Source organism: Bradyrhizobium sp. B039 (assembly GCF_038965675.1).
GTDB lineage: Bacteria > Pseudomonadota > Alphaproteobacteria > Rhizobiales > Xanthobacteraceae > Bradyrhizobium > Bradyrhizobium diazoefficiens.
Genome location: NZ_CP152416.1, coordinates 4,198,708 through 4,253,188, shown reverse-complemented (window position 1 = coordinate 4,253,188; position 54,481 = coordinate 4,198,708). Strand labels below are relative to the sequence as shown.

The 54,481-nt window shown below is 65.2% G+C and carries 57 protein-coding genes (1 of these 57 cut by a window edge); 28 read left to right on the top strand and 29 right to left on the bottom strand.

Annotated features, from left to right (window positions below):
• Positions 1–69 precede the first annotated feature (69 nt).
• The 4 genes from AAFG50_RS19750 to AAFG50_RS19735 form a co-directional block, all read right to left on the bottom strand.
• Positions 70–891 (bottom strand): tetratricopeptide repeat protein, encoded by an 822-nt coding sequence (locus AAFG50_RS19750; RefSeq protein ID WP_028171145.1) that lies wholly within the window; start codon positions 889–891, stop codon positions 70–72.
• Positions 892–923: 32 nt separating this feature from the next.
• A complete protein-coding gene (locus tag AAFG50_RS19745) occupies positions 924–1,610 on the bottom strand; it encodes a substrate-binding domain-containing protein (RefSeq protein ID WP_028171144.1) in 687 nt (228 codons plus the stop codon).
• 18 nt (positions 1,611–1,628) lie between these two features.
• Positions 1,629–2,330 carry a GrlR family regulatory protein gene (locus AAFG50_RS19740; RefSeq protein ID WP_028171143.1) on the bottom strand — a complete coding sequence of 234 codons (702 nt, stop codon included), beginning with the start codon at positions 2,328–2,330 and terminating at the stop codon, positions 1,629–1,631.
• Between the two features lie 196 nt (positions 2,331–2,526).
• Positions 2,527–3,561, bottom strand: coding sequence for a glutamine synthetase beta-grasp domain-containing protein (locus AAFG50_RS19735; RefSeq protein WP_011086942.1), 1,035 nt, complete (start codon positions 3,559–3,561; stop codon positions 2,527–2,529).
• A gap of 273 nt (positions 3,562–3,834) precedes the next feature.
• Between AAFG50_RS19735 and AAFG50_RS19730 the strand changes: the two genes are divergently transcribed.
• Positions 3,835–4,122: a hypothetical protein gene (locus AAFG50_RS19730; RefSeq protein ID WP_162185834.1), complete on the top strand. Its 288-nt coding sequence runs from the start codon at positions 3,835–3,837 to the stop codon at positions 4,120–4,122.
• A complete protein-coding gene (locus AAFG50_RS19725) occupies positions 4,100–4,303 on the top strand; it encodes a DUF2735 domain-containing protein (RefSeq protein WP_011086940.1) in 204 nt (67 codons plus the stop codon). Before AAFG50_RS19730 ends, AAFG50_RS19725 begins: the two co-directional genes overlap by 23 nt.
• Positions 4,304–4,413: 110 nt before the next feature.
• Here AAFG50_RS19725 and AAFG50_RS19720 read toward each other — a convergent pair whose 3' ends face one another.
• On the bottom strand, positions 4,414–4,740 hold the full coding sequence (locus AAFG50_RS19720; RefSeq protein WP_028171142.1) for an MliC family protein: 327 nt from the start codon (positions 4,738–4,740) through the stop codon (positions 4,414–4,416).
• A 48-nt stretch (positions 4,741–4,788) separates the two neighbouring features.
• On the opposite strand from AAFG50_RS19720, the gene AAFG50_RS19715 reads away from it, so the two are divergent.
• The 4 genes from AAFG50_RS19715 to AAFG50_RS19700 all read left to right on the top strand — a co-directional run bounded on the left by AAFG50_RS19715 (position 4,789) and on the right by AAFG50_RS19700 (position 7,431).
• The gene (locus tag AAFG50_RS19715) at positions 4,789–5,532 is read left to right on the top strand and encodes a tyrosine-protein phosphatase (RefSeq protein ID WP_011086938.1); all 744 of its coding nucleotides are present in this window, start codon (positions 4,789–4,791) and stop codon (positions 5,530–5,532) included.
• A gap of 23 nt (positions 5,533–5,555) precedes the next feature.
• On the top strand, positions 5,556–6,236 hold the full coding sequence (locus AAFG50_RS19710; RefSeq protein ID WP_011086937.1) for an SDR family oxidoreductase: 681 nt from the start codon (positions 5,556–5,558) through the stop codon (positions 6,234–6,236).
• Positions 6,237–6,335: 99 nt separating this feature from the next.
• Positions 6,336–7,022 (top strand): DUF2161 family putative PD-(D/E)XK-type phosphodiesterase, encoded by a 687-nt coding sequence (locus tag AAFG50_RS19705; RefSeq protein ID WP_028171141.1) that lies wholly within the window; start codon positions 6,336–6,338, stop codon positions 7,020–7,022.
• A 103-nt stretch (positions 7,023–7,125) separates the two neighbouring features.
• Complete coding sequence (locus AAFG50_RS19700) at positions 7,126–7,431, top strand: hypothetical protein (protein WP_028171140.1); 306 nt, start codon at positions 7,126–7,128, stop codon at positions 7,429–7,431.
• Positions 7,432–7,491: 60 nt separating this feature from the next.
• Here AAFG50_RS19700 and AAFG50_RS19695 read toward each other — a convergent pair whose 3' ends face one another.
• Both AAFG50_RS19695 and AAFG50_RS19690 read right to left on the bottom strand, forming a co-directional pair.
• Positions 7,492–8,097 (bottom strand): GNAT family N-acetyltransferase, encoded by a 606-nt coding sequence (locus AAFG50_RS19695; RefSeq protein ID WP_011086935.1) that lies wholly within the window; start codon positions 8,095–8,097, stop codon positions 7,492–7,494.
• A gap of 150 nt (positions 8,098–8,247) precedes the next feature.
• Positions 8,248–8,649 (bottom strand): PaaI family thioesterase, encoded by a 402-nt coding sequence (locus tag AAFG50_RS19690; RefSeq protein WP_028171139.1) that lies wholly within the window; start codon positions 8,647–8,649, stop codon positions 8,248–8,250.
• Positions 8,650–8,768: 119 nt separating this feature from the next.
• Between AAFG50_RS19690 and AAFG50_RS19685 the strand changes: the two genes are divergently transcribed.
• Positions 8,769–9,557, top strand: a complete 789-nt coding sequence (locus tag AAFG50_RS19685) for a cobalamin-binding protein (RefSeq protein ID WP_028171138.1) — start codon at positions 8,769–8,771, stop codon at positions 9,555–9,557.
• A gap of 114 nt (positions 9,558–9,671) precedes the next feature.
• On the opposite strand, the gene kynU is transcribed toward AAFG50_RS19685, so the two are convergent.
• The 5 genes from kynU to AAFG50_RS19660 form a co-directional block, all read right to left on the bottom strand.
• On the bottom strand, positions 9,672–10,886 hold the full coding sequence (gene kynU, locus AAFG50_RS19680) for a kynureninase (protein WP_049832372.1): 1,215 nt from the start codon (positions 10,884–10,886) through the stop codon (positions 9,672–9,674).
• A gap of 2 nt (positions 10,887–10,888) precedes the next feature.
• On the bottom strand, positions 10,889–11,728 hold the full coding sequence (gene kynA, locus AAFG50_RS19675; RefSeq protein ID WP_011086931.1) for a tryptophan 2,3-dioxygenase: 840 nt from the start codon (positions 11,726–11,728) through the stop codon (positions 10,889–10,891).
• 34 nt (positions 11,729–11,762) lie between these two features.
• The gene (locus tag AAFG50_RS19670; protein WP_028171136.1) at positions 11,763–12,572 is read right to left on the bottom strand and encodes an alpha/beta hydrolase; all 810 of its coding nucleotides are present in this window, start codon (positions 12,570–12,572) and stop codon (positions 11,763–11,765) included.
• A 229-nt stretch (positions 12,573–12,801) separates the two neighbouring features.
• Positions 12,802–14,079 (bottom strand): ArgE/DapE family deacylase, encoded by a 1,278-nt coding sequence (locus AAFG50_RS19665; protein ID WP_028171135.1) that lies wholly within the window; start codon positions 14,077–14,079, stop codon positions 12,802–12,804.
• Positions 14,080–14,132: 53 nt separating this feature from the next.
• Positions 14,133–14,858 (bottom strand): pyridoxamine 5'-phosphate oxidase family protein, encoded by a 726-nt coding sequence (locus AAFG50_RS19660; RefSeq protein WP_028171134.1) that lies wholly within the window; start codon positions 14,856–14,858, stop codon positions 14,133–14,135.
• Between the two features lie 75 nt (positions 14,859–14,933).
• On the opposite strand from AAFG50_RS19660, the gene AAFG50_RS19655 reads away from it, so the two are divergent.
• Both AAFG50_RS19655 and AAFG50_RS19650 read left to right on the top strand, forming a co-directional pair.
• Entirely contained in the window at positions 14,934–16,403 is a 1,470-nt protein-coding gene (locus tag AAFG50_RS19655; RefSeq protein ID WP_028171133.1) for a PLP-dependent aminotransferase family protein, read from the top strand.
• A 67-nt stretch (positions 16,404–16,470) separates the two neighbouring features.
• A complete protein-coding gene (locus tag AAFG50_RS19650) occupies positions 16,471–16,716 on the top strand; it encodes a DUF6719 family protein (RefSeq protein WP_028171132.1) in 246 nt (81 codons plus the stop codon).
• A 12-nt stretch (positions 16,717–16,728) separates the two neighbouring features.
• Here the strand turns inward: AAFG50_RS19650 and AAFG50_RS19645 are convergent, their stop codons facing one another.
• Both AAFG50_RS19645 and AAFG50_RS19640 read right to left on the bottom strand, forming a co-directional pair.
• Positions 16,729–17,091 (bottom strand): hypothetical protein, encoded by a 363-nt coding sequence (locus tag AAFG50_RS19645; RefSeq protein WP_028171131.1) that lies wholly within the window; start codon positions 17,089–17,091, stop codon positions 16,729–16,731.
• Between the two features lie 34 nt (positions 17,092–17,125).
• A complete protein-coding gene (locus tag AAFG50_RS19640; RefSeq protein ID WP_166466013.1) occupies positions 17,126–17,290 on the bottom strand; it encodes a hypothetical protein in 165 nt (54 codons plus the stop codon).
• A gap of 414 nt (positions 17,291–17,704) precedes the next feature.
• Between AAFG50_RS19640 and AAFG50_RS19635 the strand changes: the two genes are divergently transcribed.
• The gene (locus AAFG50_RS19635; RefSeq protein WP_028171130.1) at positions 17,705–17,914 is read left to right on the top strand and encodes a hypothetical protein; all 210 of its coding nucleotides are present in this window, start codon (positions 17,705–17,707) and stop codon (positions 17,912–17,914) included.
• 34 nt (positions 17,915–17,948) lie between these two features.
• Here the strand turns inward: AAFG50_RS19635 and AAFG50_RS19630 are convergent, their stop codons facing one another.
• Positions 17,949–18,497 (bottom strand): CreA family protein, encoded by a 549-nt coding sequence (locus AAFG50_RS19630; RefSeq protein WP_011086924.1) that lies wholly within the window; start codon positions 18,495–18,497, stop codon positions 17,949–17,951.
• Positions 18,498–18,705: 208 nt separating this feature from the next.
• On the opposite strand from AAFG50_RS19630, the gene AAFG50_RS19625 reads away from it, so the two are divergent.
• From AAFG50_RS19625 to AAFG50_RS19610, 4 genes are all read left to right on the top strand, one after another.
• A complete protein-coding gene (locus AAFG50_RS19625; protein ID WP_028171129.1) occupies positions 18,706–20,319 on the top strand; it encodes a L,D-transpeptidase in 1,614 nt (537 codons plus the stop codon).
• Between the two features lie 135 nt (positions 20,320–20,454).
• Entirely contained in the window at positions 20,455–21,024 is a 570-nt protein-coding gene (locus AAFG50_RS19620) for a glutathione peroxidase (RefSeq protein ID WP_028171128.1), read from the top strand.
• A gap of 163 nt (positions 21,025–21,187) precedes the next feature.
• On the top strand, positions 21,188–22,201 hold the full coding sequence (locus tag AAFG50_RS19615) for a polysaccharide deacetylase family protein (RefSeq protein ID WP_161535150.1): 1,014 nt from the start codon (positions 21,188–21,190) through the stop codon (positions 22,199–22,201).
• A 7-nt stretch (positions 22,202–22,208) separates the two neighbouring features.
• Positions 22,209–22,760, top strand: coding sequence for a dihydrofolate reductase (locus tag AAFG50_RS19610; RefSeq protein ID WP_028171126.1), 552 nt, complete (start codon positions 22,209–22,211; stop codon positions 22,758–22,760).
• 33 nt (positions 22,761–22,793) lie between these two features.
• On the opposite strand, the gene AAFG50_RS19605 is transcribed toward AAFG50_RS19610, so the two are convergent.
• On the bottom strand, positions 22,794–23,246 hold the full coding sequence (locus tag AAFG50_RS19605) for a DoxX family membrane protein (RefSeq protein ID WP_011086919.1): 453 nt from the start codon (positions 23,244–23,246) through the stop codon (positions 22,794–22,796).
• Positions 23,247–23,600: 354 nt separating this feature from the next.
• Positions 23,601–25,910 (bottom strand): NADP-dependent malic enzyme, encoded by a 2,310-nt coding sequence (locus AAFG50_RS19600; protein WP_028171125.1) that lies wholly within the window; start codon positions 25,908–25,910, stop codon positions 23,601–23,603.
• Positions 25,911–26,156: 246 nt separating this feature from the next.
• On the opposite strand from AAFG50_RS19600, the gene AAFG50_RS19595 reads away from it, so the two are divergent.
• Entirely contained in the window at positions 26,157–28,127 is a 1,971-nt protein-coding gene (locus AAFG50_RS19595) for a hypothetical protein (protein ID WP_028171124.1), read from the top strand.
• A gap of 156 nt (positions 28,128–28,283) precedes the next feature.
• On the opposite strand, the gene aspS is transcribed toward AAFG50_RS19595, so the two are convergent.
• On the bottom strand, positions 28,284–30,056 hold the full coding sequence (aspS, locus tag AAFG50_RS19590) for an aspartate--tRNA ligase (protein ID WP_028171123.1): 1,773 nt from the start codon (positions 30,054–30,056) through the stop codon (positions 28,284–28,286).
• 196 nt (positions 30,057–30,252) lie between these two features.
• Here aspS and AAFG50_RS19585 point away from each other — a divergent pair, with 196 nt between their 5' ends.
• The 5 genes from AAFG50_RS19585 to AAFG50_RS19565 all read left to right on the top strand — a co-directional run bounded on the left by AAFG50_RS19585 (position 30,253) and on the right by AAFG50_RS19565 (position 35,953).
• Positions 30,253–31,728, top strand: coding sequence for a YdiU family protein (locus tag AAFG50_RS19585; RefSeq protein ID WP_028171122.1), 1,476 nt, complete (start codon positions 30,253–30,255; stop codon positions 31,726–31,728).
• Between the two features lie 209 nt (positions 31,729–31,937).
• Positions 31,938–32,789 (top strand): phosphodiesterase, encoded by an 852-nt coding sequence (locus AAFG50_RS19580; protein WP_028171121.1) that lies wholly within the window; start codon positions 31,938–31,940, stop codon positions 32,787–32,789.
• A gap of 1 nt (position 32,790) precedes the next feature.
• Positions 32,791–33,741: a sugar ABC transporter permease gene (locus AAFG50_RS19575; protein ID WP_028171120.1), complete on the top strand. Its 951-nt coding sequence runs from the start codon at positions 32,791–32,793 to the stop codon at positions 33,739–33,741.
• Complete coding sequence (locus AAFG50_RS19570; protein WP_028171119.1) at positions 33,738–34,607, top strand: carbohydrate ABC transporter permease; 870 nt, start codon at positions 33,738–33,740, stop codon at positions 34,605–34,607. The genes AAFG50_RS19575 and AAFG50_RS19570 overlap by 4 nt, the downstream gene beginning before the upstream one ends.
• Positions 34,608–34,618: 11 nt before the next feature.
• Positions 34,619–35,953, top strand: coding sequence for an ABC transporter substrate-binding protein (locus AAFG50_RS19565; RefSeq protein ID WP_028171118.1), 1,335 nt, complete (start codon positions 34,619–34,621; stop codon positions 35,951–35,953).
• Between the two features lie 77 nt (positions 35,954–36,030).
• On the opposite strand, the gene AAFG50_RS19560 is transcribed toward AAFG50_RS19565, so the two are convergent.
• Positions 36,031–37,020, bottom strand: a complete 990-nt coding sequence (locus AAFG50_RS19560) for a zinc-dependent alcohol dehydrogenase family protein (RefSeq protein WP_028171117.1) — start codon at positions 37,018–37,020, stop codon at positions 36,031–36,033.
• Positions 37,021–37,123: 103 nt separating this feature from the next.
• On the opposite strand from AAFG50_RS19560, the gene AAFG50_RS19555 reads away from it, so the two are divergent.
• Both AAFG50_RS19555 and rnd read left to right on the top strand, forming a co-directional pair.
• Positions 37,124–38,023, top strand: a complete 900-nt coding sequence (locus AAFG50_RS19555) for a LysR family transcriptional regulator (RefSeq protein WP_028171116.1) — start codon at positions 37,124–37,126, stop codon at positions 38,021–38,023.
• Positions 38,024–38,377: 354 nt separating this feature from the next.
• A complete protein-coding gene (gene rnd, locus AAFG50_RS19550; RefSeq protein WP_011086908.1) occupies positions 38,378–39,526 on the top strand; it encodes a ribonuclease D in 1,149 nt (382 codons plus the stop codon).
• Positions 39,527–39,723: 197 nt separating this feature from the next.
• Here rnd and AAFG50_RS19545 read toward each other — a convergent pair whose 3' ends face one another.
• The 5 genes from AAFG50_RS19545 to AAFG50_RS19525 all read right to left on the bottom strand — a co-directional run bounded on the left by AAFG50_RS19545 (position 39,724) and on the right by AAFG50_RS19525 (position 43,265).
• Positions 39,724–41,106, bottom strand: coding sequence for an aspartate aminotransferase family protein (locus AAFG50_RS19545; protein WP_028171115.1), 1,383 nt, complete (start codon positions 41,104–41,106; stop codon positions 39,724–39,726).
• A gap of 143 nt (positions 41,107–41,249) precedes the next feature.
• A complete protein-coding gene (locus AAFG50_RS19540; RefSeq protein ID WP_166466014.1) occupies positions 41,250–41,423 on the bottom strand; it encodes a hypothetical protein in 174 nt (57 codons plus the stop codon).
• A gap of 34 nt (positions 41,424–41,457) precedes the next feature.
• Positions 41,458–42,021 (bottom strand): isochorismatase family protein, encoded by a 564-nt coding sequence (locus AAFG50_RS19535; RefSeq protein WP_028171114.1) that lies wholly within the window; start codon positions 42,019–42,021, stop codon positions 41,458–41,460.
• A gap of 25 nt (positions 42,022–42,046) precedes the next feature.
• A complete protein-coding gene (locus tag AAFG50_RS19530) occupies positions 42,047–42,667 on the bottom strand; it encodes a GNAT family N-acetyltransferase (protein ID WP_011086905.1) in 621 nt (206 codons plus the stop codon).
• The gene (locus tag AAFG50_RS19525; protein ID WP_028171113.1) at positions 42,654–43,265 is read right to left on the bottom strand and encodes a hypothetical protein; all 612 of its coding nucleotides are present in this window, start codon (positions 43,263–43,265) and stop codon (positions 42,654–42,656) included. Before AAFG50_RS19525 ends, AAFG50_RS19530 begins: the two co-directional genes overlap by 14 nt.
• A 74-nt stretch (positions 43,266–43,339) precedes the next feature.
• Here AAFG50_RS19525 and AAFG50_RS19520 point away from each other — a divergent pair, with 74 nt between their 5' ends.
• Positions 43,340–44,380, top strand: a complete 1,041-nt coding sequence (locus tag AAFG50_RS19520) for a LysR family transcriptional regulator (protein ID WP_011086903.1) — start codon at positions 43,340–43,342, stop codon at positions 44,378–44,380.
• 18 nt (positions 44,381–44,398) lie between these two features.
• On the opposite strand, the gene AAFG50_RS19515 is transcribed toward AAFG50_RS19520, so the two are convergent.
• Positions 44,399–45,562, bottom strand: coding sequence for an autotransporter outer membrane beta-barrel domain-containing protein (locus AAFG50_RS19515; RefSeq protein ID WP_028171112.1), 1,164 nt, complete (start codon positions 45,560–45,562; stop codon positions 44,399–44,401).
• Between the two features lie 378 nt (positions 45,563–45,940).
• On the opposite strand from AAFG50_RS19515, the gene AAFG50_RS19510 reads away from it, so the two are divergent.
• A complete protein-coding gene (locus AAFG50_RS19510; protein ID WP_008129967.1) occupies positions 45,941–46,147 on the top strand; it encodes a cold-shock protein in 207 nt (68 codons plus the stop codon).
• Positions 46,148–46,233: 86 nt separating this feature from the next.
• Here the strand turns inward: AAFG50_RS19510 and purN are convergent, their stop codons facing one another.
• Both purN and purM read right to left on the bottom strand, forming a co-directional pair.
• Positions 46,234–46,887 (bottom strand): phosphoribosylglycinamide formyltransferase, encoded by a 654-nt coding sequence (purN, locus tag AAFG50_RS19505; RefSeq protein WP_028171111.1) that lies wholly within the window; start codon positions 46,885–46,887, stop codon positions 46,234–46,236.
• Entirely contained in the window at positions 46,887–47,960 is a 1,074-nt protein-coding gene (purM, locus tag AAFG50_RS19500) for a phosphoribosylformylglycinamidine cyclo-ligase (protein ID WP_028171110.1), read from the bottom strand. Before purM ends, purN begins: the two co-directional genes overlap by 1 nt.
• A 154-nt stretch (positions 47,961–48,114) precedes the next feature.
• On the opposite strand from purM, the gene AAFG50_RS19495 reads away from it, so the two are divergent.
• The 4 genes from AAFG50_RS19495 (at position 48,115) to ppx (ending at position 53,266) form a co-directional block, all read left to right on the top strand.
• Positions 48,115–48,657 carry a CDP-alcohol phosphatidyltransferase family protein gene (locus AAFG50_RS19495; RefSeq protein ID WP_011086898.1) on the top strand — a complete coding sequence of 181 codons (543 nt, stop codon included), beginning with the start codon at positions 48,115–48,117 and terminating at the stop codon, positions 48,655–48,657.
• A 91-nt stretch (positions 48,658–48,748) separates the two neighbouring features.
• Entirely contained in the window at positions 48,749–49,426 is a 678-nt protein-coding gene (locus AAFG50_RS19490) for a DnaA/Hda family protein (RefSeq protein WP_028171109.1), read from the top strand.
• 135 nt (positions 49,427–49,561) lie between these two features.
• Positions 49,562–51,751 (top strand): RNA degradosome polyphosphate kinase, encoded by a 2,190-nt coding sequence (locus AAFG50_RS19485; RefSeq protein WP_028171108.1) that lies wholly within the window; start codon positions 49,562–49,564, stop codon positions 51,749–51,751.
• A 12-nt stretch (positions 51,752–51,763) separates the two neighbouring features.
• The gene (gene ppx / locus AAFG50_RS19480) at positions 51,764–53,266 is read left to right on the top strand and encodes an exopolyphosphatase (RefSeq protein ID WP_028171107.1); all 1,503 of its coding nucleotides are present in this window, start codon (positions 51,764–51,766) and stop codon (positions 53,264–53,266) included.
• A 48-nt stretch (positions 53,267–53,314) separates the two neighbouring features.
• On the opposite strand, the gene AAFG50_RS19475 is transcribed toward ppx, so the two are convergent.
• Together AAFG50_RS19475 and ndk are read right to left on the bottom strand one after the other, a co-directional pair.
• The gene (locus AAFG50_RS19475; protein ID WP_028171106.1) at positions 53,315–54,175 is read right to left on the bottom strand and encodes a TerC family protein; all 861 of its coding nucleotides are present in this window, start codon (positions 54,173–54,175) and stop codon (positions 53,315–53,317) included.
• A gap of 44 nt (positions 54,176–54,219) precedes the next feature.
• On the bottom strand, positions 54,220–54,481 hold the 3' portion of the coding sequence (gene ndk, locus AAFG50_RS19470; RefSeq protein ID WP_011086893.1) for a nucleoside-diphosphate kinase. It continues 161 nt past the right edge of the window; the window shows 262 of its 423 coding nt (coding positions 162–423); the start codon falls outside the window, past its right edge; its stop codon occupies positions 54,220–54,222.

Below are 54,481 nucleotides of genomic sequence, written 5' to 3'. Positions count from 1 at the left end.
AGCGGGCAGCGGTTTTCCGAAAGGATCATGCTCAAACAATAATTCTAAAGCGCGATCTCATCGCGCGCTTTAGAAGCACAGCGTGGTGACGAGCTTGCCCTGCTTGTCCTTGATCGCGTAGGGGCAGCGCAGCCGCTCCAGCGCGGCCTTGGCGTCCTCGTCGCCGAGCGCGGCAGCACGCTCGTAATAAGCTTTTGCGGCGTCCTTGTCCTTCGGCCCGCCGCGGCCTTCCTGCGCGAAGGCGCCCATCCGCTCCAGCGCGCCGGGATGGTTTTGCGCGGCCGCCTTCTCGAACAGCGCGCGCGCCGCGACATCGTCCTTCGCCCCGGCCGTGCCCTCGGAGAGCATCAGGCCGAGCTGATACTGCGCCTCCGCATTGGTCTCGGCGGCCTTGCCCAGCAGCGCGCGAGCCTGCGCGGGATCGGCCGGCGCGGCGCCACCGGCGCCGCCGAGCGCGGCAAGATTGCTGACGCCGCGGGGATTGCCGGCCTGCGCCGCCTTCTCGAACAGCTTTCGCGCCTGCGCCTCATCTTTCGCGACTCCTGATCCTGTGCCGTAGAGCACACCGAGCTCGACCATGGCCGCGCTCGATCCCTTGTCGGCCGCCTTGCGCCAGGCGGCGATCGCCTCCGCCATCTGACGGCCGGCGGCATAGGCGCGGCCGAGCTCGAACATCGCCCGCCGCGAGGATGGCGCGGCCTGCCTGCAGAATTTGATGGCCGTCGCGACGTCGGAGGCAGCGACCTCCGCCACGCCCTTCACGTCGGCCGGCTTGTCGGGATCGCTGGGATCGGCCGCGACCCGGTCGCACAGGACGAGGTCGGCCGATTGCGCATGCGCCGCGAGGGGCGCGGCCAGCGCAAGGAGAATGGCAAGAAGATAGGTCCGCATGGGCACCACGTTGCGTCCCCGCCCCGGCAAATTCAAGGCTCGAGTCCGGATTGACGGAGAACGGGCACGACCTCCGGCGATGCCAGGTAGCGCAGCAGCAGGTACGCGGCTTCGGCCTGTTTCGCGTTCGCCATGCGGCCGGCGGAGAACACGGCCGGCGTCTGCAAATCGTGCGGGACCGGGCCGACGATTTCGATGCCGTCGACCTGCTTCAGCTCGCTGATCTGCTGCACGGCGAGGTCCGCCTCGCCGTTGACGAGCCGCTCGGCGGTAAAGCCCTGTTCGACGATGGTGGCTTTGGCGTTGATCTCGGCTGCGATCCCCATCCGGACGATCAGCTGGGCGAAGTAGACGCCGCTGGCGCCCAGCCGCGAATAGGCGACGGACCGCGCCGCAAGCAGCGTCTTGCGCAGCGCAGCTTCGGTGGGAATGTCGGGATGCGCCTGCCCTGCCCGCACGGCAATGCCGACGAAGGAGCGCGCGAGATCGGCCGCGCTCTCCGCGACGACGCGGCCCTCGCCGATCATCTCGTCGAGCCCCTCGCGCGTGAGGATGACGAGATCGGCGGCCTCGCCGTCGCGCAGCCGCTTGAGCAGCGCCAGGGTCGGCGCGAAGTCGGCATCGACGTGGATGCCGCTAGCGGTCTCGAACGCGGACGACAGGCTGCGCATCGCGCCCATCAGGCCGAGCGTCGAAAGCATGCGGATGGTCTTTTCCATGTGTCTTCCCGGATGAGATCAGGCGCGGTGCATCAGCTTGAGCGCTGCGGTCAGGCGCAGGCTGCGCTTGCCGGCAAGCGCGGTTGCCTCCAGCACCGCCTGCTCCGCGTCGTAGCTGCCGGAGAAGCCGATGCCGACCTCGTGGCCGCCGAAGATCGGATCGTCCTTGGCCGGCGTGTGCTCCTGATTGAGGATCTGGCCCTTCCAGCGGCCGTTCGCGGCGGTGTAGCTGCCGAGATAGTAGAACGCGGCATCGCCGCCGAGAATGCGCCCCTGGTTGAGCAGCATCACTCCGGTGAGGCCGCCGTCGACGCCGTCGAGCATGCGCAGGTGGATCGAATAGAGGCCATCGGCGATGCCGCCCTCGCCGACGCCGCCGGCGATCGGCACCTCGTCCTCCGTGATCGGCGTCATCACCGACTGGAACGGCACGCCCGGCAGCTCCTTCAGCTCGCCCTTGAAGCGATAGAGATCGCCGTCGGCCCGGCCTTTCGCCAGCAAGGTCGCGTCATCGGTGCCGGCCATGGCGCGGTAGTTCGGATCGGGGTTGTGGCGGACGGTCTTGATGACGATGTCGACGCCGTCATCGGTCTTCTCGTAGGTGCCGATATGGGCGAAGGCCGAATTGCCGCCGAGCATCTTGCCATTGCCGGCATGCATCACGCTCCGGCCAACGGCGTCGCCGAGCTGAAACCGCACCTTGTAGAAACCCTCAAACACCAGCCGTCCCCGGCCCTGCGCACATCCGGGCACAGTCTATCCCGCTTTCGATGACGATGGACAAAATTCACCTCATCACAGCCGGCGGACCACAGGAACGGCCGTCATCAAAATGCAAAAAATCCGCCGGAGCCTTTCAGCTCCGGCGGATTGAATGCCAACCCGGGCCAGCCCCCTCGCCCGGGCCGGGAGGATCTTAGGCGACCGCCTTCTTCTCGGTCGGCACGGACGAGATCGTCTTCAGGATCTGCGAAGCGATCTGGTATGGGTCGCCCTGCGAGTTCGGGCGACGGTCTTCCAGATAGCCCTTGTAGCCGTTGTTGACGAAGGAGTGCGGCACGCGGATCGAAGCGCCGCGGTCGGCAACGCCGTAGCTGAACTTGTTCCACGGCGCGGTCTCGTGCTTGCCGGTCAGACGCTTGTCGTTGTCCGGGCCGTAGACGGCGATGTGGTCCATCAGGTTCTTGTCGAAGGCGGCCATCAGGGCCTCGAAGTACTCCTTGCCGCCGACCGTGCGCATGTACTCGGTCGAGAAGTTGGCGTGCATGCCCGAGCCGTTCCAGTCGGTGTCGCCAAGCGGCTTGCAGTGGAACTCGATGTCGATGCCGTACTTCTCGGTCAGGCGCAGCATCAGGTAGCGGGCCATCCACATTTCGTCAGCGGCCTTCTTGGAGCCCTTGCCGAAGATCTGGAATTCCCACTGGCCCTTCGCGACTTCCGCGTTGATGCCTTCATGGTTGATGCCGGCCGCGAGGCAGAGGTCGAGATGCTCTTCGACGATCTTGCGGGCGACGTCGCCGACGTTCGAGAAGCCGACGCCGGTGTAGTACGGGCCCTGCGGCGCCGGATAACCGGAGGTCGGGAAGCCGAGCGGACGGCCGTCCTTGTAGAAGAAGTATTCCTGCTCGAAGCCAAACCAGGCGCCGGCGTCGTCGAGAATGGTGGCGCGCTTGTTGGAGGCGTGCGGGGTCTTGCCATCGGGCATCATGACTTCGCACATCACGAGCACGCCGTTGGTGCGCGCGGCGTCCGGGAAGACGGCGACCGGCTTCAGCACGCAATCGGAGCTGTGGCCTTCGGCCTGCTGGGTGGAGGAGCCATCGAAGCCCCAGAGCGGAAGCTGCTCGAGCGTCGGGAACGACGCGAATTCCTTGATCTGAGTTTTGCCGCGCAAGTTCGGAGTCGGCGTATATCCGTCGAGCCAGATGTACTCGAGCTTATACTTGGTCATTGAGCCTCTCTGTAGATGATGCGAAAGGTTGGGGGCCCGGGGGCCCCCCACGTTTGTACCCGGCCACCATCGGCCGACCGCTTACAAGCATTTTGCGTGCCAAAAGGCCGCATTCCGGGAGGTTTTCCACCGCGGCCGCCCCCTCCCTGCGAGCGGCCGGTCGTCCCCGGCGGCGTGCGTCATAGCGGCGCACCTTTGCGTGAAGCTGCACTGCAAAAATCCCGCGGAAAACGCCTGATTCTGGAGCAGGCCGGCCGGTGCCGGAGGTTGCCGATGAAACGCGCATCAACGTCCGGCAATTTTCGCAAAGTCTTCGCCCCATCGCCGGCAACCTTCGCAATGGCCCAAGCGTTAGTCACCAAGCTGGTGCCTTGGAGGATGCAGAATGCACGCTGCCTAGAAAATAAGCTGAAACTGATTTCCTTTTCAGCACTTTGCATTTCGGGGCGCGCGGCCGATATGGGGATTCCAGTAACCACAATCGAACGAGTCGGGCGCACCATGGAGGCCAAGCGCTTCGACCCGAGGAGATACCGCAATGATGAACAATGGTCTGAGTGAGGGATCTGCAAAGATCTATCAATTCCCCGCCGGGGGCCGCGCGGCTCTCGGAGGTCGCCGCTACGGTGAGGCCCGCCTTCCTGCCGACCGTCTCTCGCTTCCTGTGAACGAGACGATCTGCAGCGGAAGCTGGTACCATCAGGAGGCCGTCGACGAAGCCAAGCCGAAATGGGATCGCTAATGCCTGCGTTTGGTTCAATCCCGCGACGCTCCCTGGAGCGACCGGCAGCAGTTTGAAGAGGGTCGAAACAATGAGGTTTCGACCCTTTTTGATTCTTGATGGCAGCGCGGCTAGAGCCCGGGCTTTTCGACCATTGCGCAGGCCGTGACCGGTCGCTTCAGATGCTTGACGGTGGTCGCTCCCGTCTTGCCTATCCTCAGCGTGACCCCCGCCCCCGAATAGCGTGCGCCCGAGACCGTCAGCCGCTTGGCGAGCGTGACGGGTTCGCCGTCGATCTGGAGGAAGGCGCGCTTGTCCGCGTCATAAAACCCGACGATGAACTGCGTACCATCGGCGCAGCGGTAGGTCTGGAACGTCTGTGCACCGGCCAGCCGCATGCCGAAGATTCCGCTCGCCAGCATGGTGCTCGCCAAGACAATGGCCTTGTGCCGGTTCATGATCGCCCCCTGTAATAATCCGCCGGCAACATAACAAAAGCATATCCGATGTCAGAGCCCCCTGCCCGCCACCTCGCCTTGCAAGGCGCCAGCAATTTCCGCGATCTTGGTGGCTATCCGACCATCGATGGCCGCACCACGCGCTGGCGGCACATCTTCCGCTCCAACCATCTCGGTCAGCTCACCGCCGATGACATCGAAATCGTCCGCGCGCTCGGCGTCAGGAGCGCGTTCGACTTTCGCGGGCTGGAGGAGCGCGCGGCCGGTGTCTGCGTCGTGAACGAGATCACCGTGCACTCGCTGCCGATCGAGCCGACGGTTGTTGCCGCGCTGCGCGCCGAGCTCGCCCGGGGCACATTGACGGCGCCGGTTGCGCTGGAGCTGATGCGCGAGTCCTATCGCAACTATGTCCGCTACAACACGCACAGCTTTCGCGCGCTGTTCGGCCATCTGCTGGAAGACCGCGCCCCGCTCGTGATCCACTGCACCGCCGGCAAGGACCGCACCGGCTTTGCCAGCGCGCTGATCCTGCATGCGCTCGGCGTTTCCGACGACGTCATTGCCGAGGACTACCTCCTGACCAACCGGCACTACCGGCGCGATGCGTCAAACGCCTCCGATCTTCCCGCCGACGTGCTCGACGCGATCGGCTCCGTCGAGGCCTCGTACCTTGCGGCGGCTTTCGAAGCCGTCGGCAGCGACTATGGCGACCTCGAAACCTACTTGCGCGACGGGCTCAAGGTCGGCACAGCAGAGCGGACCGCACTGAAGGCGCGCTATCTGCAATCGTAGGCGGCCGCGCCGGGAGAACGACAATGCAAGGCAAGGTTCTGATCGTCACCGGCGCGCTCGGCGCTCTCGGTAAAGTGGTTGCGGAGATCGCGCAGTCTCGCGGCGCACGGATCGCCGGCATCGATTACGCGCCCTCGCAAGTACCAGCGACGCCCGAGCGCATCGAGATCGGCGGCGTCGATCTGTCCGACGCGGCGCAGGCGAAGACCGCGGTTGATGCGGCCGCGAAGCACTTTGGCCGGCTCGATGCGCTGATCAACATCGCCGGCGGCTTTGCCTTCGAGACCGTCGGCGACGGCGACACCAAGACGTGGCAGCGCATGTATGCACTCAACGTGCTGACCGCGCTCAACGCCTCGCGCGCGGCGCTGCCGCATCTCGCCGCATCCAGCGCCGGACGCATCATCAACATCGGCGCCATGGGCGCGCTCCAGGCCGGCAATGGCATGGGTCCCTATGCGGCGTCGAAAGCCGGCGTGCATCGCCTCACCGAGGCGCTGGCCAGCGAGTGGAAGGGCAAGGTGACGGTGAACGCGGTGCTGCCGTCGATCATCGACACCACGGCCAACCGCGCCGACATGCCGAAGGCGGACTTCACCAAATGGGTGACGCCGCAGGAGCTCGCCGAGGTCATCCTGTTCCTCGCCAGCGACGCCGCGAGCGGCGTCACCGGCGCGCTGATCCCGGTGGGCGGGCGGGTGTAGTCGAAGTCCGATCCGTCGTCTGATGAGTGCCGGCTCTGATTCAATCGGAGCCCCGAACGCTCTAGACTGTCCACAATTGATTCTCCGATCGGAACACCTGTGGAAACCGCGCTCTACCTGCCCGTCAAACGCTTCCTCGAAGAGCTCGGCTTCACGGTCAAGGGCGAGATCGGCGGCTGCGATCTGGTCGGCCTCAGCGCCGGCGATCCGCCGGTGGTGGTGATCGGCGAGCTCAAGCTCGCCTTCAATCTCGAGCTGATCCTCCAGGCGGTCGACCGCGCGCCGGCCGGCGACGAGGTCTGGATTGCGGCAAAGATGTCGGTGCGCGGCAAGGGCCGCGAGAGCGACTCGCGCTATCGCAATCTCTGCCGCCGCCTCGGCTTCGGCATGCTGGGGGTCACCGACCGCGGCCAGGTCGAGGTGCTGGTGAAGCCGCCGACCGCGGCGCCGCGACGCGAGCCGAAGAAGCGCTCGCGCCTCGTTGCCGAGCATCAGCGCCGCCAGGGCGATCCGGCGCTCGGCGGCAGCACCCGCGCGCCGATCATGACCGCCTATCGGCAGCAGGCACTGGCCTGCGCCGCGGCGCTCGCCGACGGCCCACGGCGCGTGGGCGAGCTGCGCGAGCGCTGTCCGGATGCCGGCAAGATCTTGCTTAACAATGTGTATGGCTGGTTCGAACGCACCGAGCGGGGAATCTACGGGCTGACCGCCGCCGGACACGCCGCGCTGAAGCGCTGGCCGCAGCAACGGATCGAGATCGACGCCGGTGCTCCGTCACCGTCCTGACACGGGATCGATGCAAGCCGTGAATAGCTGAGCTGCCACACCAAATTCATATTGCAATGCAACATAGGCGGCACTAGGTATCCCGGATCGAAACGAGGCCCCCATGAGCGCAGACTGGAATACCAAGTACGGCACGCGGCGCGTGCGTCACGATCCGCCCACCCTGGACGAGGCGATCTTCGCCGCCGTCGGCATCACCGACGACCAGGAGCAGCAGGCCGAGATCGCCGCAGCTCTGATGGGGATGCCGCTCGATGTCGTCCAGGCCGAGGTGAAGAAGCAGGCCCGCACCAACAGCCGCATCACCGCCACGCGCGTGATCGCCGGCGAACAGGGCGCACAGCGCTCGGTGGTGGTCGAGCGCCGCGTCGTCCGCCGCTTCGGCACCGGTACACGCACCGGCACCTGAGCGCCTCATCCACACTCCTCAATACAAGAGCGGACCGGTTTTGCCGGTCCGCTTTTTGATTCAGGCGGCGCGATTGCCGTACATGCTGGAGATGATCTTCCAGCAGGTCGAGTTGAAGCTGAGAAGCGCGCGCCCGGCCGTGAACGGCGCGGCCGCGAGGTCGGCCAGCTCGGCTTCCGGCGTCTTGGCGAGATCGATCGTGCCGGTCGATTCGCCATGGTGGAAAGCGAGATGGGCGCCGAACTTCCTGGCGAGCGCCCGCATCGCGTGATTCTCCGCGCCGGTGGTGATGCGCAGGCGCTTGTAGCCTCTCCAGCGCGCTTCCGCGATCAGGCGGCGGAACAGCACGGTGCCGACGCCCTGGCGGCGTGCGGAGGCCTCCACGCTGAAGGCGACTTCGGGCAGCGAATCGTGCTCCGGCGGATGCAGCTCGGCCGCACCGCGGACCACGCCGTCGACGATATAGGCGACGATCACGGTGCCGTCTTCGGCACAGCGGGCGGCGTAACGCTCGATGAAGCTGTCGTCGAGAAAACCGTTGAAACGATCATGCCGGCTTTCGGCATCGAGCCTCAGCAGGTGGTCGCGCAGCAGCGGCAATTCTTCCTGCTGGATCAGGGTCCGCACATAGCCTGGGGCGGTGCGGAGCGTCTCTTCAAGTACCACGTCAAAACTCCTCTTGGTGTCCCTCGAGGAGGCGTTCGAATCCCTAGGCTCCCTATGTTGTGCATCGCACCATAATTTTCAAGACTGGAACCTGCCCAAGTTAATGGCATCGGGAGCGACTATTTCGTTAACAAAATCAAAGGCCCGTAGTTATACGAGGACCAGCTGCGTCTGGGTCACCACCGCGACCAGCTTGCCGTCATCGGTTTCCAAACGGGTGGTCCAAACCTGGGTCCGCCGGCCCCGGTGGACGGGGGTGGCGGTGGCGATGAGCGTGGTTCCCTCCTTCGCGCCCCCGATGAAATTGGTCTTGCTCTCCAGCGTGGTCGTCCCCTTGGCGTCCTCGGGCAGGTTGATGACGGTCGCCGCCGCGCCGACGGAATCGGCCAGCGCCATCACCGCACCGCCGTGGATGGTGTGGTGGAGGGTGCAGAGATCGGGGCGGACGGTCATCCGCGCCACCACGCGGTCCTTCTCGGCCTCGACGAATTCGACGCCCTTGAGCTCGGCGAACGGCATCTTCATCGCTTTAAGTTTCTCGAGCGGCGTCATCGGATTTCCTCCCAATTCGTTGTTGTCCCAGCGTGAATTGCTTCGCGCGGCAAAGCAATGACGTCCGAGGTCATGGTCATGCTGACTTCGGCGCTCGCATTTGTGCATATGCTGCTCCCATGCGTCACTTCCCTCCCCGCCGCATCGTCTGCCTGACCGAAGAGACGGTCGAAACGCTCTATCTGCTCGGCGAGCAGGACCGCATCGTCGGCGTCTCCGGCTACGCCGTGCGCCCGCCCCAGGTACGGCGCGAGAAGCCACGAGTGTCGGCCTTCGTGTCGGCGGACATCCCGAAGGTTCTGGCGCTGGAACCGGATCTCGTGCTCGCCTTCTCCGATCTCCAGGCCGGCATCGTCGCCGATCTGGTGCGCGCCGGGCTCGACGTCCACGTCTTCAACCAGCGCGACGTTGCGGGAATACTGGCGATGATCCGGACGCTGGGCGCGCTGGTCGGCGCCGCCAAGCGCGCCGAGGAACTCGCCCAGGGATTCGAACGGCGTCTCGCCGCGATCGCCGCAACGCCCCGCCCCTCGCCCCAGCCAAAGGTCTATTTCGAGGAGTGGGACGACCCGTTGATATCCGGCATCGGCTGGGTGTCCGAGCTGATCGAGATCGCCGGCGGCGCGGACGTGTTTCCGGAGCTACGGCATCGGCAGGCGGCCAAGGATCGGATCGTCTCGGCGGACGACGTGCGTGAGGCAGCCCCCGACGTGATCCTCGCATCATGGTGCGGCAAGAAGGTTGTGCCTGCCCGCATCCGCGCGCGCGAGGGGTGGGATGAAATTCCGGCCGTGCGGGACAACCGCATCGTCGAGATTAAGTCACCGATCATTCTCCAGCCGGGGCCGGCCGCGCTCGCCGACGGGCTCGATGCGATCGTGCAGGCGCTGTGGGGCGAGCGCTCCTGATCTCTCCTTCGTCATTGCGAGCGAAGCGAAGCAATCCAGAGCGTCTCTGCGGAAGGATCCTGGATTGCTTCGTCGCAAGGGCTCCTCGCGATGACGGATGGGCGGGCACCGTCCTCACGTCACCGCGTTCACGACCTGATATTCCGGCCGGCGCCATACCTCGCCTGCGATCACCTCCTCGATGATCTCAGCCGCCCTCATCACTTCGCTCTCGCCGATATACAGCGGCGTGATGCCGAAGCGCATGATGTCGGGAGCGCGGAAATCGCCGATGACGCCGCGGGCGATCAGGGCCTGCATGGCGGCGTAGCCGCCATCGAAGGCGAAGGAAACTTGCGAGCCGCGGCGCTCATGCGCGCGCGGGGTCACCAGCTCTAGGGACGGACAGCGGCGCTCGACTTCCGCGATCAGGAGATCGCCGAGTGCCAGCGAGCGCGCGCGGACCTCGGCGATATCGACGCGGTCCCATATGTCGAGCGAAGCCTCCAGCGCCGCCATCGCCAGCACCGGCGGGGTGCCGACGCGCATGCGCTCGATGCCGCCGGCGGCGACATAGGCGAGTTCAAACGCGAACGGCTTCGCGTGGCCCATCCAGCCCGACAGCGCGGCGCGCGCACTGTCGGCGTGGCGCGGCGCGACGTAAAGGAAGGCTGGCGCGCCGGGGCCGGCGTTGATGTATTTGTAGGTACACCCCGCGGCGAAATCGGCACCTGACCCTGCAAGATCGACCGGCAGTGCGCCGGCCGAATGGGCGAGATCCCAGACCGTGACGATGCCGAGCGCATGGGCTTTCGCCGTCAGCTTCGCCATGTCGTGGCGGCGGCCGGTGCGGTAATCGACCTCGGTGATGTAGAGGACCGCGATCTCCTCCGACAACGCAGCCTCGATCTCCTCCGGCGCGACCAGTTGTAATTGATGCCCGCGCCCGAGCGTCGCGATCAGGCCTTCGGCCATGTAAAGGTCGGTCGGGAAATTGCCGGTGTCGGACAGGACGACCTTGCGCGATGCGCTCATGTCGAGCGCGGCCGCAAGCGCCTGGTAGACCTTCAGCGACAGCGTGTCGCCGACCATCACGGAGCCGGCTTCCGCGCCGATCAGCCGGGCGATGCGATCGCCGACATGGCGCGGCTGGGCATACCAGCCCGCGGTGTTCCAGGCTCGGATCAGCTCGTTGCCCCACTCGGTGGTGATGACGCGGCTGACGCGCTCGGCAACGCCCAGCGGCAGCGCGCCGAGTGAATTGCCGTCGAGATAGATCACGCCGTCAGGCAGATGGAACAGCGCCCTGGTGTCGTCATAGACGCGAAGCTTCGACTTGGTCATGGACATCTCTAGAGGATGGTGCGGACGCGCCAGAGTTCGGGGAACAGCTCGACTTCCAGCATGCGCTTGAGATAGCTGACGCCGCCGGTGCCGCCGGTGCCCCGCTTGAAGCCGATGACCCGCTCGACCGTCGTCACGTGGTTGAAGCGCCAGCGCCGGAAATAGTCCTCGAAGTCGACCAGCTTCTCGGCGAGCTCGTACAGCATCCAGTGCGTCTCCGGCGCTTCATAGACGACACGCCAGGCCTGCAGCACGCCCTCGTTGAAGCTGTGGGTCTCGCGGACGTCGCGCGACAGTACCGCGGCCGGCATCGTGAGTCCGTTGCGGTCGGCCAGCCGCAGCACCTCGTCATAGAGGCTCGGCGTCGCGAGTTCGGCCTCGAGCAGCTTCGTCACCTCGGCATCGTGCGCGTGCGGCTTCAGCATGGCGTGATTGCGGTTGCCGAGCAGATATTCGATCAGCCGGTACTGCCGCGACTGGAAGCCCGAGGACTGGCCGAGCTGCGAGCGGAAGCGCGTGTATTCGCTCGGCGTCATCGTGCGCAGCACGTCCCAGGCGTTGTTGAGCTGCTCGAAGATGCGCGACATCCGCGCCAGCATCTTCATCGCGGGTTGCACCTCGTCCCTGGCGATGGCACGGCGCGCGGCGCTGAGCTCGTGGATGGCGAGCCGCATCCACAGCTCCGTGGTCTGATGCTGGATGATGAACAGCATCTCGTCATGCGCTTCCGACAGCGGATGCTGCGCGCCGAGGATCGCATCCAGCGCCAGATAATCGCCATAGGACATGCGCCGGGAGAAGTCGGTCTCGGCGCCTTCGCTTGCAGGATCGTAATCGCTGGACGTCATGGCTGGCCCTCCCGATCGATCATTCCGGCCCGGCTCAGTCGAGGCCGATCAGGCGCGCGGTAATCTGCGACGACGGATCCTTGAGCCCGTCGATCACGGTGAAATGGTTCAGCGCCGGCTCGACGACGAGGCGCGTCGGCACGTCGAAGCCGGTCCAGACATTGGCCAGTAGATCGGACTGGCGGATGAATTCGGGCCGCTCGCCGCCGCCGACCCAGGCGGTCACAGGCGAATGCCCGCGCGGCAGATGCAGCGCCGCGCTTTCGAGCGTCGCCTCCTCCATGGTCATGCGCAGCGTCTCGTTCATCTTGGTCTTGAGCAGCGGACGCAAGTCGTGCAACCCGCTGATCGAGAGCGTGCCGGCAATGCGGTTGTAGACGGCGGGCTCCAGCCGGCTGTCATCGCACAGCATGCGCGTGACGAGATGGCCGCCGGCCGAGTGGCCGGCAAGGCGGATGGGACCTGCGACAAGCGAGGCCGCTGTCGCAATCGCGGCGGTGATCTCAGCGGTGATGTCGGAGACGCGCGCAGCCGGCGTCAGCGTGTAGCTCGGCAGCGCCACGGTCCAGCCCTGGTGCCGCGCGCCTTCGGCAAGATCGGTCCACGCCGACTTGTCGAAGCGCATCCAGTAGCCGCCATGGACGAAGACGACGAGGCCCTTGCTGTCGCCGTCGGGCAGGACCAGGTCGAAGCGCTGGCGTTCACCGGCGCCATAGGCGATGTCGGCGCGAAACTCCTTCAGCCCGGCGCGGTAGGCCGCCGCCCGCTCCGCCCACTGCGCCGGCATCTTGTCCGAGCCCGGGATATGGGCCGAATTGGCGTAAGCGTCGTCCCAATCGCGCATCGTTACTCCCTCGACGGACTCAAGGCGGCCGCCAGTCTGCCACCGGGAACGGCCGCATCCTAGTCTTTATTTTAAGCTTAAAGTATCTGGATGAGGCACCGCTAGCCTCTCCACTCGTCATTCCGGGGCGATGCAAAGCATCGAACCCGGAATCTCGAGATTCCGGGTTCGCCCTTTAGGCGCCCCGGAATGACCAAACGTTTTGTTCGCAATGACGTCGGAGAGTGACCTACGCCTTCTCCACCCCGCACCACTCCGCGATGAACAGCGCCATGGCCTTGGTCGTCTTCTTCAGCGACTCCAGATCAACGTATTCGTTGAAGCCGTGCATCTCGCCGCCGCTGGCGCCGAAGCAGAGGCTCGGGATACCGTGATTGAGGCCGTAGAAGCGGGTGTCGGTGAGCGCGGTGAAGACGAGGTCCTCGACTGCGCCGCCATAGACCTTGTTGAAGGCCTTGCCGAATGCCGCCTCGGGCGCCGCCGCGTCGGTCAGTTCATAGCCTTCCGACAAAAAGCCCGACCATTCGACCTCCGGCGGGTTGTTGGCGAGGAAGCGGTGGTTGCGCGAGGCAGCAGTGACGCAGGCCATGATCTCCTTCTGGTGATCGGCCACCGACCAGCCCGGCAGGATCGCGATGCGGCAATCGACGTCGCACCAGGCCGGGACGCTGGAGGCCCAGTCGCCGCCCTTGATGATGCCGGGGTTGAAGTTAATGGGATGGTTGAGCGTCTTGAAATGACGATCGGCCTTGGCCCGCTCGTTCCATTCGATCTCGAGCTTTTGCAGCGCATGGACCAGATGATAGGCCGCCATGATCGCATTGGAGCCGGAGCCGGCGAACGCGACATGGGTCGGATGGCCCTTCACGCGCAGGCGAAACCAGATCACGCCGACCTGCGAGCGCACCATCTTGCCGCCGGTCGGCTCCGGGATGAAGCAGGCGTCCGCGCGGTATCCGCGCTGCAGCGTCGAGAGCGCGCCGACACCGGTGCTCTCCTCCTCGATGACGGACTGGAAGTGGATCCGCCCCGTCGGCTTGAGGCCGGCGGCCTTGATGGCATCGAGTGCATAAAGCGCGCCGATCGTGCCCGACTTCATGTCGCAGGCGCCGCGGCCGAACATCTTGCCGTCCTTGATGACGGGCGAGAATGGCGGGGTGTCCCACAATTCCAGCGGGCCTGCCGGCACCACGTCGCAGTGGCCCTGGAGGATCAGCGATTTGCCGCCGCCCGTTTGTGGACGGTAGGTGCCCACCACCGAGCGCGCCTTGGAAAAATCATGCTCGATCGGACCGAAGCCGCGCAGATCCTTCAAATCGTCGACATTGATGTGCCAGTCGTCGACCTCGTAGCCGCGCGCGCGCAGGAGGTCGCCGATCATGTCCTGGCACGGCCCCTCGGCCCCGCGGATCGAGGGGATCGCAACGAAATCACGGGTGGTCGCAAGCTGGGCTTCGAAGCCGGCATCGACGGCGTCAACAATCCTCTGCTGCGTTTCGGCATTCATCAGGCAACTCCAGGCATTCGAATGGTCCCAAGGAGCGCGCAAGCTAGCCGATTTCAGCCGTTCGGGTACTCCACAAAATATGCATCCCGCAATGCATCTTCGAGCAGGCGGCCTTCCGAATAGCCATCGAGCGTCGCCGGGCGCGTCACACCCTCCAGCAGGCGCGGACACGGCTCCGGAGCACCGAGCACGGTGCGCACGGGAATGCGCTCGGCGTAGATCGGCAACGCATAGTCCTCGTCGTCGTCCGCAACACCCTTGGCGCGGATTTTTGCCGAGGCCTCCTCGATCTCCATGGCGATGAAGGAGGTCGCCTTGATCTCCTGCGTGTTGCTCGCCCGCAGGCTCGCGGTGCGGTCCGGGAAAAATCGGTCGACCATGGCGATCACCGCCCGCTCCTTCTCCTCGGGGTCGGTGACGAGATAGGCGGTGCCGAACGCCATCACCGCGCGATAGTCGGCGGAGTGGTTGAAGCCACAGCGCGCCAGCACGAGGCTGTCGAGATGGGCGACGGTGAGACACACGCGCTCGCCCCTGGTCTGGTTGCGCAGCATGCGGCTGGCGCTCGAGCCGTGCCAATAGAGCTTCGTCCCCTCGCGCCAGAAGAAGGTCGGCGTACAATAGGGCTGGCCGTCGATGACATAGGCGACATGACAGAGCATCGAGGAATCCAGGATGCGATGAACCGTGTCGTGATCGTAGAAGCCGCGGTCGTGACGGCGCTTCACCTGGTTGCGCGCTGAGGTCGGATAGGAATTTGAAGTCTCGGTCTGGCTCACGGCCGCTCCTGTCGTGAATGGAACAGTTCCAGGGCAGTTGTAGCGGCCGATTTGGTCTGCGATAGTGCCAATTCCATGCAAAAAATTCCGACCAATTCGCCCTCGCCCGCCAAGGCCGAACTGCCGCTCGACCTCACCGGGGCGCACATCACCGCCGGCGCATCGGCGGCGCACAGGCTCTACCAGGCGCTGTGCGAGATGATCGTCTCCGGCCTCGTCAAGCCTAGCGAGCCGCTGCCGCCGTCGCGCACATTGGCCAAGCAAACGGGCTTCCGACGCAACGCCGTCGTCACCGCCTATGAACGCCTGATCGCCGACGGCTTTGCCGATGCCACCGTCGGCTCCGGCACCTTCGTCGCCGCGCGGATTCCAGCGCGTGCCGCCGAGCCTAAGAAGCCGAAGGTGATCGTCGAAGCACCGCAGCAAGGCGCGTTCTCGCTCGGCTGCACCCATATCGACGAACGCGCCGTGCAGCGCTTCCGCGCCTTTGTCGGCCGGCGCATGCGCGCGTTCGGGTCCGAGCATCTTCATTATGGCGATCCCCGCGGCAGCCGCGAGCTGCGGGCGGCGATCGCCGATCATCTATTGTCGGCGCGCGGCCTGCGCTGCGACCCCGACCAGATCATGCTCACGTCGGGCACGCTGCATGCCCTGCGCATCGTGCTGAGTGCGATCCTGAAGGCGGGCGACCAGGTCTGGTGCGAGGACCCAGGTTACCCCGCCGCGCGCAAGACCATCGCGCATTGCGGCTATCGCGCCGTGCCCGTCCCCGTCGACGAGCACGGGATGCGCATCGCCAAGGGCCGCACGTCGGCACCGTCCGCGCGCGCGGCCTATGTGACGCCGTCGCACCAGTTTCCGCTGGGCGTGCAGATGTCGATGCCGCGCCGGCTCGAACTGCTCGACTGGGCCAAGCAGGCCGGCGCCTTCGTGCTGGAGGACGATTACGACAGCGAGTTCCGCTATGACGGCGCGCCGCTGATGTCGCTTGCCGGAATCGATCATCTCCAGCGCGTGATCTACATGGGCACGTTCGCCAAGACGCTGTTTCCGGGCTTGCGCATCGGCTATTGCGCCCTGCCCGAGCGCCTGATCGCCGACGTGACGGCCGCGCGCACCGCGCTCGACCGCTTTCCCGGCACGCTGATGGAAGGCGCGGTGGCCGACATGCTCAACTCCGGCGCCTTTGCGGCGAACCTGAAGCGGGTGCGAAAGCTCTATCGCGAGGCTCGCGATGCGCTGGCCGAGACGCTGGAGACCAGATCCGACGGTGTGCTGTCCGTGCCGGTCCCCTCGCAGGGCCTGCATCTTGTCGCAAGGTTCGATCCGTCGGTCGATCTATCGGTCGCAGCCGACGCGAAGCTGGCAGCCGGCGCCGAAGGCTGGCTGTTGGCCGACACCTATTCGCGCACACGCCCCCTGCCCGGCTTCGTGCTGGGATTTTCCGGGCATGCGGTTCCGAAGCTCGTGGCATCCGCGGAACGGCTCGCGCGGGAATCGCGTGCGGCGTTGCGCGTGAAGGGCGGATCGGCCCGGCGCGCGTGACGAAGCTTTGCTATCAGAATCGCCGACCGCTCCCTACATTGCGGCATCGATTCCGGGAGCCCTCATCATGTCACTCCGCCGCGCAGCCTGCCTCTCGCTCCTGATCGTCATCGTGCTTGCCTCGACGGCGCGCGCAGGCACCGTCAGGCGCGAGCAGGACATCGTGGATTTGAAACTTGGCCAGCGCGTGCTGGTGGATGACGGAACCTGCCCGGCCGGACAGGTCAAGGAGGTCCGCGGCGCGAAGATGACCGACAAGGGGATCGCGCAAACGAGTTCCTGCGTGCCGCGGCATGGGCCGAAATCGAAATGATAATCGGAGAGGCTACTTCGCCGGATCGAACATGCACTGCAAGGTGGGCTTGGCGATCTTGGTGAAGGTCGGGCCGATCTCGCGCTGCTTGGACGTCGGCACCCAATCGGTCTCGATCGTCGGAACGCCGGTCTCGCTGATGCCGCGCAGCAGCGCCTCGCGCAGATCGCGGTCCTCGACGACCGCGGCGGCATGGTCATGCAGACAGCCGCAGACTTCCTCCGGATGCTCCCAGCGCCCGAGCATGCGTGGCGCGCACTGCCGCACGAACTCGGTGCGGGGATCAGGCAATCTGGAGGGAGAGCGCACTTGCGCCTGGACGGAACTGATCGTCAGAAGGGAAATGAGCGCTGCGGCGCAAATGCGAAGATTCATGATGGCCTTTAACGGCTGATTTTCTTGTTGGCGATCAGAAGCGCGCGGCGACCACGATCGGCTGTGGCGCCGGGGTAATGACCGGCGAGCCGCTGTACTGGAAGGTGCCGATACCCGGCAGACTGCCGTCTGGCGCGCCTGCGAACGAGGAACCGGCGAGGACAAAACCGAAAGCAAGGATGAAGCTGAGCGCGCGCATGGTCTTGTCCCTCAATTCCGTCGCCGGCGGTGCACCGCCGTCGTTGTGAAGCTGATAACCATGGGTGGTTTCGCGCGTGATGCGCCAAAGGCGGAAAATGGTTTCATCTCCGTGAGAATTGTTTCGTCCGGTCCGATGCGACGAAACAATTCTCGGAAAATGCCAATCATTTCAGTCAGGTTGCGCCGCAACTCAACGTAACCCGGCAAGTCCTTGTTCCAGCACGTACATGCGCCGGGGGCGCGCTGTCACGCGCGCGCCTTGCACGCTTCATACGCATTTTACGTTTTTCTGCTGAAGAGAAACCAAACGAAGGTTGGGCCCTGTCGAACCGGGGGCGCTTCGGCTGCGACCCAAGCCATCGAAACCGAGACGCCCGGATCACCGGGCGCGATCACGTGAGGGATGGCCATCATGATGGCGGGAAAACGCGCAACGACGCGCGAGGCGGAGCAGCGGACGGACCGCGGAGATCAACGACCTGTTCGCGGCCCCGTCACTTCGACGAGCGAAATGGCGCTGCAATCGAGCCGCGGCTTTGAGGCCGCGCCGCAGATGTTCGTGCGGCTGACCGGCTCGCATCTCGCAAAACCGCGCGTCAGCCGTGCTGTCGTCACCGAGTGAACGCAAACGCGTCACTGAGTGAACGCAAACGGCGTCACTGAGTGAAGAATTCGCCGCACTTCTGGACGTTGGCGTCCGCCGGTCCCCACGGCATGATCGGCACGGTCGAGGTCGAGTTCTTCGGCGAGCCCTCGATCAGCTTGTCCGAATAGACCATGTAGACCAGCACGTTGCGCTTGGCGTCGCAGCCACGCACGATCTGCATCTTCTTGAAGAACAGCGAGCGTCGCCTGCGGAACATGTCGTCGCCTTGTTCCATCTTGTCCTTGAACTTGATGGGCCCGACCTGGCGGCAGGCGAGCGAGATGTCCGAGACCTCCTCGGCAAGGCCGAGCCAGCCCTTGAAACCACCCTTCTCCGGCACGGTGAAATGACAGGCGACACCTTCCACCTCGGGATCATCGAGGCCGTAGGTCGCGAGCTTGTCATTCGGGCTGACCCATTTGAAGACGGTCGAGCGGCGGAAGATCAGATCCGGCTCGTCGGCAGCCTGGGCGGAAGCCACCGGCACGACCAGAGCCAGGAGGAATAAAGCAAGGCCTTTCAAGCGGATGCCGGAAAGACCGGGGAAACGAGATGACATGAAGTTCTCCGGTAACAAGTACCCGCAATGTAGGGATGAGACAGCCAGACAGGAAGGCGACTGGCCGCGAGGAGCGGCCGCCGTTTACCGCTCCGTGAGGCTTTTTTGCTACGTCTTGGACAAATGTAGCTGATGGCAGAACTGCCTTGCCGGTGAACGCGTATCCCCTCTACGAGACTAATGTCTGATTTGGATTATGGATTCGAGGATGAATAGCGTGAAGGGGTCCGGTTCTTCTGCCAAGCCGGCGCGGCTGTGGCAGGTCGCCATTTTGGCGACGGCTGGTGCGATCGGTACGGCAAGCCAGGCGGACGCAGCATTTTACTACTGGACGGATTATTCCGACGGGTCCTACGCCTCCCGTCAGGATCGGCATCTCGAAGTCCCGCGCCAGAAGCCGCAGAAGCGCGGCGCGGCCGGCAAGAAGGACGCGGTTGCCGAGAAGGAAGTCGGCACCAAGCCGCAAGGGCCGCTCGTCATCGTCGTCTCGATCGACCGGCAGAAGGTGACGGTCTACGACACCAACGGCGTGTTCGCGGAATCCCCGGTGTCGACAGGCATGAAGGGCCACTCGACGCCGATGGGTGTGTTCAGCGTCATCCAGAAGCACAAATTCCACCACTCCAACATCTATAGCGGCGCGCCGATGCCGTACATGCAGCGGATCACCTGGTCCGGTGTCGCCATGCATGCCGGCGTGCTGCCGGGTTATCCGGCCTCGCATGGCTGCATCCGCATGCCGATGGCGTTCGCGGTGAAGATGTGGAATTGGACCAAGATGGGTGCACGCGTCATCGTCTCGCCCGGCGAGATGACGCCGCACAGCTTCCAGCACCCGCTGCTCGCCTCCGTGCGCGTGCCGCCGCAGCCCGCGGCCAGCGTCGAGCCTCAGACCAACATCGGCGACAAGGCCGACAAGGGCGCACCAGCCAAGGTCACTGAAGCCAAACCGCCCGAGACCAAGACCGCCAGCGCCGAGAGCGTGCTCGAGCTGCGCTCGTCGGTCGGCCACACCGTGATGTCGGACATGACGACGGGCAATGCGCCGGCCCGCGCGGAAGCGGCCGCACCGGCCGACAAGCTTGACGCAACGAAAACCGCCGAAGCGTCTGACGCGGCCAGGCCGGCAAACGCCGATGCGAAGCCGACCGATTCCGCCGAGGCACCCAAAGCGACCACGGCCTCCGACGACAGGCCCGCCGACAAGGTCGATGCCGTCAAGTCCGAGCCCGTCAAGACTGACGCGGCCGACGCCGCAAGGAAGCCTGATGCCGCCGTGACGGCTACGGCACCCGCGCCGGACGCCAAGAAGGACGAGAGCCGCGTTGCCGATCCTGCGCCTGCGGCGAAGCCGGAAGCGCCCAAGCGGGCCGGCCAGATCGCCGTCTTCATCAGTCGCAAGGATTCCAAGCTCTACGTGCGGCAGAATTTCGCGCCGCTGTTCGAGGTGCCGGTTACGATCGCCGCGAGCGACCGGCCGCTCGGCACGCACGTCTTCACCGCCGAAGTCGACAAGACCGACGCCAATGCATTGCATTGGTCGGTGGTGTCGCTGCCCGTCTCCGCTCGCGCCGCCGCGCGCGAGGATGACAGCCGCGTGACGCGCCGCCAGCGTGGCGCCGCCGTGATCCCCGTCGCCGCAAAGCCGGTGGTCACGCCGGACAACCCGGCTGAGGCGCTCGACCGCATCGCGATCCCCGCCGACACCATGGCGAAGATCAACGAGATGCTGACCTCGGGCGGCTCGGTCATCGTCTCCGACCAGGGCATCAACCAGGGCGAAACCGGCGAAGGCACTGATTTCATCGTCCGGCTCTACTAGAGCGTTTTCGAGCGCCCGATCCATCGGAACGGAAATGGCTCCAGGCGCTTCGCCGCTCCCGATAACGCGGTGTTGACGAGGCCGATCGCAGCGGCGGAGTAACATGCATCCCGGATCATTTCGGGGGACGCCGTCATGATGAACCGAAGGACCATGCTCATCGCGGCGCTTGCAGGCGCCGTCGCTCCGGTGACGCGCGCGGTCGCCGATGGCGGCATGAGCCGGATCTCGGCCTACGCCTTCTCCTTTCCCGCGTTGTCCGGCGACGACATCCGCCTCGCCGCTTTCACCGGCAAACCGCTGCTGGTGGTCAACACCGCCTCGCTCTGCGGCTACACGCCCCAATACGCGGGGCTGCAAGAGCTCTGGAGCGAGTTTCGCGAGCGCGGGCTCACCGTGATCGGCGTGCCCTCCAACGATTTCGGCGGCCAGGAGCCGGGCGGAACGAGCGAGATCACGGAGACCGCGCACCACCAATACGGCGTTACCTTCCCGATCGCGGCCAAGGCCACAGTGATCGGCGCGAGGGCGCATCCGTTCTACAAATGGGCGGCCGACGCGCGCCCGAAGGATGTTCCGCGTTGGAACTTCCACAAATACCTGATCGGGCGTGACGGCTATATCGCCGAGGTATTTGCCTCCGCCATCGAGCCGACCGATACGCGAATCAAGACGGCGATTGCCAAGACGCTGGCCGACACTTGATGCAACGCGCCCCATCCGGTTGGGCACAATTGTGGCGGGATGCCAAACAGCCGTTGCAATGGCGATGGCCCACCATCTAGGCTAAGATCGTTTGGGGCAGGATGGTTTTGCCGGAGGCGAAAAGTCACGGCGGAACAACGGGATCAATCTCGAGGACAACACCATGCGTGTGGCGGCAGGACTGATTTTGGCAAGCGCGATGTCTTTAGGCATGACCGGCGCGGCATGGTCGCAGGCCCCGGCCGCGAAGCCCGCCGCCGCAACGGGTGCCGCACCGGCCGCGACGCCGGCTGCTCCAGCGGCAGCACCGGCTCCTGCAGCGGCCGCCGCGCCAGCGGGCTTCGTCAATCCGCCGCCGCCCAAGCAGGCGCCGCAGCCCGCACGCGCGGCCTGCAACACACCCGACGCGCTCGGGGTCGCCCGCACCGTCGAGATCGACACGACAGGCGGTCCAGGCTTCGGCTTCGAGCACTTCAAGGAGCTCGACTTCCTGCGCGACAAGGAGGTGGTGTTGACCTTCGACGACGGCCCCTGGCCGAAGAACACGCCCGCCGTGCTGAAGGCGCTCGCCGATGAATGCACCACCGGCATCTTCTTCTCGATCGGCAAGCACGCGACCTATGAGCCGGAAATCCTGAAGCAGGTCTACGCTGCCGGCCACACCGTCGGCACCCACACCTGGTCGCACGCCAATCTCAACAACAAGAAGCTCACGGAAGCGCAGCGCAAGGAAGAAATCGAGAAGGGCCTGTCGGCGGTGAAATGGGCGCTCGGCGGCATCTCGCCCTCGCCGTTCTTCCGCTTCCCGGCACTCCAGCATCCGCCGGAGATGGTCACCTATCTCGGCAACCGCAACACGGCGATCTTCTCCTGCGACATCGACTCGTTCGACTTCAAGGCCTCGAAGCCCGAGAAGGTGATCGAGACGGTGATGAAGAAGCTCGACAGCAAGGGCAAGGGCATCGTCCTGATGCACGACTTCCAGAAGCATACGGCAGAAGCCCTGCCCGAGCTCCTCAAGCGCCTAAAGGCAGGCGGCTACAAGGTGGTGGCGATGCGCGCCAAGTTCCCGGCGTCTTCGCTGCCCGAATACGACCAGGAGCTGCTCAAGGACGTCAAGCTGCCGACGGTGAGCCAGCGCCCGGTCAATTCCGTGGTGACGACCGTTTCGGAATAGCCGGCAATTGTCTTTCTGTATCGAAGGCTACGTCATCGTCTCCGCGGACGGCATGCTCGCCGACGCGAGCCATGTCATGCCTGACAGCCTGAAGTTCGAAGGCGACAAGCTGTTCTTCGAGCAGGCGCTCGATCGCGCCGCGCTGATCGTGCACGGCCGGCACTCACATGAGCAGCAGCCGAACTCTCCGAAGCGCAAGCGGCTGATCACGACCCGCAAGATCAAGGCCCTCACCGTCGATCCGGAGATGCCGAACGCGACATTGTGGAATCCGGATCACGCGAGCTTCGAGGAGGCCTGCGCCTTCGCCGATGTCGCCTCCGGCATGGTCGCGATCATCGGCGGTCCCGTCGTGTTCGACATGTTCATGGACCGTTACGACACGTTCTGGCTGTCGGAAGCCCCGCATCTGCGCCTGCCCGGCGGCGAAGGTTGTTTTGTCGGCGTGCCCGAGCGGACCCCGCACGAGGTGCTGGCGTCACACGGGATGAAGCCGGACGCGCCCTATGTGCTCGACGCGGCGCATGACGTCACGGTGACACCGTGGCGTCGGGCGTAGGTGCACTGCAACAACGCTCCCTGCAAAAACGCCCTACACGTCCCCGTAAGCCGCCTCGACCGGCCGCGTGGCGCGGCCATAGCCGATGATCATGCAGAGCGCACCGATGATCGAGAGATTCTTCAGCGCATCGACCAGCATCTTTGCGTTGTCGGGCGCCGCCAGATTCCAGAAGTCGTAGAACAGCACGGTTGCGACCGCGACGTAGACGATCAGCAGCATGGCGAAGAACCGCGCCCCGAAGTTCAGCGCGATCATCAAGCCGGCGATGATCTCGAGCGCGCCGACCGCGATCGCCAGCAGCTGCGGCGTCGTCATGGCGGTCGCCGTCTCGATCTGCTTGGCGTAAGGCGCGATGATGTCAGGCACCACGACCTTGGTGGCAATGAAATCGGCGGTCGCCTGGATGGCGAACAGTTTCGTCGCGCCCGTGTAGATGAACAGCACGGCGAACAGAATTCGCCCGAAAGTCACGAACGCTGGCATGATCGGCCTCTTGGCTCAGGCTTTCTAAGATCGGAACTTGGACGAAAGTCCTGAGCGATTATGAAGAGTCGTTGGCCGGTTTACAAACGGGGAAATGGAGAACTGTTTTGAAAAGATTGAAGGGCGGATGCGCCGGAGGTGTGCTCTCTCGCCCCGCTCTTGTCCGCCGAAGCCTTGGCGAAGGCGGATGCGGGGCCGCGACGAGCTTCGCTCGCGCTGAGAGGGTTGGGGTGAGGGGAGCCTCCACGGGGGCGGTGAGAATTGGACTCGCGGAGAGTCCCCCTCACCCGGATCGCATCTGACGATGCGATCCGGCCTCTCCCCGCAAGCGGGGAGAGGCGAAGAGGTCCCGCCTCAGGTAAACAACGTCGGCTGCTGCCGCGCCGCGCGCTCCTGCGCTTCCACGACGGCGACCGCAGTCATGTTGAGGATGCCGCGCGCGGTCACCGAGGGGGTGAGGATATGCGCCGGGCGCGCCGGGCCGATCAGGATCGGGCCGACGGGCAGTGCATCCGCGAGCGACTTGATCATCTGATAGGCGACGTTGGCGGTGTCGAGCGTCGGCATGATCATGATGTTGGCCTCGCCCTCGAGGTTGGAGTGCGGCAGCACCATCTTGCGCGCAGCGGCCGAAAGTGCCGTGTCGCCCTGCATCTCGCCGTCGGCCTCGATCTCCGGATGCTTCTCCTTCAGGAGCTGGGTCGCCCGGCGCATCTTGCGCGAGGACTCGGTGTCGTAGCTGCCGAAATCGGAATGCGAGACGAAGGCGATCTTCGGCTTGATGTTGAAGCGCTGGACGTGGACCGCCGCGAGCGAGGCGATCTCGGCGAGTTCTTCCGCGCTGGGGTTGGGGCGAACCTGCGTATCGGCGATGAAGAACGCGCCCTTGCTGGTGATCAGCAGCGCCAGCGCCGCATAGTCGCTGATCCCTGCTGAGAAGCCGACGATCTCGCGGACATGGCGCAGATGGCTCATGTAGCGGCCCTCGACGCCGCAGAGCATCGCATCCGCCTCCCCGCGCGTCACCGCGAGCGCGGCGATGACCGTGTTGTTGGTGCGTACCACCGTGCGCGCCGCATCCGGCGTCACGCCGCGGCGGCCGGCGACTTCGACATAGGACTGCACGTAGGATCGGTAGCGCGGATCGTCCTCGGGGTTGACGAGGTCGAAATCCTTGCCGGCCTTGATCGACAGGCCGAAGCGCTTGATGCGCGCCTCCACCACGGACGGACGACCGACCAGGATCGGCGTCGCCAGCTTCTCCTCCAGCACCACCTGCGTGGCGCGCAGCACGCGCTCGTCCTCGCCCTCGGCATAGATCACGCGCACCGGCTGGGTCTTGGCCTTGGCGAACATCGGCTTCATGACGAGGCCGGAGCGGAAGGCGAAGCGCATGAGCTGCGCGGCATATTCGTCGAAATTGGTGATGGGGCGCGTCGCGACGCCCGACTCGATCGCGGCCTTCGCGACCGCCGGCGCCACGCGCAGGATCAGCCGTGGATCGAACGGGCTCGGAATCAGCGAGCCCGGACCGAAGCCTCCCATCTCGCCGGTGTCGACCCCTTGCGCCACCGCATCCGACGGCGCCTCGCGCGCGAGCTGCGCGATGGCTTCGACGGCGGCGTGCTTCATCTCCTCGTTGATGGCGCTGGCACCGACGTCGAGCGCGCCGCGGAAGATGAAGGGAAAGCACAGGACGTTGTTGACCTGGTTCGGATAGTCCGAGCGGCCGGTGCAGATCATGGCGTCGGGGCGCACCTTCCGCGCTTCCTCCGGCATGATTTCGGGCGTCGGATTGGCGAGCGCCATGATGAGCGGCTTGTCGCCCATCGCCTTGGCCATCTCAGGCTTGAGGACGCCCGGTGCCGACAGCCCGATGAAGATGTCCGCGCCGCCGATGACGTCGGCGAGCGTGCGCTTGTCGGTCTTCTGCGCATAGACCGCCTTCCAGCGGTCCATCGAGGTGTTGCGGCCCTCATGCACGAGGCCGTCGATGTCGCAGACCCAGATGTTCTTGCGCTGCGCGCCCATCGACACCAGAAGATTGAGCGTCGCAATCGCGGCAGCACCTGCCCCTGACGCCACGATCTTGACGTCCGACAGCTTCTTGCCGTTCAGCCTGAGGCCGTTGGTGATGGCGGCGGCGACGATGATCGCGGTGCCGTGCTGGTCGTCATGGAAGACCGGGATCTTCATGCGCTCCTTCAGCCGCGCCTCGATCTCGAAGCACTCCGGCCCGCGGATGTCCTCGAGATTGATGCCGCCGAAAGTCGGCTCGAGCGCCGCCACGGTCTCGACCACCCGGTCGATGGTGTCGGCGGCGATCTCGATATCGAACACGTCGATGCCGGCAAACTTCTTGAACAGGACCGCCTTGCCCTCCATCACGGGCTTGGAGGCCAGCGGGCCGATATTGCCGAGGCCGAGCACCGCGGTGCCGTTCGAGACCACGGCGACCAGGTTGGCGCGGGTGGTCAGCGTCGCCGCCTCGGCCGGGTTCTTGGCGATCTCGGTGCAGGCAGCCGCAACGCCCGGAGAATAGGCAAGCGCGAGGTCGCGCTGGTTGGCAAGCGGCTTGGTCGCCTGGATCTCGAGCTTGCCGGGGCGCGGCAGACGATGATAGGCGAGCGCCGCCTGGTGGAGGTCATCAGAATAGGACGACATGCGGTCTCTTGCCTCGCGTTACCGGCCTCAAACTACGTTGTCCTGACCGGTCTGTCGCGGGTCGCGGTATTCCGGGTCATGGAAACGGGATGAAGCACGGCCGGCGCCCCGGTGGCAACATCCGATTCCGCCCCCATCAACAGGCCGCACGGTCAAATATTTGAAAACCATAGCTTTCCCTGGACCGCCCCGCGCTTTGCGAATATGGCAGGTTGCGCAGTGCAAAACGAGCAACTGGAGCTGAGAATGAAGCGGATCCTGATCGGCCTGATCGCACTCGCCGTGCTCGCCGCGGGCGGATGGTTCGGCTTCAACCTCTATGCCAGACATCGCGCCACCGCGGAGATCGAGGCCGTCTTCGACCGGATCCGCAGCCAGGGCGGCAAGGCAAGCCACGGCAAGGTGGCGTTCGACGTGACGAGCCGGACGCTGACCATCGAGGACATCGCAGTCGATCCCGCCGGGCAGCCACAGGCACACGTCAAGATCGCCGGCATCAAGGGCGTGGGCCTCCGCCAGACCGATGAGACCCGCTTTGCGGCCGACAGCATCGATATCTCCGGTTTCGAGGTTGCGCTGGACGAAGTCGGCCCCGGGAAGCTGAAAGCCTCCTACAAGATCCCGCAGATGATCATGCGCGATTACGCGGGCCCTGTTCACGTCCAGAATGCGCCGGCGTCAGGCGCCCTGATCGACTTGTACCGATTTGTGCTCGATCAGTATGCGAGCGTGACCGCATCTTCAGTCACGGCACCGACCCTCACCATCGCCTTCGATGCCGGCAAAGGCGCCGCCGGCAGCGGCGAGGTCGTCTATTCGGGGCTCGCGATCCAGAAGCTCGGCAAGGGCAAGGTCGACGCGATGAAGGCCGACCGCGCCTCCTTCACGATCAACGTGGAGCAGGCCGGCAAGGCGGACAAGCTGAGCGGCGAGATGTCCGACCTCATCATCAATGATTTCGACTCGACCGCAATCGCCGCCGCCCTCGATCCGCAGAAGGCCAACGACGACAGCTACCATCGCGTTTACGGACAAATGTCGAGCGGCCTTTACGTGGCGACGTCGACGCACGGCGTGCGGATGCAGGTCGACGGCATCGCGATCGCCGATATCGCGGTCCAGCCGTCAAAATTCCGGCCGGTCGAGATTCTGGCACTGCTGCCGACGGACCGCTCCGTCCAGCCGACCCCGGCGCAATCGCGCGAGATGATGGAGAAGCTCGCCGGCCTCTATGACGGCCTTCGCGTCGGCAAGATCGAGATCGGCACCATGTCGATCACGACCCCGCAAGGGACGCCCCGACTCAGGGCGATCAGATACCAGGAGGGCGAGTTCGCGCTCGAAGGCCTGGATGCGCCGACGCCGCAAGGCCAAGTGAAGATGGAGCGCTTCGCGCTCAAATCGCTCAGCCTGGCGAACCTGTTTCGTTGGGCCGCGAGCCTCACCACGCCCGGGCAGCCGCCCTCGCCCGATCAGATGCTGGGCCTGTTCCGGGTGCTCGAAGGCGCCGAGATCAAGGGCGTGGTCTCGCCCTACAAGAACACGCGGCAGCTCGTCACCATCGACACGATCAGCCTGAACTGGGGCCAGCTGGTCGGGTCGATCCCGAGCAAGGCCAATCTGGTCGTGAAGATGGTCGCCCCCACCGATCCGGCCAATCCCACGCAGCTGCCGCTGACGATGGCCGGCATCGACAAACTGGCAATCAACCTCGATCTCGGCGCGGCCTGGACGGAGTCCTCGGGCGCGCTGGCGCTCGCGCCGGCCACCATCGACCTCGGCAACCTCGCCAAGGCGCAGGCCCGCCTCGCACTCGCCAACGTGCCGCGCGGCGTATTCACGGCCGACCCGGTGCAAGCCATGAGCCAGGCCGGGCAGATCGAAGCCGGCGCGATCGAGCTCTCCCTGCGCGACAGCGGCGTCGTCGATCTGCTCGTGGCGCAGTTCTCCCGCATGCAGAATGTCAGCCGCGACGCGGCGCGCGGCGCCATCGTCGAGATGATCCGGGCACAGGGCGAGAAGATCGCGGCCGCCAATCCCGATGCCAAGACCGCGGTCGATGCCATCGCCGGCTTCGTCGAGACGTCAGGGCAAACGCTCACCATCAAGCTGACGCCGCTCGGCAAGGTGCCGATGCTTCAGCTGCTCGGCGCCCTGAACAGCGAGCCGATCGTCGCGCTGGCACAATTCCGCATCGAGGCGTCGACGGGGTTGTAGGCCGAGCGTTCGCTCGGCGGTCTCGTGTCCCGGACGCGGCGCGGCATGAAATGACGCGACGCAGAGCCGGGACCCAGGGTCACCGTCCGTGAAGTCTGGGCCCCGGCTCTGCAGCGCACCGCTGAAGAAGCGCTGCGCTGCGTCCGGGGTACGCATTCACTTCTGCGGCAGGTTCACTCGCACATGCAGCTCGCGGAGCTGCTTGGTCGTGGCTTCCGACGGTGCGCCCATCAGGAGGTCCATGGCCTGCTGGTTCATCGGGAACAGCGAGATCTCGCGCAAATTGGTGGTGCCGCACAGCAGCATCACGATGCGGTCAACGCCCGCGGCCATGCCGCCATGCGGCGGCGCGCCGTACTGGAAGGCGCGGTACATGCCGCCGAAGCGGTCGACCACTTCCTGCTCGCCATAGCCGGCGATCTCGAACGCCTTCACCATCGCTTCCGGTACGTGGTTGCGGATGCCGCCCGAAGCGATCTCGTAGCCGTTGCAGGTGATGTCGTACTGGAACGCCTTGACGGTCAGCGGATCCTGGCCCTTCAGCGCCTCGAGGCCGCCCTGCGGCATCGAGAACGGGTTGTGCGAGAAGTCGACCTTCTTGTCGTCCTCGTTGTACTCGTACATCGGGAAATCGACGATCCAGGCGAGCTCGAACCGCTCCTTGTCGGTGAGGTTCAATTCCTCGCCGACCTTGTTGCGGGCAAGGCCTGAGAACTTCCAGAACTTGTCGGGATCGCCGGCGACGAAGAAGGCGGCATCGCCTTCTTTGACGCCGATCTGCGCGCGGATCGCAGCGGTGCGCTCAGGCCCGATGTTGTTCGCCAAGGGACCAGCGCCCTCGCCGCCCTCGCGCCACATGATGTAGCCGAGACCGGGCTGGCCTTCACCTTGCGCCCAGGAGTTCATGCGGTCGCAGAAGGCGCGGCTGCCGCCGCCCGGCGCCGGGATCGCCCAGACCTGATTCTTGGGGTCTTCGAGCATGCGCGCGAACACCTTGAAGCCGGAGCCGCGGAAGTGCTCGGAGACGTCCTGCATCTCGATGGGGTTGCGCAGGTCCGGCTTGTCGCTGCCGTATTTGCGCAGCGCTTCGGCGAACGGGATGCGGCGCCAGTTCTTGCTCACCGGCTTGCCCTTGGCAAACTCCTCGAACACGCCGGTGATGACAGGCTCCATCGCCGCGAACACGTCTTCCTGCGTGACGAAGCTCATCTCGACGTCGAGCTGGTAGAACTCGCCCGGCAAGCGGTCGGCGCGCGGGTCCTCGTCGCGGAAGCACGGCGCGATCTGGAAGTAGCGGTCGAAGCCCGACATCATCAGCAATTGCTTGTACTGCTGCGGCGCCTGCGGCAGCGCGTAGAACTTGCCGGGATGGATGCGCGAGGGCACCAGGAAGTCGCGCGCGCCTTCCGGCGAGGACGCGGTCAGGATCGGGGTGTTGAACTCGAAGAAGCCCTGCCCCTCCATGCGCCGACGCATCGACTTGATGATTTCGACGCGCGTCATGATGTTCTGGTGCAGTTTTTCGCGACGCAGATCCAGGAAGCGATATTTGAGCCTGATATCCTCAGGATATTCCTGGTCGCCGAACACCGGCAGCGGCAGGTCGCCGGCCGGGCCCAGCACCTCGATCTCGCTGACATAGATCTCGATCTTGCCGGTCGGCAAATCGTCGTTGTCGGTGCCTTCAGGGCGGCGGCGGACCTTGCCGTCCATCTTGACCACGAATTCCGAGCGCAGCTTTTCGGCCAGCGAGAACGCCGGCGAGTCCGGGTCGACCACGCACTGGGTCAGGCCATAATGGTCGCGCAGGTCGATGAACAGCACGCCGCCATGGTCGCGAACGCGATGGACCCAGCCCGAGAGGCGGATCGTCTCGCCGATGTTGCTCTCGCGGAGCGCGCCGCATGTATGTGACCGGTAGCGATGCATGGTCGTCCCAAATTGATGTCTGAGGAAGCGAATCGGACGACTGAGGTGGCCGGTCCGAAAGTTGCGGCAGGGTTTACCCGACGAGGCCCAAGGCGGCAACCAAGGGAACGGCCTGTTTGGGGCCCGGAAGGCCCATTTTTGGCCGATCTGGGCTCAAGCCTTTGCCATCAGGCGTTCCCCGCCTATCTTTACCTCCATGACCGTCCATTTCCCCTTCCAGAACTCCTATTCGGCGCTGCCGGACAGCTTCTTTGCCCGGGTCGCGCCGACCCCGGTCGCAGCCCCCCGGCTCATCAAGCTGAACCGGCCGCTGGCGGTCCAGCTCGGCCTCGACCCGAATATGCTGGAGACCCCTGAGGGCGCCGAGATCCTGGCGGGCAAGACGGTTCCTGATGGAGCCGACCCCATCGCCATGGCCTATGCCGGCCACCAATTCGGGCAGTTCGTGCCCCAGCTCGGCGACGGCCGGGCGATCCTGCTCGGCGAGGTCATCGACCGGGACGGCGTCCGCCGCGACATCCAGCTCAAGGGAAGCGGTCCCACCCCGTTCTCCCGCCGCGGCGACGGCCGCGCTGCGCTCGGGCCCGTCTTGCGCGAATACATCGTCAGCGAAGCGATGTACGCGTTGGGCATTCCGACCACACGCTCGCTTGCCGCCGTCGTCACCGGCGAGCACGTCATCCGCGAGACCGCGCTGCCTGGCGCGGTGCTGACCCGCGTCGCCGCGAGCCACATCCGCGTCGGCACCTTCCAGTTCTTTGCCGTCCGCCGCGATACCGACGCGATCCGCCGGCTCGCCGATCACGTCATCGCCCGTCACTATCCCGAGCTGCTCGGTACCGAGCGGCCCTATCACGCGCTGCTTGCCGGCGTCGTCGCGCGCCAGGCCGAGCTCGTCGCGCGCTGGCTGCTGGTCGGCTTCATCCACGGCGTGATGAACACCGACAATTCTTCGATCTCGGGCGAGACCATCGATTACGGCCCCTGCGCCTTCATGGATGCCTACAATCCCGCGCAGGTCTTCTCCTCGATCGACGAGATGGGCCGCTACGCCTACGCCAACCAGCCGCGCATCGCGCTGTGGAATCTGACCCGGCTGGCCGAGTGCCTGCTGCCGCTGTTCGGCGAAGAGCAGGAGAAGGTGGTCGAGCAGGCACAGGACATTCTCGGCGCATTCCCCGAGACATTCAGCAAGGCCTATCAGGCGGGCCTGCGCAAGAAGGTCGGCCTGTTCACGGAGCGCGACGGCGACGAGGCCCTGATCCAGGACCTGCTCGACGCCATGGCGAAGAACCAGGCCGACTTCACCCTGACCTTCCGCAGGCTGGGTGACGCCGCAGGCGATCCGGCCGCGGACGACGCCCGCGCAGAGTTCATGGACCCCGCAGCCTTCGATGAATGGGCCCGGCGCTGGCGCGAGCGTCTCGCGGCCGAGCCGCAATCCGCCGCCGAGCGGCAGACCGCCATGAACGCCGTCAACCCGCTCTTCATCCCGCGCAACCACCGCGTCGAGGCCGTGATCCAGGCCGCGGTCAACGATGACAACTACGCGCTGTTCGAGGAATTGGTGAAGGTGCTGGCCAAGCCGTACGAGGACCAGCCGGACTATGCGGCTTATGCCGATCCGCCGCTACCGGACCAGCGGGTGTTGCAGACGTTCTGCGGGACGTGAAAGTTCGCACGCCCCCGCATCACCACCTCTAATTGATTCGCTGCATGGATTGCGCCTTGCGCGAATCCATTCCTGTCCGGTGGACGTTGTGGACACGTCCTGCCCGCGGGAACCGCTGTCATCAAACTGAAACACTCGCGCTCTAACGGCCTGTCAGCGCCGTCTTGCCGGAGGCGCCCATCCTCCAACAAGTCCCGACAAAGCGCGCCATGCCCTTCAAATTCATTCACATCACCGACACGCATCTCGCGAACCCCGGGCTGAAGCTCTATGGGCTCGATCCGCGCGCCCGGCTGGACGCGGCGATCGCCGACATCAACAAGCACCAGTCCGACGCCGCATTTGCCGTCGTGACCGGCGACCTCACCCATTGGGGCGAGCCTGAATCCTACGCCAATTTCGCAGACGCGATGGCTGCGCTGAAAATCCCGTACATCGCCATGGTCGGCAACCACGACAAACGCGTAGCTTGCCTCGACGGCCTGAAGGCCGCACCGCGCGATTCCAACGGCTTCGTGCAGGGCACGCGCATCACCGAGCACGGCCTGTTCGTCTTCCTGGATACGCTGGACGAGACCAGCCACGCCGGCGAAATGTGCGCCAAGCGTCTCGGCTGGCTCGCAAGCACGCTGGCCGCCGCACCGGCCGACATGCCGTTCGTCGTCTTCATGCACCATCCGCCCTTCCCGGTCGGCGTCCACGCGATGGACGAGATATCGCTGAAGCAGAGCCCCGAATTCGCGGAAGTCATCGCTCCCTATCGCTCGCGCATCCGCCACCTCTTCTTCGGCCATGTCCACCGGCCGATCTTCGGCAGCTACGGCAAGATTCCGTTCTCGACGCTGCGCGGCACCAACCACCAGGTCTGGTTCGAGCTTGACGCTGCCGCCGCCGAGCATCTCGCCAGCCACGAGCCGCCGGCCTATGGCGTGGTGCTGATCGACGGCGAGAACCTGGTCGTGCACAGCCACGACTTCCTCGACGAAAGTCTGCGCTTCCCCTTCGAGCCACCGGCAGGAGTGGACGGCCGCGACTATGCGCTCAACTTCCCGGCGCGGTGAGATGAGCCTCGCTGAACCCGCGACTCTCCCGGTCGCGGCAACTGCGCCGCCGCGCCTGCTTCTCCTGAGGCGGTTCTCCGCCCGCTTCAAAACCTCGCTGCCGGCCTATCTCCTGCTGCTGCCCTCGCTGATCTTCCTCGCGCTGTTCACCTACGGCGCGATGGGACGCGTGATGATCGACGCGCTGTATCAGCGCGCCACGCCCAAGGCGCCGGTCCGCTTCGTCGGCTTTGAGAACATCAACGCGGTGCTCGCCGATCCCGCCTTCACCGGGGCGATCGTCAACAATCTCGTCTATGCCGTCGGCACCGCGATCCCCAGCATCGGCCTGGCGCTCTTGTTTGCGCTGGCGCTGTCGCGCACCAACGCCTTCAACAGCGTGCTGCGCGCCGCGCTGTTCCTGCCGGTGCTGATCCCGATGGTCGCGGCGTCCGCGCTGTTCCTGTTCATCTTCCTGCCGAATGTCGGCCTGCTCGACTATTACATCGGCCGCCTGCTGCCGGTGCTGCCGAACTGGCTCGGCGATTCCGACATCGCGCTTTACGCCATCATGGTCATCACCATCTGGAAGAACGCCGGCTACTACATGCTGTTCTTCCTCGCCGGCCTCCAGGCGGTGCCGGAGGACGTGATGGAAGCCGCCCATCTGGACGGCGCCGGTCCGTACCAGCGCCTGCGCCACATCATACTGCCGGAGCTCAAGCCCACCTTCCTGTTCGTCACTGTCATCGCAACGCTCAATGCGGTGACACAGGTCGATCACGTCTTCGTCATGACCAAGGGCGGGCCGTCCAACGCGACCAATCTCGTGCTGTTCTACATCTACCAGCAGGCGGTCGAGCACTACGACATCGGCAAGGCCTCGGCGGCCACGCTGCTGACGCTCGCCGTGCTGATGGGCCTCACCGCGCTCTCGTTCCGGACGATGGCGAACCGGGAGGGCGGGCCATGAAGCTGATCGACTGGCTGCTCAAGGACGCCCCGCTCGCCACGCGCCGCGAGATCACGCCGAAGCTCGGCTTCGTGTTGACCGTGCTGCTCGCGATCATCTGGCTCATCCCCTTCCTCTGGATGGGCGTTGCGACGCTACGCCCCGCCTCGGACGGGATCAACGCCATGGCCGAGCTGATGCCGAGCCTCAAGCCGACGCTCGACAATGTCAGGGATGCCTGGGAGATCGGCGATTTCCCGCGCTACGCGCTGAACACCACGATCATCTGCACCGGCATCCTGCTGGTGCAGCTCGTCACGATCACGCTGGCGGGCTTTGCCTTTGCGCGTCTGAACTTCGCCGGCAAGACGTTGATCTTCTACCTATTCCTGATGCAGCTGATGCTGGTGCCGGTGCTCTTGATCGTGCCGAACCTGACGCTCGTGGCGCAGCTCGGCCTCTATGACACGCTCACCGGCGTGATGATGCCGTTCTTCGCCTCCGCCTTCGGCACCTTCCTGATGCGGCAGGCGTTCGAGGCGATCCCGACCGAGCTGGAAGATGCCGCGCTGATCGACGGCGCCAGCCTGTTCCAGCGCATTCGCCACATCTACGTGCCGCTGTCGATGCCGAGCTTCTCCGCCTTCGCCATCATCTCGGTCACCAGCCACTGGAACGACTTCCTGTGGCCGCTGATGGTGATCAATTCGCCGGACAAGCGGCCGCTCACCGTCGGCCTCTCCGTCTTCACCGCAACGGCCGAAGGCACCCAGGCCTGGGGCACCATCGCCGCCGGCACGCTGATGGTAATCGCGCCGCTGCTCGTCACCTTCCTGATCTTCCAGAAGCGCTTCATCAGCTCTTTCGTCACCTCAGGCATCAAATAGGAGATTTTCCGATGCTGTTTTCCCGCAGGCTCATGCTCGGCCTCGCCATGGCAGGCACTATGGCAGGCGCCCTCGCCTTTCCCGCGCTCGCCGGCGAAGGTCCGACCGAGATCGACCTGTTCTTCCCCGTCCCCGTCGACGGCAAGCTCGCCCGCGACATGGGCACCTTGATCAAGGAGTTCAACGAGACCCATCCCGAGGTCAAGGCGACCGCGGTCTACACCGGCTCCTATGACGACACGCTGATCAAGACGCGCGCGGCCATCAAGGCCGGCAAGCCGCCGTCCGCCGTGATCATGTCGGCGAACTTCCTGCTCGACATGCAGATCGAGAACGAGCTCACCAATCTCGACGGCCTGATCGCCGCCGACGGCAAGACCAAGGACCAGTTCCTCGGCCAGTTCTTCCCGGCGCTGCAGGGCAACGCGGTGATCAACCGCTCGGTCTATGGCGTGCCTTTCCACAATTCGACGCCGCTGCTCTACATCAACGCCGACAAGGCCAAGGAAGCGGGCCTTGATCCGAACAAGCCGCCGCAGACCTGGGCGGAGCTGACCGACTGGGCCAAGAAGCTCACCAAGCGCGAGGGCGACAAGGTGACCCAATGGGGCATCGCGATCCCCTGCGCCTATGACTATTGCGGCTGGATGATGGAAACGCTCACCATGACCAATGGCGGGCGCTACTACAACGAGGAGTTCGGCGGCGAGGTCTATTACGACACGCCCTCGATGCTCGGCGCGCTGACCTGGTGGAACGACCTCGTCTACAAGCACAAGGTCCACGCGCCTGGCGCGACGCCCGGTCCCGCCGTCAGCACCTCCTTCATCTCCGGCAACGCCGCGATGATGATGCTGTCCACGGGCTCGCTGACCTATGTGCGCGACAACGCCAAGTTCAACTACAAGGTCGCTTTCATCCCGCGCAACGTCCGCAACGCCGTGCCGATCGGCGGCGCCTCGCTGATCGTTCCGGCCGGTCTCGAAGCCGACAAGCAGAAGGCCGCCTGGACGCTGATCAAGTGGATGACCTCGCCCGAGAAGAGCGCCTGGTGGAGCCGCGCCACCGGCTATTTCGCCCCCAACATGGCCGCCTACAAGACGCCTGACATGGTCGACTTCCTGAACAAGAACCCGGACGCCAAGACCGCCGTCGAGCAGCTCGACGTCGCAAAGCCCTGGTTCGCGACCTACAAGACCGTCCCGGTCCGCAAGACGCTGGAGGACGAGGTGATGCTGGTCCTGAACGGCAAGAAGCAGCCGAAGGAGGCGCTCGCCGCCGCCCAGAAAGCGGCCGACGAGACGCTGAAGCCGTACAACGCGGAAACGTCGCTGAAGCTGCCGTAAGGCCGACGCTTACGTCCAAACGAACTTCGGCGCTCCGTCATGCGGGGCGCCGAATGCGTTTCGCGAGATGCGCGCGTTTAGATCGTCACCACGATCTTGCCGAACTGATCGTTCGACTCCAGGAAGCGATGCGCCTCGACGATCTCCTCGAACCGGAATGTCCTGGCGATGATCGGCTTCAGCGTGCCGTCCGACAGCCCATCAAGAATGAATGCCTTGGCCTTCGCAAGGCGCACGGGATCGCGGATGATCTCGTGCACGAGGTAGCCACGCAGGACCAGACTCTTGGTCAACACGTTGAAGAGCGGGAACGGCGTCGGCGCCGGGCTGAGCCCGCCATACTCGATCAGAATGCCGCCCGGCGACATCGCCGCGGTCAGCGGCTCGAATGCGGGACCGCCGACGGCGTCAAACACCACGCGGACGCCGTTTGAACCGGCGATCTCCGCGAGCCGCGCTCCGATGTCCTCCTCGTCCGAGGCGATCACGTGCGCGGCGCCGGCATCGCGCAAGGCGCGCCGCTTGGTCGAGGTCCGCGTTAGTGCAACCGGGACAGCGCCGATCCGGTTCGCGATCTGAATGGCCGCAAGCCCGACGCTGCTCGATGCCGCCGTGATGGCGACGACGTCCCCGCGCCCAAGTCCGGCGATATCGACCAGCGCGCCGTAGGCCGTCAGATATTGCATCCACATCGCAGCCGCGACCTCGAAGCCAAGCTCGGGCGGATGCTTCACGACGAGCTCGGCCGGAAACGTCGCGAGCTCGGCGTAGGCCGGCCATCGCACCATCGACAGCGGCGGCACGATGCTCACAGTGTCATCGGGCGCAAAGCCGGCCACGCCTTCGCCGACCGCCTCAACGATGCCGGCCGCCTCCAGACCAAGGCCGGACGGAAATTTCGCGGACTCGATATACGTGCCCCTCCGCAGCAGCGCCTCGGCGCGGTTGAGACCGAGTGCCCTGACCCGGATCTGAACCTCGCCCTTTGCCGGCGGTGGAACGCTGGCGGTCTCGATGCACAGCACTTCGGGACCGCCGTGCCGGTGAAAGCGAACGATGCGGGTCATGGGATATACTCCAAATCAGTTGAACTGAATGGAGCTATGCCGGTCCCGTGGAAGCGGATAAATCACCCAAACAAGCGAACAGTCGAAACCAGGAGTTTTCAATATGGACCGCCTGACCAGCATGGCCGTGTTCGTCAAGGCCGTCGATCTCGGCTCGTTCGCAGCCGCCGCCGACGCGCTGGAGCTGTCGGGGCCGATGGTCGGCAAGCATGTGCGCTTCCTCGAACAGCGCCTCGGCGCCCGCCTCCTCAACCGTACCACGCGGCGCCAGAGCCTGACCGACGCAGGGCAAGCCTATTACGAGCGCTGCCGTGCCGTGCTCAACGCGGCTGAAGCGGCTGACGCCGTAGTTGCCGACGAATTATCCGAACCGCGCGGCAGGCTGCGCGTGACAATGCCCGCGCTGCTGGGGCGGCACTGCATCGCGCCCCTGTTGATGAAGCTGGCGCGCAAACATTCGCATCTCGAGCTCGACCTCTCCTTCGGCGACCCGATCGCTGACATCGTCGAGGGCGGCTACGATCTTGCGATCCGGACCGGTGATCTCGATAACCAGTCCGGCCTGATTACGCGGCGCATCGCTCGCCAGCGAATGGTGGTGTGCGGCGCGCGATCCTATTTGCGCGCCCATGGCAAGCCGAAATCGATCGACGATCTCGCCGCCCACCAGGCGATCATCTATCGCCACTCCGGGCGCGTCCGGCCTTGGCTGTTTCCGCGGGACGGTCAGCCTCCGCGCGAGATCATGCCGGCCGGCAGGCTCAGGCTCGACGATCTCGAGGCGATCGCGGACGCCGCGGCACAGGGCATGGGGCTCGCCTGGCTACCCTACTGGCTGGTCCGCGAACGCCTCAACAACGGCGCGCTGGTCGGTCTCTTCGGGGGCCAACCGGAATTCCTGTACGACTGCCACGCCCTGTGGCCACGTTCGCCGCGGATGCCGCTCAAGGTCCGCGCCGCCGTGGACGCCCTCGCCGCCGCCTTGCCGAAACTGATGCCGTGATGGTGGTCGTCCGCGCCATTAACCCGCTGTCCACCATCCGGCCGCCCGCACCGCCGGTAACCATTGGAATTAACAGACCGTCAACACGCTCCCGACAAGTCTAACGGTTCTGTCGGGGGATTTTGCCGTGGATCTGTTGGTTTTCGAGTTCCTGGGACTGGCGCTGGTCGCCATGTGCGTGGTCGTGGTGGCGCTGCCCTGCGCCCGAAAACCCTCGCAAAGGGTCCGTTACGAATAGGAATTTCGTCGGAAGGAGCGATTCCGGCCCAATTGCAAGGCTCGAATTCGCTTCGAGCCCCTTGACATCACAGCGCTTTCGGCAGAACGGCTGATATCAAGTGTCATGGGCCGTTCATGGATTTGATTACCACCACCGCTGACCTTGCGGCTGCCTGCAGCCGACTGGCCAAGCACCCCGTCATTACTGTCGATACCGAGTTCCTGCGCGAGACCACCTATTACCCGCTGCTGTGCGTGGTGCAGATGGCCAGCCCCGAGGAAGCGATCGTCATCGACACCCTGGCCGTGGGCATCGACCTCAAGCCGTTCTTCGAGCTGATGGGCAACGAGGCCGTGCTGAAGGTGTTCCACGCCGCCCGGCAGGACATCGAGATCATCTGGCACCAGGCCAACATCATCCCGCATCCGGTGTTCGACACCCAGGTCGCGGCCATGGTGCTCGGCTATGGCGACAGCATCGCCTACGACCAGCTGGTCGAGAAGGTCACCGGCCACCGCCCGGACAAGACCCACCGCTTCACCGACTGGTCGCGCCGCCCGCTGACCAAGGAGCAGATGCACTACGCGGTGTCCGACGTCACCCATCTGCGCGACGTATTCGCGGCGCTCGATGCCGACCTGAAGAAGCGCCGCCGCAGCGAATGGGTCTCCATCGAGATGGAGGTCCTGACCTCGCCCCGCACCTACGACTTCCACCCCGAGCGCGCCTGGGAGCGGCTGAAGACGCGGGTGCGCAAGCCGAAGGACCTCGCGGTGCTGATGGAGGTCGCGGCCTGGCGCGAGCAGGAGGCGCAAAGCCGCGACGTGCCACGCGGCCGCGTGCTGCGCGACGAGGCCGTCAGCGACATCGCCACCCACGCCCCCAACACGCTGGAAAAGCTCGCCCATCTGCGCTCGGTGCCGAAGGGGTTCGAGAAATCCAAATGGGGCGCGGACATCGTTGCCGCGGTCGAGCGCGGCCTGGCGCGGGATTTCTCGACGCTGCCGAAGCTGGAGAAGCCGCGCAACAATTCCAACGGCGCGGCCATCGTCGAGCTCTTGAAGGTCCTGCTGCGGATGACCGCGGAGCGCCATGCAGTCGCAAGCAAGGTGATCGCGACCGTCGACGATCTCGAGGAGATCGCAGCCAGTGACGAGGCCGACGTCCCCGCCCTGCGCGGCTGGCGCCGCGAGCTGTTCGGCGATGCCGCGCTGAAGCTGAAGCGCGGCGAGCTGGCGCTGGCGATCGAGAAGGGTCGCGTGATCGGGGTCGAGCGGGCGTAAGCGCGCCCCGCTCTCCCTCCGTCGTCGTCCTGGCGAAAGCCAGGACCCATTACTCCATGGCGGAGTTTGGCGAAGACTCTGCGTTCGGTACTCCAACCGCCACAAATCGATGGATCACGCGGTATGGGTCCTGGCTTTCGCCAGGACGACACCGGTGAATGTGGTCGGCTGCTCCGGCCACATTGAAACGCTCGACCTTACGCCGGCGTCAGCTTCGCCACTTCGCCCTTCATATCCTCCAGCACGCCCGATATCGCCGCCACCAGTTCGTCGATCTGGGTCTTGTTGACGATCAGCGGCGGGCAGATGGCGATGGCATCGAGCATGTTGCGGGAGATCACACCGCGCTCCTGGAGCATGCGGCTGGCGATGCCGCCGACGGCGCCGGGTGTCGCCGCTGCCGTCTTGCGCTGCTTGTCGAGCACCAGCTCGAGCGCCGCGATCATGCCGACGCCGCGGACCTCGCCGACCAGCGGGTGGCTGGCAAGCTCACGCAGCTTGCCCTGCATGTAGCCGCCAAGCTCGGCGGCATGCGCGACCAGGCCGCGTTCCTCGATGATCTTGAGGTTCTCCAGCGCAATCGCCGAGCCGACCGGATGGCCGCCCGCGGTGAAACCGTGGCCGAGCACGCCGATCTTGTTGCTCTCATCCGCGATCGGCTCGAACATGCGGTCGTTCATCAGGATCGCCGACAGCGGGAAATAGCTCGAGGTGATCTGCTTGGAGACAACGATCGCGTCCGGCTTGATGCCATAGGTCTCGCAGCCGAACATCTTGCCGGTGCGGCCGAAGCCGCAGATCACCTCGTCGGCGACCAGCAGGATGTCGTACTTCTTCAGGACCGCCTGGATCTTGTCCCAATAGGTCGCCGGCGGCACGATGACGCCGCCCGCTCCCATCACCGGCTCGCCGAAGAAGGCTGCGATCGTGTCCGGCCCTTCCTTCTGGATCAGCGCGTCGAGCTCCTCGGCCCGGCGCGTGGCAAACGCCTCCTCGCTCTCGCCCGGCGCGCCGTCCTTGTAGAAGTGCGGCGAGCCCGTGTGCAGGATGTTCGGCAGCGGCAGGTCGAACGAGCGGTGGTTGTTCGGCAGGCCCGTGAGGCTGGCCGACGCGATGGTGACGCCGTGATAGGCGCGCATCCGGCTGATCACCTTCTTGCGCTGCGGCTGGCCGAGCGCATTGGAGCGATAGGCGATCAGCTTCAGGACGGTGTCGTTCGCCTCCGAGCCGGAATTGGTGAAGAACACCTTGCTCATCGGCACCGGCGCGAGCGCCACCAGCTTCTCGGCGAGATCGATCGAGGGCCCGTGCGATTTGGCGGAGAACGTGTGGTAGAACGGCAGCGCCAGCATCTGCTTGTGCGCAGCCTCGACCAGGCGCTTCTCATTGAAGCCGAGCCCGACGCTCCACAGGCCGGCCATCGCCTCGAAATAGCGCTTGCCCGATGCGTCGAAGACGTAAGGGCCCTCGCCGCGCTCGATCACCAGGGGACCGGCCTGCTGATGGGTGCGCGCGTTGGTGTAGGGATGGAGCTGGTAGGCCACATCCCGGGCCTCTTGCGAATTCGGCAGCATGGACATTTGCGAAAGATCCTCAAGGTCGTCACATCGCCGGCGCGGCCAGCGTCATCTCTTGGCTATTGCGACAACGCAGAACTTGCAACGCCAATTCGTCGGCAGCAGGCGCTCAGCAGCGTTGCACAAAGCCGCACACGGAACAGCTCTCAGGCCGCGCTGTCATCATCATCACCCTCGTCGGCGGCAGCAGCGGCTTCCCGCACCTCCACGAGCGCCATCGAGAGCAGATAGACGGTCGTGGGCAAGCCGACGCGGCGCGCCGTCTCGACGGCACGCGACAGGTCGCTTGCCAGCTCCTTGAGCTCGTCTCCCCGTGACAATGTCCCACCCCATCCATCCGCCGATCGCGGCCGCCTATACCGCAACGGCGCCGCTGGTTCTGATCAGTTCGGCGCTGGACTGGATTGTAGCAAAGTTACCGATGACATTCACTACCGCATGCTTGTAGGCGGCGGCATCGCCCGCGCCCGGCTGGCGGCAGGCCACAGCGTCGGCCACCACCTGATAACGATGGCTGCGGTGAAACCCGTCAATGGCGGTGGCGAGGATGGTCTCGTCCAGGGAGAAGCCAACCAACACGCAGCGCACATTGCGGATATTGGACATGTAATCCACAAACCGCGCCGAGCTGTAGGCCGAGGGCAGCGGGTGCTCGAACGTCATCTCGCCGGGCCGCGGCTTGGTCTCGGCGATCCAATCGGTCAGCCTGGATGCCGGATTGAACCAGGCCGCCTGGGCGATACGCTTCAGATGCATCACGGGCCAGAGATTGTCGCGCCACAGCATCAGGAGTTCCAGGCAGCGCGCAGTGGCCGCCTCGCCGTCGAGGATGACGTGGCGACGCCCTGGGGTCAGATATTCGACCTGGAGATCCGCACAAACCAGGATCGGCGGATCATCGGTGTTGGAAGTCAGCATTATCTTGCGCAGAGCTGCACCAGTTTCAGTGATCGGCGAGCGCGAGATCCCGCAGCGGCGAGGTCACCGCCCGCCCCGCCGAGGCGTCAAGCACGCCCGGCCGGTCCCAATCGCCCTCGGGACGGATGATGACATAGGGATCACTGTCCAGCGTGATGGCGTCCGGACCCGGCTCGATCTCCAGCAGCATTTCCGTGTAGGAAAAATCCGAGAAGGTGATCTTGCGATTGTGGCCGAGCGGCTTGGCGCCGAAATGGGCCCAGAAATCGACCAGCCGGTCCTGCGCCTGGCCGTAGATCTTGCGAAAGCCCTTGCGCTTCACATAGTCGACGCTCGCCTGCACCAGCTTGAACGAGACGCGCGAGCGCCGATATTGGTGTCGCACCGCGAGCCGCTCGACCTTGGCGAAATCGCCGAAGAAGCGCACCCGCAGGCAGCCCGCAGGCTCGCTGCCGACAAAGCCGATGAAATGCGCGGCTACCATGTCGTTGCCGTCGAACTCCTCCTCGAACGGACAATCCTGCTCGGCGAGATAGACCGCCGAGCGGATGGCGGTGACCAGCATGAGATCGTTGGGATTGCGCGCAAGGCGGATGGTGATGGCGCGGGAGTCGGGCTTCGCCGGGGGAATCCTAGTGCCGTGCATCTGCAAAACTCCTTGCTTGGATGATCGCGCCCGGCATGCGCATCGGCCGCCGGTGCCATGGGCGCTCGTAGCACCACAGGTCGGGTTGGAAGCTCGGAACAGGCTCGAAGCCGGTCGCCCTCATGATGTCGCGTCCGGCCACGGTTGAAGGCTGCGCATAGCAATCCGCGCCGCGAAATCTTGGCTGTCGGAGGTGCGCCGCGGCCTTGCCGAGACCAGCGATGCCACGGCCCGTCGCCGCGACCGCCCAGATGTAGATGGCAGCAACCTCCTCCGTCGCGGAAGCCAGATAGTGCGTCTCCGGCGCGGTGAGGCAAATCTCGTCGAGCAACAAGGCATCGTGCCCGCGGTCGCTCAGGAACAGGAAGGCCATGCCACCGAGCAGCTTGCCGTTCCGGCTGAACGTCAGGATGCTCTGAGGATCGAAGGTGAAGTATTTTGCAAGCTCCGCGGTTCCGAGCTGCACGCCGGGCACCAGCCGGCGCGCCATCTCGGAAAGTGCCGCAATTTCAGAAAATTGCGCGCAACGGACGTCGACATCCGGACTGAGCGGCAGCGCGTCGAAATCATGCCTTGCGGCAAAGGAGCCCCTTTCCATAGCCTGATCGCCCTTCTATCGTCTGCGGCTTTCGTGCCCCGCTATGTCGAGCTTAGCGGTTGGGGACCTGGAGTATGCAGCAGTTATTGCACCGGGGTGCTGCGATGACGCAGCACCGTGAAGAAGCCCTGGACGCGTCCTGGGACGATTTGAAGCTATTTCTAGCGTGCGCAAAATATAAAAGTTTCCGCAACGCCGCCGAAGAGCTCGGCCTCACCTCGACGACGCTGATGCGCCGGATCGACCGGCTCGAAGAGAGCATCGACTGCAAGCTGTTCCTGCGCGATCAGAGCGGGCTCACGCTCAGCGACGAAGGCACGGCAATGATTGCCGACGTCGCGCATATGGAGCGTCATGCCTTCAACGTCTTCCGGCGCGCCTCGCGCTCGTCGAACGACACGTCGGGCACCGTGCGCGTCGCAGTGACGGAAGGTCCCGGCAATTTCTGGATCCTGCCGCGGCTGATCGATTTCCAGAAAACCTATCGCAAGATCACCGTCGATCTGCGCTGTGCGATGGAGCAGGCCGACGTCGCGCGGCTCGAGTCCGATATCGCGATCCAGCTCGAGCCGCCGACCAACCCCGATCTGATCGTCGCAAAGCTCGGCCGTCTGCACATCTATCCCTTCGTCTCCAAGGAGTACGAAAGCCTCTACGGCCTGCCGGCGACGCTCGCCGAATTGAAGAACCACCGCATCATCAAGCAGAGTGCTCCGCAGGTCGACGACACCGCCTACGCCCGCGTGCTCGGGCTGGAAACGCTCGAGGGCATCGTCGGAATCAAGACCAACTCCTCGGTCGGCGTCCTCTATGCGGTTGAGCGCGGCGCCGGCATCGGCTTCCTGCCGACGGTGTCGATCGCGCTCGGCGCACCGTTCATTGCCGTCGATCTCGGCGTGAGCCACCACGCCGACCTATGGCTCACCTATCACAAGGAGTTTCGCGATTCCGAGCGCCACAAGATCGTGGTCGACTGGCTGAAGAAGATCTTCGACCCCAAGACTTATCCCTGCTTCCGCGACGAATTCATCCATCCGAATGCGCTGGTGCCGATGATGACGGCCGCGCGCGAAGGCTTTGGATTGAAAGGCTATGTCGCGACGACGCCGACATAGGCGCAGGCGAGCTGTGCCTCACCACCGATACTCGAAGCCGACCGTGCCTTGGTGCGAGGTGAGCTCGTTGCGGAACTTGCCGTCGTAATTGACGTAGAGCCGCGCGGTGTTGGTCAGGCTGAGCGAGGCTGAGGCGCCGGCATCCATGCCGTAGCGACTCTCACCGATGCCGGGGACGACGATGCTCTGGGTCCCGAGGCTGACCTGGACCGAGCCGAGGTTCTGGTAAAAATTGTCAACGAACTTGCCGTACGCTGAGAGATCCAGAATCTTCTGGTCGAAGATGAAGTAGCGCCCGACCTCGGCCCCGATCATGACACGCGCGCGCGAGAGCGCCGTCGAGCCGACGTTGAGCGGATCGAGGCCGCCCGCCTCCTGGAATGCCGCACTGGTGGCGCGGACATATTCGAGCGCGCCCTTGGGCACGACGCGCATCTGATCCTTGGTCCAGTAGTAGCTGATCTCGGTCAGTGCGCCGTCGACCGCGGCGCGATAGCCGGCGGAGGCAACGCCAAAGCCGGTATCCCTGCTGGAACGGACCTTGCCGAAACCGTGCACCACCGCGAACGCCCAGGTCCACGGGCCTTTGTCGATCGAGCCGTTGAAACCGACCTGGGTCAAATCGAGCGTCGCCGACTGGAGCGCGAGCGGCACGTCGATATCGGTGTGGCTCTGATCGACGGAGAAGCCGAGATTGACGCCAGGCGCGAGCCGCGCGCCGAAGCCGGCGACGCCGCCAAACGTCTTGCGCTTGTCGCCGACGAAATCCCCCTGCGCATCGGTGCGGACCGAAATACCGTAGCCCTCGAACCAGGTGCGGTAACGGGGATCTTCCGTGCTTGCGGACGCGCCGCCGCCGCCCGGATTGGTCCGGAACGCCCGGTTGAAACCACCCGACGCCTGGTTGCCGAGCCGCTCCAGAAACCCCGACCCGAGATTGAGCGTGCTGTTACCGACCGACTGGTCGTAATTGGTCGAGGTCGGCATCGGAATTGGCGTCGGCGACGGCGTGGGCGTTGGGGTTGGGGTCGGCGTTGGCGTCGGGGTCTGCGCGTAGCCGGGCGTCGCCGCCAACATCGCGACGACGAGCGCAAGCAACATCGCGATCGCTGCCGCGCCCCGGCGGACGCGGTTCAGCCCGATCGTCTGCCGTGTCCCGGAGGGCTGCGATGTGCAGCGCATGACGACAAATCCCGAAGCAAATGGCGGCGCGCAAAAATGCAACACGAGCGGCGCACGCATGCTGCGATTTGCGCCGAACTGTTACGGAGGGTCAACCGGCTGGCGCCTTGAGACGGGGGTGATTGCTCCCGATTGTGGTTCCGCGGACACAGGTCGGAAATTGCAGACGGGCACTCCCGGCCCGGCCTTGAAATTCGCGCATGGCTTGCTAACGCGCGATTTTCGTGTTGCAATATCCGACACAATCGGAATTGGCGCTCGGCTGTGCGTTTCGCGACATTGAGACTCAAGACTCGAACAGACTTCCGGAAGCCCGTTTGTGGCGTGGCACGCGAAAAGCGGCCGCGTCTTTTTTGTATCTAGCGGAGGAGACGAACGATGCCACAAAAGGGCACCGTCAAGTGGTTCAACCCGACCAAGGGCTATGGGTTCATCAAACCGAACGGCAGCGACAAGGACGTGTTCGTCCACATCTCCGCCGTCGAGCGTGCTGGACTCTCCACCCTCAACGAAAACCAGGTGGTTGAATACGACCTCGTGGAGAACCGCGGAAAATCATCCGCGGAGAACCTCAAGGTCTCCTGATCTCTCGTTCCACACGCGAGACATCACGACGATGCCCCCGGCTCTGCCGGGGGATTTTGTTTGTGACGACGAAACGCGACGGCGCCTCAGCTCGCCACGGGCGAAACCAGGAAATTCTCCGACGGTCCGCTGCCCGCCGTCTTGCAGACATCGCCCTCGATCTGGACCTTGCCGGTCGCCAATAGCCGCAGCGCGGCCGGATAGATGCGGTGCTCGACTTCGAGGATGCGTTCCGACAGCGTGTCCGCTGTATCGTGGTCGCTGACGGGAACCGCGCCCTGCATCACGATCGGGCCGGCATCGGTCTCGGGGATCACGAAGTGCACCGTCGCGCCAGACAGTTTCACGCCGGCGCGCAGGGCCTGACCGTGCGGGTCGAGGCCGGGGAAGGACGGCAGCAGCGAGGGATGGATGTTGAGCATCCGCCCGTACCAGGCCTTGGTGAATTCGGCCGTGAACAGGCGCATGAAGCCGCCAAGACAGATCAGCTCGATGCCGTGCTGATCGAGCGCGGCCTGCAGCACCGCCTCGAAGCCGGCGCGATCCTTGCCGAACGGCTTGCTCTCGATCACCAGCGTGTTCACGCCGCTCGCCCTGGCCCGTTCGAGCCCCGGTGCATCGGCCTTGTTCGAGATGACGAGGGAAATTTCCGCCGGAAAATCCCGCGCGCTGGCTGCCTTGATCAGCGCGACCATGTTGGAGCCGCGGCCGGAAATCAGAATGGCGACGCGGCGCTTCATCACGGCGCCAGATCGAGATGGCCATTGTAGACGACGCGATGCTCGCCCTCGGCGGGGATCACGGTGCCGAGCTGCGCCACGCTCTCGCCTGCTTCGGTGAAGACCTGCACGACCCGGTCGACCTTGTCCGGCTCGACGATCGCGATCATGCCGATGCCGCAGTTGAAGGTGCGCAGCATTTCGAGCTCGGCGATCCCGGCCTGCGCGGCCAGCCATTTGAACACCGGTAGCACGGGCAGCCGCGCCAGATCGATGCCGACGCCAAGGTTCTTGGGCAGCACGCGCGGAATGTTGTCGGTGAAGCCGCCGCCGGTGATGTGGGCGAGCCCCTTCACCGCGCCGGTCTCCCGGATCGCGCGCAGGCAGGATTTGACGTAGAGCTTCGTCGGCGTCAGCAGCGCGCCGCCGAGCGTCATGACAGGCGCGAACGGCGCCGGCGCCTCGAAGCCGAGGCCGGACTGCTCGACGATCTTGCGCACCAGCGAGAAGCCATTGGAGTGCACGCCCGACGAGGCAAGACCGATCACGGCGTCTCCGGCGGCGATGTCCTTGCGCGGCAACAGCGTACCGCGCTCGGCGGCGCCGACTGCAAAGCCGCCGAGGTCATAGTCGCCGTCCTTGTAGAGGCCTGGCATCTCGGCGGTCTCGCCGCCGATCAGGGCACAGCCGGATTCCCGGCAGCCATCGGCGACGCCGGCGACGATCGAGGCGGTCGCCTCCGGATCGAGCTTGCCGCAGGCGAAATAGTCGAGGAAGAACAGCGGCTCGGCGCCCTGCACCACGAGGTCGTTGACGCTCATGGCGACCAGATCGATGCCGATGCCGCCATGCAGGCCGGTTTCGATCGCGATCTTGACCTTGGTTCCGACGCCGTCGGTGGCGGCGACCAGGACGGGATCCCTGAAACCGGCCGCCTTGAGGTCGAACAGGCCGCCGAAGCCGCCGATCTCGGCGTCGGCGCCGGGCCGCGCGGTGGCGCGCACCATCGGCTTGATCAGATCGACCAGGCGGTTGCCCGCGTCGATATCGACGCCTGAATCGGCGTAGGTGAGGCCGTTTTTGCGGTCGGTCATGCCCGATTTCCAGTGGGGTTGCGGCTGGTTACGTCGAATTCCGGGGACGCGCAATGGCTCGCATGGCGCTCGGCGCCATACTATGTAGATATCAACGGGTTCAGCCTTCAAACGGGGCGGATTCGAGGTCAGGCCGGGTGCCGGGAAGCGCCGCGTGAGTATTCCGAACATCATCACTCTGGGCCGCATCATGCTGGTCCCGATCATCGTCTGGGCCATCGTGTCGAGCCAAATGGAGGTGGCGTTCGCCGTCTTCCTGATCGCCGGGATCAGCGATGCCGTGGACGGCTTCCTCGCCAAGCGCTTCAACATGGCAAGCGAGCTCGGGGCCTTGCTCGATCCGCTCGCGGACAAGGCGCTGCTGGTCTCGATCTATATGTCGCTCGGCATCTGGGGCGCGATTCCGCGCTGGATCGTGATCCTGGTGGTATCCCGCGACATCATGATTGTCGCCGCCGTGATCGTGTCCTGGCTGTTCGACCGGCCCGTCGAGATGAAGCCGTCGAAAGTGTCGAAGCTCAACACGGTCGCCCAGGTGGCATTCGCGGCGCTGGTGCTGGCCGCGCTTGCCTTCGGGTTCAAGCCGGCGCCCTATGATATTATCCTGATGGGCCTCGTCACGATCTTCACGCTCTCCTCCGTGTCGCTCTATCTCGTCGAGTGGGTCCGGCACATGAGCACGATCGAGGCCAAATGAGCGCGAACCGGCCCCGCAAAAGGCCAACTCACGCCCGATCAAGTCGAATCTTTCAAGCGAAGCCGGCCGTCCGGCATGGAGCAAAGCAAGCGTGGCAGGCCGCGTTCACCCCCGACAATTGGCGTTCTCGCTGCCACACGCGGAGAGCCTCAGCCGGGACAATTTCCTCGAAGGCCCCGCCAACGCTGCCGGCCTCGCCTTGATCGACGGCTGGCCGGAATGGCCGAACCGGATCATGTGGCTGGCCGGCCCCGAAGGCAGCGGCAAGAGCCATCTCGCCGCGATCTGGGCCGAGGAGGCCGGCGCCCGCTCGACCACGGCCAATGCGTTGACCGCCGCAGGCGTTCCTGGCGCGCTCGCCACCGGCGCGCTGGTGGTCGAGGATCTCAAGGCCAAGGATTTTGACGAGCGCGCCCTCTTCCACCTGATGAACCTCGCCCGTGAGGATGGCGCCTACGTCCTGTTCACGGGGCGCGATGTGCCGGCTGCGCTGGACATCGAGCTCAACGACCTGCGCTCGCGGCTGCGCGCAGTGCCGGTGGTCACGCTGCTGCCTCCTGACGACCAGCTCTTCCGCGGCCTGATCGTCAAATTCTGCGCCGACCGCCAGCTCACCGTGGACGAGAGCGTGGTCAGCTACCTCGCCACCCGCCTGGAGCGATCCTCGGCCGCCGCCCGGCAGGCCGTGGAACTGCTCGACAGCGAAGCCCTGCGGCTCGGCCGCCCGGTGACCCGGGCGCTGGCCGCCGAGCTGCTCCGCGACGCCTGACCGCGCCCCAACGCCGCTTGACGGCGCGGAACGGCGGAACATCAATGTCATCGAAACGTCATCGCCCTAACACATGCTCCCGGCGGTTTTGCGCGTCAGTCGCAAATTGGGGCAAACTGGATGGACCGACTTCTCATGGACTCCGCGCAAGCTGTTGAAATAAAAGAAAAAGTCCCGGAGACGGAAAGCCTGCCGGCGATCGCATCGAGCCCCGAGCGATTCATCAACCGCGAGCTCTCCTGGCTGCATTTCAACCGCCGCGTCCTGGAGGAATCGGTCAATCCCAGCCATCCCGTGCTGGAGCGGGTGCGATTCCTGTCGATTTCCGCGAACAACCTCGACGAATTCTTCATGGTCCGCGTCGCCGGCATCAAGGCCCAGGTGCGCGAGGGCATTGCCGAGCGCAGCCCCGACGGCCTGACGCCGTCCGAGCAGCTCGCGCTGATCAACCGCACGGTCTCCCAGCTTGCTTCCGACCAACAGGCGATCTGGCGCGACCTGCGCGCCACGCTGGCCGATGTCGGCATAGTGCTGGTGGACGGCAAGGAGGTCACCAAGGCTGAGCGGACCTGGATCGAGGACTACTTCCTCAACAACGTGTTCCCGCTGCTGACGCCGCTCGCGATCGACCCGGCCCATCCCTTCCCGTTCATCCCGAGCCTCGGCTTCACCATCGCGCTCCAGCTCACGCGCGCCGCCGACGGCAAGCAGATGAACGCGCTGATCCGCATGCCCGGCAAGATCGACCGCTTCATCCGCCTGCCGTCCGAGGGCACGATGCGGCTGATCTCGCTGGAGCAGGCGACCGCCCTGTTCATCAACCGACTGTTCCCCGGCTACAATCTGCATGGCCAGGGCGCCTTCCGCATCCTCCGCGACTCCGAGCTCGAAATCGAGGAAGAGGCCGAGGATCTCGTCCGCCTGTTCGAGACCGCGCTGAAGCGCCGCCGCCGCGGATCGGTGATCCGGCTCGAGATCGACGCCAAAATGCCGGAGCAGCTGCGCAACTTCGTGCAGCATGCCCTCTCCGCCGCCGATGACGAAGTCTTCCTGGTCGACGGCGTGCTCGCCATGAACGAGCTGTCGCAGCTCACCCGCCTCGACCGGCCCGACCTCGAATTCACCCCTTACGTGCCGCGCCATCCCGAGCGCGTGCGCGAGCATGGCGGCGACATCTTTGCCGCGATCCGGCAGAAGGACCTCGTGGTCCATCACCCCTACGAATCCTTCGACGTGGTGGTGCAGTTCCTCCAGCAGGCAACGCGCGACCCCGATGTCGTCGCGATCAAGCAGACGCTCTACCGCACCTCCAACAATTCGCCGATCGTGCGCGCGCTCGCCGAAGCCGCCGAGGCCGGCAAATCCGTCACCGCGCTGATCGAGCTCAAGGCGCGCTTCGACGAGGAGGCCAACATCCGCTGGGCGCGCGACCTCGAGCGCGCCGGCGTGCAGGTCGTCTATGGCTTCCTCGAACTGAAGACGCACGCAAAACTCTCGATGGTGGTGCGCCGCGAGGGCGGCAGCCTCACGACCTACGTCCACACCGGCACTGGCAACTACCACCCGGTCACCGCACGTATTTATACCGACCTCTCCTACTTCACCTCGGAGCCCACCATCGGGCGCGATGCCGCGCGCGTCTTTAACTTCATCACCGGCTATGCCGCGCCGAGCGATCTGGAAAAGATGGCGGTGTCGCCGCTGACCCTGCGCAAGCGCATCATCGAGCACATCCAGGGCGAGACCGCGCATGCGCGGCACGGCCGCCCCGGCGCGGTCTGGATGAAGATGAATGCGCTGGTCGACCCAGACATCATCGACGCGCTGTATGAGGCCTCACAGGCCGGCGTTCAGGTCGAGCTCGTGGTGCGCGGTATCTGTTGCCTCAGGCCCGGTATCCCTGGCCTGTCGGAGAACATCCGCGTCAAGTCGATCATCGGGCGCTTCCTGGAACACGGCCGAATCTACTGCTTCGGCATGGGCCAGGGGCTGCCGAGCACGAAAGCGGCTGTGTATATCTCCTCGGCCGACATGATGCCGCGCAACCTCGACCGCCGCGTCGAAGTGCTGTGTCCACTGCAAAATCCCACGGTGCATCAGCAGGTTCTCGAACAGATCATGGTCGCGAATCTCAAGGACAATGAGCAGAGCTGGCAATTGTTGCCGGATGGGTCCTCAACGCGTATGAAGACCGCGAAGGGCGAGGAGCCTTTCAACGTCCACAACTACTTCATGACAAATCCGAGTCTGTCTGGCCGTGGAAAGTCGCTCAAGGAATCCTCGCCGCGCCGTCTCACGCGCCGGAACGAACGCCATCCATCCTGATCGGACGTCGACGTGACTCGGTCGCGCAAGCGCGGCTCGAGCGTCGCGGTCATCGACATCGGTTCCAACTCGGTCCGTCTCGTCGTCTACGAGGGACTGGCGCGGAGCCTCATTCCGATCTTCAACGAGAAGACGCTGTGCGGCCTCGGGCGTGAGGTGCAGAGCACGGGCCTGCTTGCGCCCGACGCCGTCGACAAGGCGCTGACCTCGCTGAAGCGATTCCGCGCGCTGTGCCGCGTGATGCAGGTCGGTCGCGTGTTCGCGATCGCGACCGCCGCCTGCCGCGACGCCTCCAATGGCCCCGACTTCATCGCCAAGGCCGAGCGCATCTGCGCAGTGAAGATCGAGATTCTGTCGGGCCCGCGCGAGGCGCGGCTGTCGGCGCTCGGCGTGATTTCCGGCATCCACCACCCCGACGGCATCGTCGGCGATCTCGGCGGCGGCTCGCTCGAACTGATCGACGTGCGCAGGAACAGCGTGCGCAGCGGCGTGACGCTGCCGCTCGGCGGGCTCGCGCTCCAGGACCTCGCCCACAAATCGCTCAAGCGCGCCGACCGTATCGTGCGCGAGGAGCTCGACGGGGTGCCGCAGCTCAAGGCGGGCAGCGGCCGCACATTCTACGCCGTCGGCGGCACCTGGCGCGCGCTCGCGCGCATCCACATCATCCAGAGCGGCTATCCGCTCCAGGTGATGCACGGCTATTCCATCTCCGCGGCCGAGGCGCTCGACTTTTCGCGCCGCCTTCGCCGTCTGGCGGCCGCCGACATGCTCGCCGACATCGAGATCGTCGCCGATGCGCGGCGCCCGCTCCTCACCTACGCGGCGCTGGTGCTCGAGCACATCATCCGCGTGGCAAAGCCCAAGACCATCGTGTTCTCGACCTTCGGCGTACGCGAAGGCCTGCTGCACGAGAAGCTGCCGGAAACCGAGCGCAACAAGGACGGGCTGATCTGCGCAGCCGAAGAGCTCAACCAGCTGCTGTCGCGCTCGGCCAAGCACGCCCGCGAGCTGATCGCCTGGACCGATCGTCTGGCGCGCGTCGTGAAACTGCGCGAGACCGAGGAAGACCGTCGCTTGCGCCACACCGCGTGCCTGCTCTCCGACATCGGCTGGCGCGTGCATCCCGATCACCGCGGCGAGCAGACGCTGAGCCTCGTCGTCAACGGCAATTTCGGCGCGATCACCCACACCGAGCGCGCCTTCGTCGGCCTGTCCGTGTTCTATCGCTATGCGGGCCTGAGCGAGGAAAACCAGCCGCCGGCCACCATGCAGGAGTTGCTGACGCCGGCCCAGCTCGACCGCGCCCGCCTGCTCGGCGCGGCATTCCGCGTCGCGCATCTGATCTCGGCGGCGCGGCCGGGCGTGCTGCCCGCCACGCATTTCCGCAGCCAGGGCCGCAAATTGATGCTGGTGTTCGAGCATCGTCTCGGCGACATCGTCGCCGACCGCGTCGGCAGCCGCTTCCGCCAGCTCGCCCGCCTGGTCAACCGGGCCGGCTCGATCGTGCGTCGGTAGTTCACCTCTCCCTGCGGGAGAGGTGAGATATGCGTCCCTCGGAAAAGTTTACTCTGCCGACGCCTTGGCGTGGCGCTCGGAGGATTCCAGCGCCGCCTGGCTCAGGCTGCGCCGGCGCCAGATGGTGCCGACGACCAGCACGACGATGACGCCGAGCGCCGCGCAGAAATATTCGCCGCCTCCACCGCCATGGCCGAATTGGGCCGGGATGCGCAGTGCACCGAGCATGTTGTCCAGCGAGGCACCGAACGGACCGTCGAACAGCGTGTGCAGCTTCGGTGCGACGCCGGGATCGGTCGCGATCACCTCGCCCGCGATCCAGCCGAGCAGCGCAGCGCCCGCCCACACCAGGACCGGGAGCTTGGCGAGCAGCGCCATGATCAGCGCCGCACCGGCGACGATCAGGGGAACGCTGATGGCAAGGCCGAGGATCAACAGCGGCACGCTGCCATTGGCCGCGGCGGCGACCGCAATGACGTTGTCCAGGCTCATGACGATGTCGGCGACGACGACGATCTGCACCGCCTGCCACAGATGCGAGGCCGACTCGACGCCGTCCTCGTCCTCGTTTTCAGGCACCAGGAGCTTGGCCGCGATCACGATCAGCGCGAGACCGCCGACGAGCTTGAGATACGGCAGCTCCATCAGGCTTGCGACGATGCCGGTGAAGATGATCCGCAGCAGCACCGCCGCGCCGGCGCCCAGGATCATGCCCCACAGACGGTGCCGCGGCTTGAGGCCGCGGCAGGCGAGCGCGATCACCAGCGCGTTGTCGCCGGAGAGCAGGATGTTGATCCAGATGATCTTGCCGACCGCAATCCAGAAGGTCGGCTCGGCCATCTCATTGCGGAACTGGGTGAAGAATGCCCCGATCGTAGCGGGATCGAAGATCTGCCAGAGCCAGTTCACAATGAGTCCTTTCGCCCCGTCGCTTTAACGTATCGGCTGAATGATCAGCCGACGATCTCGTTGCCCGAGAAGAACTGCGCGATCTCGATCGCGGCGGTCTCCGGAGCATCCGAACCGTGCGCGGAGTTCTCGCCGATCGACTTTGCGTAGAGCTTGCGAATGGTGCCTTCGGCCGCCTTGGACGGATCGGTCGCGCCCATCGCGTCGCGGTACTTGGCGACGGCGTTCTCGCCTTCGAGCACCTGGACGACCACCGGGCCCGAGGTCATGAACTCGACGAGTTCGCCGAAGAACGGACGCGCCTTG

What these genes read in the sequence shown, in the direction of transcription:
- AAFG50_RS19570 (WP_028171119.1), top strand. Translation starts at nt 33,738, where the DNA reads ATGAAGCTGATCGACTGGCTGCTCAAGGACGCCCCGCTCGCCACGCGC.
- aspS (WP_028171123.1), bottom strand. Translation starts at nt 30,056, where the DNA reads ATGCATCGCTACCGGTCACATACATGCGGCGCGCTCCGCGAGAGCAAC.
- AAFG50_RS19560 (WP_028171117.1), bottom strand. Translation starts at nt 37,020, where the DNA reads ATGACCCGCATCGTTCGCTTTCACCGGCACGGCGGTCCCGAAGTGCTG.
- AAFG50_RS19555 (WP_028171116.1), top strand. Translation starts at nt 37,124, where the DNA reads ATGGACCGCCTGACCAGCATGGCCGTGTTCGTCAAGGCCGTCGATCTC.
- AAFG50_RS19750 (WP_028171145.1), bottom strand. Translation starts at nt 891, where the DNA reads ATGCGGACCTATCTTCTTGCCATTCTCCTTGCGCTGGCCGCGCCCCTC.
- AAFG50_RS19645 (WP_028171131.1), bottom strand. Translation starts at nt 17,091, where the DNA reads ATGAATCTTCGCATTTGCGCCGCAGCGCTCATTTCCCTTCTGACGATC.
- AAFG50_RS19745 (WP_028171144.1), bottom strand. Translation starts at nt 1,610, where the DNA reads ATGGAAAAGACCATCCGCATGCTTTCGACGCTCGGCCTGATGGGCGCG.
- AAFG50_RS19655 (WP_028171133.1), top strand. Translation starts at nt 14,934, where the DNA reads ATGCAAAAAATTCCGACCAATTCGCCCTCGCCCGCCAAGGCCGAACTG.
- AAFG50_RS19525 (WP_028171113.1), bottom strand. Translation starts at nt 43,265, where the DNA reads ATGGAAAGGGGCTCCTTTGCCGCAAGGCATGATTTCGACGCGCTGCCG.
- AAFG50_RS19710 (WP_011086937.1), top strand. Translation starts at nt 5,556, where the DNA reads ATGCAAGGCAAGGTTCTGATCGTCACCGGCGCGCTCGGCGCTCTCGGT.
- purN (WP_028171111.1), bottom strand. Translation starts at nt 46,887, where the DNA reads ATGAAGCGCCGCGTCGCCATTCTGATTTCCGGCCGCGGCTCCAACATG.
- kynU (WP_049832372.1), bottom strand. Translation starts at nt 10,886, where the DNA reads ATGTCCATGACCAAGTCGAAGCTTCGCGTCTATGACGACACCAGGGCG.
- rnd (WP_011086908.1), top strand. Translation starts at nt 38,378, where the DNA reads ATGGATTTGATTACCACCACCGCTGACCTTGCGGCTGCCTGCAGCCGA.
- AAFG50_RS19515 (WP_028171112.1), bottom strand. Translation starts at nt 45,562, where the DNA reads ATGCGCTGCACATCGCAGCCCTCCGGGACACGGCAGACGATCGGGCTG.
- AAFG50_RS19650 (WP_028171132.1), top strand. Translation starts at nt 16,471, where the DNA reads ATGTCACTCCGCCGCGCAGCCTGCCTCTCGCTCCTGATCGTCATCGTG.
- AAFG50_RS19510 (WP_008129967.1), top strand. Translation starts at nt 45,941, where the DNA reads ATGCCACAAAAGGGCACCGTCAAGTGGTTCAACCCGACCAAGGGCTAT.
- kynA (WP_011086931.1), bottom strand. Translation starts at nt 11,728, where the DNA reads ATGACGTCCAGCGATTACGATCCTGCAAGCGAAGGCGCCGAGACCGAC.
- AAFG50_RS19700 (WP_028171140.1), top strand. Translation starts at nt 7,126, where the DNA reads ATGAGCGCAGACTGGAATACCAAGTACGGCACGCGGCGCGTGCGTCAC.
- AAFG50_RS19670 (WP_028171136.1), bottom strand. Translation starts at nt 12,572, where the DNA reads ATGCGCGATTGGGACGACGCTTACGCCAATTCGGCCCATATCCCGGGC.
- AAFG50_RS19715 (WP_011086938.1), top strand. Translation starts at nt 4,789, where the DNA reads ATGTCAGAGCCCCCTGCCCGCCACCTCGCCTTGCAAGGCGCCAGCAAT.
- AAFG50_RS19730 (WP_162185834.1), top strand. Translation starts at nt 3,835, where the DNA reads ATGAAACGCGCATCAACGTCCGGCAATTTTCGCAAAGTCTTCGCCCCA.
- AAFG50_RS19535 (WP_028171114.1), bottom strand. Translation starts at nt 42,021, where the DNA reads ATGCTGACTTCCAACACCGATGATCCGCCGATCCTGGTTTGTGCGGAT.
- AAFG50_RS19615 (WP_161535150.1), top strand. Translation starts at nt 21,188, where the DNA reads ATGCGTGTGGCGGCAGGACTGATTTTGGCAAGCGCGATGTCTTTAGGC.
- AAFG50_RS19565 (WP_028171118.1), top strand. Translation starts at nt 34,619, where the DNA reads ATGCTGTTTTCCCGCAGGCTCATGCTCGGCCTCGCCATGGCAGGCACT.
- AAFG50_RS19685 (WP_028171138.1), top strand. Translation starts at nt 8,769, where the DNA reads ATGCGTCACTTCCCTCCCCGCCGCATCGTCTGCCTGACCGAAGAGACG.
- AAFG50_RS19665 (WP_028171135.1), bottom strand. Translation starts at nt 14,079, where the DNA reads ATGAATGCCGAAACGCAGCAGAGGATTGTTGACGCCGTCGATGCCGGC.
- AAFG50_RS19545 (WP_028171115.1), bottom strand. Translation starts at nt 41,106, where the DNA reads ATGTCCATGCTGCCGAATTCGCAAGAGGCCCGGGATGTGGCCTACCAG.
- AAFG50_RS19635 (WP_028171130.1), top strand. Translation starts at nt 17,705, where the DNA reads ATGATGGCGGGAAAACGCGCAACGACGCGCGAGGCGGAGCAGCGGACG.
- AAFG50_RS19630 (WP_011086924.1), bottom strand. Translation starts at nt 18,497, where the DNA reads ATGTCATCTCGTTTCCCCGGTCTTTCCGGCATCCGCTTGAAAGGCCTT.
- AAFG50_RS19575 (WP_028171120.1), top strand. Translation starts at nt 32,791, where the DNA reads ATGAGCCTCGCTGAACCCGCGACTCTCCCGGTCGCGGCAACTGCGCCG.
- AAFG50_RS19520 (WP_011086903.1), top strand. Translation starts at nt 43,340, where the DNA reads ATGCAGCAGTTATTGCACCGGGGTGCTGCGATGACGCAGCACCGTGAA.
- AAFG50_RS19640 (WP_166466013.1), bottom strand. Translation starts at nt 17,290, where the DNA reads ATGCGCGCGCTCAGCTTCATCCTTGCTTTCGGTTTTGTCCTCGCCGGT.
- AAFG50_RS19595 (WP_028171124.1), top strand. Translation starts at nt 26,157, where the DNA reads ATGAAGCGGATCCTGATCGGCCTGATCGCACTCGCCGTGCTCGCCGCG.
- AAFG50_RS19580 (WP_028171121.1), top strand. Translation starts at nt 31,938, where the DNA reads ATGCCCTTCAAATTCATTCACATCACCGACACGCATCTCGCGAACCCC.
- AAFG50_RS19725 (WP_011086940.1), top strand. Translation starts at nt 4,100, where the DNA reads ATGATGAACAATGGTCTGAGTGAGGGATCTGCAAAGATCTATCAATTC.
- purM (WP_028171110.1), bottom strand. Translation starts at nt 47,960, where the DNA reads ATGACCGACCGCAAAAACGGCCTCACCTACGCCGATTCAGGCGTCGAT.
- AAFG50_RS19690 (WP_028171139.1), bottom strand. Translation starts at nt 8,649, where the DNA reads ATGACGCCGCTCGAGAAACTTAAAGCGATGAAGATGCCGTTCGCCGAG.
- AAFG50_RS19530 (WP_011086905.1), bottom strand. Translation starts at nt 42,667, where the DNA reads ATGCACGGCACTAGGATTCCCCCGGCGAAGCCCGACTCCCGCGCCATC.
- AAFG50_RS19605 (WP_011086919.1), bottom strand. Translation starts at nt 23,246, where the DNA reads ATGCCAGCGTTCGTGACTTTCGGGCGAATTCTGTTCGCCGTGCTGTTC.
- AAFG50_RS19720 (WP_028171142.1), bottom strand. Translation starts at nt 4,740, where the DNA reads ATGAACCGGCACAAGGCCATTGTCTTGGCGAGCACCATGCTGGCGAGC.
- AAFG50_RS19600 (WP_028171125.1), bottom strand. Translation starts at nt 25,910, where the DNA reads ATGTCGTCCTATTCTGATGACCTCCACCAGGCGGCGCTCGCCTATCAT.
- AAFG50_RS19485 (WP_028171108.1), top strand. Translation starts at nt 49,562, where the DNA reads ATGGACTCCGCGCAAGCTGTTGAAATAAAAGAAAAAGTCCCGGAGACG.
- AAFG50_RS19625 (WP_028171129.1), top strand. Translation starts at nt 18,706, where the DNA reads ATGAATAGCGTGAAGGGGTCCGGTTCTTCTGCCAAGCCGGCGCGGCTG.
- AAFG50_RS19585 (WP_028171122.1), top strand. Translation starts at nt 30,253, where the DNA reads ATGACCGTCCATTTCCCCTTCCAGAACTCCTATTCGGCGCTGCCGGAC.
- AAFG50_RS19735 (WP_011086942.1), bottom strand. Translation starts at nt 3,561, where the DNA reads ATGACCAAGTATAAGCTCGAGTACATCTGGCTCGACGGATATACGCCG.
- AAFG50_RS19620 (WP_028171128.1), top strand. Translation starts at nt 20,455, where the DNA reads ATGATGAACCGAAGGACCATGCTCATCGCGGCGCTTGCAGGCGCCGTC.